The 57,671-nt window shown below is 70.7% G+C and carries 47 protein-coding genes (2 of these 47 cut by a window edge); 25 read left to right on the forward strand and 22 right to left on the reverse strand.

Going from position 1 to position 57,671, the window contains the following annotated elements; all coding sequences use genetic code 11:
- A protein-coding gene (locus tag ABD932_RS26210; RefSeq protein WP_345015958.1) for an MMPL family transporter crosses the window boundary here: on the forward strand, positions 1–1,113 show its 3' portion. It extends 1,023 nt beyond the left edge of the window; the window shows 1,113 of its 2,136 coding nt (coding positions 1,024–2,136); its start codon lies beyond the left edge, outside the window; it ends in the stop codon at positions 1,111–1,113.
- Positions 1,114–1,266: 153 nt separating this feature from the next.
- Positions 1,267–2,034: an AfsR/SARP family transcriptional regulator gene (locus ABD932_RS26215; RefSeq protein WP_345015959.1), complete on the forward strand. Its 768-nt coding sequence runs from the start codon at positions 1,267–1,269 to the stop codon at positions 2,032–2,034.
- 75 nt (positions 2,035–2,109) lie between these two features.
- Here the strand turns inward: ABD932_RS26215 and ABD932_RS26220 are convergent, their stop codons facing one another.
- Entirely contained in the window at positions 2,110–2,895 is a 786-nt protein-coding gene (locus ABD932_RS26220) for a 3-oxoacyl-ACP reductase (protein ID WP_345015960.1), read from the reverse strand.
- Between the two features lie 75 nt (positions 2,896–2,970).
- On the opposite strand from ABD932_RS26220, the gene ABD932_RS26225 reads away from it, so the two are divergent.
- From ABD932_RS26225 to ABD932_RS26260, 8 genes are read left to right on the forward strand one after another with little or no spacing between them, the layout of a single operon-like run.
- On the forward strand, positions 2,971–4,380 hold the full coding sequence (locus ABD932_RS26225) for a beta-ketoacyl-[acyl-carrier-protein] synthase family protein (protein WP_345015961.1): 1,410 nt from the start codon (positions 2,971–2,973) through the stop codon (positions 4,378–4,380).
- The gene (locus ABD932_RS26230) at positions 4,377–5,600 is read left to right on the forward strand and encodes a ketosynthase chain-length factor (RefSeq protein WP_345015962.1); all 1,224 of its coding nucleotides are present in this window, start codon (positions 4,377–4,379) and stop codon (positions 5,598–5,600) included. Before ABD932_RS26225 ends, ABD932_RS26230 begins: the two co-directional genes overlap by 4 nt.
- A 24-nt stretch (positions 5,601–5,624) precedes the next feature.
- Positions 5,625–5,885, forward strand: coding sequence for an acyl carrier protein (locus ABD932_RS26235; RefSeq protein WP_345015963.1), 261 nt, complete (start codon positions 5,625–5,627; stop codon positions 5,883–5,885).
- Complete coding sequence (locus ABD932_RS26240) at positions 5,882–6,871, forward strand: aromatase/cyclase (RefSeq protein ID WP_345015964.1); 990 nt, start codon at positions 5,882–5,884, stop codon at positions 6,869–6,871. Before ABD932_RS26235 ends, ABD932_RS26240 begins: the two co-directional genes overlap by 4 nt.
- Positions 6,868–7,761: an MBL fold metallo-hydrolase gene (locus tag ABD932_RS26245; protein WP_345015965.1), complete on the forward strand. Its 894-nt coding sequence runs from the start codon at positions 6,868–6,870 to the stop codon at positions 7,759–7,761. Before ABD932_RS26240 ends, ABD932_RS26245 begins: the two co-directional genes overlap by 4 nt.
- 10 nt (positions 7,762–7,771) lie before the next feature.
- The gene (locus ABD932_RS26250) at positions 7,772–8,305 is read left to right on the forward strand and encodes a flavin reductase family protein (RefSeq protein ID WP_345015966.1); all 534 of its coding nucleotides are present in this window, start codon (positions 7,772–7,774) and stop codon (positions 8,303–8,305) included.
- 19 nt (positions 8,306–8,324) lie between these two features.
- Positions 8,325–9,902, forward strand: coding sequence for an acyl-CoA carboxylase subunit beta (locus ABD932_RS26255; RefSeq protein WP_345015967.1), 1,578 nt, complete (start codon positions 8,325–8,327; stop codon positions 9,900–9,902).
- A complete protein-coding gene (locus tag ABD932_RS26260; RefSeq protein WP_345015968.1) occupies positions 9,899–10,117 on the forward strand; it encodes an acyl-CoA carboxylase epsilon subunit in 219 nt (72 codons plus the stop codon). Before ABD932_RS26255 ends, ABD932_RS26260 begins: the two co-directional genes overlap by 4 nt.
- Positions 10,118–10,141: 24 nt before the next feature.
- On the opposite strand, the gene ABD932_RS26265 is transcribed toward ABD932_RS26260, so the two are convergent.
- The 10 genes from ABD932_RS26265 to ABD932_RS26310 form a co-directional block, all read right to left on the reverse strand.
- Positions 10,142–11,440 (reverse strand): phosphatase PAP2 family protein, encoded by a 1,299-nt coding sequence (locus tag ABD932_RS26265; RefSeq protein ID WP_345015969.1) that lies wholly within the window; start codon positions 11,438–11,440, stop codon positions 10,142–10,144.
- Between the two features lie 53 nt (positions 11,441–11,493).
- The gene (locus ABD932_RS26270) at positions 11,494–11,883 is read right to left on the reverse strand and encodes a CU044_2847 family protein (protein ID WP_345015970.1); all 390 of its coding nucleotides are present in this window, start codon (positions 11,881–11,883) and stop codon (positions 11,494–11,496) included.
- A gap of 38 nt (positions 11,884–11,921) precedes the next feature.
- On the reverse strand, positions 11,922–13,142 hold the full coding sequence (locus ABD932_RS26275) for an ABC transporter substrate-binding protein (RefSeq protein ID WP_345015971.1): 1,221 nt from the start codon (positions 13,140–13,142) through the stop codon (positions 11,922–11,924).
- Complete coding sequence (locus ABD932_RS26280; RefSeq protein WP_345015972.1) at positions 13,139–13,990, reverse strand: hypothetical protein; 852 nt, start codon at positions 13,988–13,990, stop codon at positions 13,139–13,141. Before ABD932_RS26280 ends, ABD932_RS26275 begins: the two co-directional genes overlap by 4 nt.
- A gap of 50 nt (positions 13,991–14,040) precedes the next feature.
- A complete protein-coding gene (locus tag ABD932_RS26285; protein ID WP_345015973.1) occupies positions 14,041–15,495 on the reverse strand; it encodes a VWA domain-containing protein in 1,455 nt (484 codons plus the stop codon).
- 114 nt (positions 15,496–15,609) lie between these two features.
- Positions 15,610–17,727, reverse strand: a complete 2,118-nt coding sequence (locus ABD932_RS26290; RefSeq protein WP_345016422.1) for a serine/threonine-protein kinase — start codon at positions 17,725–17,727, stop codon at positions 15,610–15,612.
- Positions 17,728–17,737: 10 nt separating this feature from the next.
- Positions 17,738–19,444, reverse strand: a complete 1,707-nt coding sequence (locus tag ABD932_RS26295; RefSeq protein ID WP_345015974.1) for a S1 family peptidase — start codon at positions 19,442–19,444, stop codon at positions 17,738–17,740.
- A gap of 64 nt (positions 19,445–19,508) precedes the next feature.
- Positions 19,509–22,193 carry a glycosyl hydrolase family 65 domain-containing protein gene (locus ABD932_RS26300; RefSeq protein WP_345015975.1) on the reverse strand — a complete coding sequence of 895 codons (2,685 nt, stop codon included), beginning with the start codon at positions 22,191–22,193 and terminating at the stop codon, positions 19,509–19,511.
- 51 nt (positions 22,194–22,244) lie between these two features.
- Positions 22,245–22,559 carry a hypothetical protein gene (locus ABD932_RS26305; protein ID WP_345015976.1) on the reverse strand — a complete coding sequence of 105 codons (315 nt, stop codon included), beginning with the start codon at positions 22,557–22,559 and terminating at the stop codon, positions 22,245–22,247.
- Between the two features lie 162 nt (positions 22,560–22,721).
- Entirely contained in the window at positions 22,722–23,624 is a 903-nt protein-coding gene (locus ABD932_RS26310) for a LysR family transcriptional regulator (protein ID WP_345015977.1), read from the reverse strand.
- 97 nt (positions 23,625–23,721) lie between these two features.
- On the opposite strand from ABD932_RS26310, the gene ABD932_RS26315 reads away from it, so the two are divergent.
- The 8 genes from ABD932_RS26315 to ABD932_RS26350 all read left to right on the forward strand — a co-directional run bounded on the left by ABD932_RS26315 (position 23,722) and on the right by ABD932_RS26350 (position 33,667).
- Entirely contained in the window at positions 23,722–24,552 is an 831-nt protein-coding gene (locus ABD932_RS26315) for an oxidoreductase (protein ID WP_345015978.1), read from the forward strand.
- A gap of 204 nt (positions 24,553–24,756) precedes the next feature.
- Positions 24,757–26,334 carry a S8 family peptidase gene (locus ABD932_RS26320; protein WP_345015979.1) on the forward strand — a complete coding sequence of 526 codons (1,578 nt, stop codon included), beginning with the start codon at positions 24,757–24,759 and terminating at the stop codon, positions 26,332–26,334.
- Between the two features lie 536 nt (positions 26,335–26,870).
- The gene (locus tag ABD932_RS26325; RefSeq protein ID WP_345015980.1) at positions 26,871–28,103 is read left to right on the forward strand and encodes a DUF4190 domain-containing protein; all 1,233 of its coding nucleotides are present in this window, start codon (positions 26,871–26,873) and stop codon (positions 28,101–28,103) included.
- A gap of 159 nt (positions 28,104–28,262) precedes the next feature.
- Complete coding sequence (locus ABD932_RS26330) at positions 28,263–29,015, forward strand: GntR family transcriptional regulator (protein WP_126394788.1); 753 nt, start codon at positions 28,263–28,265, stop codon at positions 29,013–29,015.
- Between the two features lie 354 nt (positions 29,016–29,369).
- Complete coding sequence (locus ABD932_RS26335; RefSeq protein ID WP_250093367.1) at positions 29,370–29,570, forward strand: SPOR domain-containing protein; 201 nt, start codon at positions 29,370–29,372, stop codon at positions 29,568–29,570.
- Positions 29,571–29,635: 65 nt separating this feature from the next.
- Complete coding sequence (locus tag ABD932_RS26340) at positions 29,636–30,037, forward strand: (deoxy)nucleoside triphosphate pyrophosphohydrolase (RefSeq protein ID WP_345015981.1); 402 nt, start codon at positions 29,636–29,638, stop codon at positions 30,035–30,037.
- Positions 30,038–30,153: 116 nt separating this feature from the next.
- Positions 30,154–30,585, forward strand: coding sequence for an ATP-binding protein (locus ABD932_RS26345; RefSeq protein ID WP_345015982.1), 432 nt, complete (start codon positions 30,154–30,156; stop codon positions 30,583–30,585).
- A gap of 307 nt (positions 30,586–30,892) precedes the next feature.
- Positions 30,893–33,667, forward strand: a complete 2,775-nt coding sequence (locus tag ABD932_RS26350) for a SpoIIE family protein phosphatase (RefSeq protein WP_345015983.1) — start codon at positions 30,893–30,895, stop codon at positions 33,665–33,667.
- A gap of 506 nt (positions 33,668–34,173) precedes the next feature.
- Here ABD932_RS26350 and ABD932_RS26355 read toward each other — a convergent pair.
- From ABD932_RS26355 to ABD932_RS26380, 6 genes are all read right to left on the reverse strand, one after another.
- Entirely contained in the window at positions 34,174–34,308 is a 135-nt protein-coding gene (locus ABD932_RS26355; protein WP_345015984.1) for a hypothetical protein, read from the reverse strand.
- Positions 34,305–35,981, reverse strand: coding sequence for a hypothetical protein (locus tag ABD932_RS26360; RefSeq protein WP_345015985.1), 1,677 nt, complete (start codon positions 35,979–35,981; stop codon positions 34,305–34,307). The genes ABD932_RS26355 and ABD932_RS26360 overlap by 4 nt, the downstream gene beginning before the upstream one ends.
- Before the next feature lie 81 nt (positions 35,982–36,062).
- The gene (locus ABD932_RS26365; RefSeq protein WP_345015986.1) at positions 36,063–36,833 is read right to left on the reverse strand and encodes a succinate dehydrogenase/fumarate reductase iron-sulfur subunit; all 771 of its coding nucleotides are present in this window, start codon (positions 36,831–36,833) and stop codon (positions 36,063–36,065) included.
- Positions 36,830–38,773, reverse strand: a complete 1,944-nt coding sequence (locus ABD932_RS26370; RefSeq protein ID WP_345015988.1) for a fumarate reductase/succinate dehydrogenase flavoprotein subunit — start codon at positions 38,771–38,773, stop codon at positions 36,830–36,832. The genes ABD932_RS26365 and ABD932_RS26370 overlap by 4 nt, the downstream gene beginning before the upstream one ends.
- Before the next feature lie 17 nt (positions 38,774–38,790).
- On the reverse strand, positions 38,791–39,612 hold the full coding sequence (locus tag ABD932_RS26375; protein WP_345015989.1) for a hypothetical protein: 822 nt from the start codon (positions 39,610–39,612) through the stop codon (positions 38,791–38,793).
- 31 nt (positions 39,613–39,643) lie between these two features.
- Positions 39,644–39,934 carry a hypothetical protein gene (locus ABD932_RS26380; protein WP_126394804.1) on the reverse strand — a complete coding sequence of 97 codons (291 nt, stop codon included), beginning with the start codon at positions 39,932–39,934 and terminating at the stop codon, positions 39,644–39,646.
- 377 nt (positions 39,935–40,311) lie between these two features.
- Here ABD932_RS26380 and ABD932_RS26385 point away from each other — a divergent pair, with 377 nt between their 5' ends.
- The 7 genes from ABD932_RS26385 (at position 40,312) to ABD932_RS26415 (ending at position 51,934) form a co-directional block, all read left to right on the forward strand.
- Positions 40,312–42,576, forward strand: coding sequence for an ABC transporter family substrate-binding protein (locus ABD932_RS26385; RefSeq protein ID WP_345015990.1), 2,265 nt, complete (start codon positions 40,312–40,314; stop codon positions 42,574–42,576).
- Between the two features lie 305 nt (positions 42,577–42,881).
- Entirely contained in the window at positions 42,882–44,789 is a 1,908-nt protein-coding gene (gene typA / locus ABD932_RS26390; protein WP_345015991.1) for a translational GTPase TypA, read from the forward strand.
- An 865-nt stretch (positions 44,790–45,654) separates the two neighbouring features.
- Positions 45,655–46,686, forward strand: coding sequence for an ABC transporter permease (locus tag ABD932_RS26395; protein ID WP_345015992.1), 1,032 nt, complete (start codon positions 45,655–45,657; stop codon positions 46,684–46,686).
- 118 nt (positions 46,687–46,804) lie between these two features.
- Positions 46,805–48,601: an ABC transporter substrate-binding protein gene (locus ABD932_RS26400; RefSeq protein ID WP_345015993.1), complete on the forward strand. Its 1,797-nt coding sequence runs from the start codon at positions 46,805–46,807 to the stop codon at positions 48,599–48,601.
- A 112-nt stretch (positions 48,602–48,713) separates the two neighbouring features.
- Positions 48,714–49,691, forward strand: coding sequence for an ABC transporter permease (locus ABD932_RS26405; RefSeq protein ID WP_345015994.1), 978 nt, complete (start codon positions 48,714–48,716; stop codon positions 49,689–49,691).
- Positions 49,692–49,701: 10 nt separating this feature from the next.
- Positions 49,702–50,763: an ABC transporter ATP-binding protein gene (locus tag ABD932_RS26410; RefSeq protein ID WP_345015995.1), complete on the forward strand. Its 1,062-nt coding sequence runs from the start codon at positions 49,702–49,704 to the stop codon at positions 50,761–50,763.
- A gap of 25 nt (positions 50,764–50,788) precedes the next feature.
- Complete coding sequence (locus ABD932_RS26415) at positions 50,789–51,934, forward strand: ABC transporter ATP-binding protein (protein ID WP_345015996.1); 1,146 nt, start codon at positions 50,789–50,791, stop codon at positions 51,932–51,934.
- A gap of 102 nt (positions 51,935–52,036) precedes the next feature.
- On the opposite strand, the gene ABD932_RS26420 is transcribed toward ABD932_RS26415, so the two are convergent.
- The 5 genes in view from ABD932_RS26420 to ABD932_RS26440 are tightly spaced (at most 46 nt apart) and all read right to left on the reverse strand, a layout consistent with a single transcriptional unit that may run on beyond the window.
- Positions 52,037–53,014 (reverse strand): ABC transporter ATP-binding protein, encoded by a 978-nt coding sequence (locus ABD932_RS26420; RefSeq protein ID WP_345015997.1) that lies wholly within the window; start codon positions 53,012–53,014, stop codon positions 52,037–52,039.
- Positions 53,011–53,985 (reverse strand): ABC transporter ATP-binding protein, encoded by a 975-nt coding sequence (locus tag ABD932_RS26425; protein WP_345015998.1) that lies wholly within the window; start codon positions 53,983–53,985, stop codon positions 53,011–53,013. The genes ABD932_RS26420 and ABD932_RS26425 overlap by 4 nt, the downstream gene beginning before the upstream one ends.
- Before the next feature lie 46 nt (positions 53,986–54,031).
- A complete protein-coding gene (locus ABD932_RS26430; protein WP_345016000.1) occupies positions 54,032–54,964 on the reverse strand; it encodes an ABC transporter permease in 933 nt (310 codons plus the stop codon).
- Positions 54,961–56,013, reverse strand: coding sequence for an ABC transporter permease (locus ABD932_RS26435; RefSeq protein WP_345016001.1), 1,053 nt, complete (start codon positions 56,011–56,013; stop codon positions 54,961–54,963). Before ABD932_RS26435 ends, ABD932_RS26430 begins: the two co-directional genes overlap by 4 nt.
- 6 nt (positions 56,014–56,019) lie before the next feature.
- A protein-coding gene (locus ABD932_RS26440; protein WP_345016002.1) for an ABC transporter substrate-binding protein crosses the window boundary here: on the reverse strand, positions 56,020–57,671 show its 3' portion. 169 nt of this gene lie beyond the right edge of the window; 1,652 of the gene's 1,821 nt are visible here — the last part of the coding sequence; the start codon falls outside the window, past its right edge — the gene reads right to left on this strand; it ends in the stop codon at positions 56,020–56,022.

Raw genomic sequence — 57,671 nt, forward strand, 5'->3', positions numbered from 1 at the left:
CGGCCGAAGAACGGTACGGAGCCCGACGTCACCCGGGGCGTGTGGACCCGGGTCGCCCGGCTGGTCTCCGGCCGCCCGCGCGCGATCTGGATCACGACCAGCCTGGTGCTGGGGGCGGTGGCCGTGCTGGCCGTCACCCTGAACGCCGACGGGCTGCAGCAGAAGGACGGTTTCAAGACCAAGCCGGAGTCGGTGGTGGGCGAGGAGATCCTCGCCCGGCACTTCCCGGCCGGTTCCGGCGAGCCGATGGTCGTCATCGCCAAGGACTCCTCGGCCTCCGAGGTACGCGCCGCACTGGAGACGGTGCCCGGCGTCACCGAGGTCGCGAAGCCCGAGGTCAAGGACGGGCTGGCCTATGTCGAGGCGACGCTCAGCGCCGGAGCCGACAGTCCGGCGGCGATGGAGGCGGTCACCGCGGCCCGCGAGGCGCTCGGCAAGCTGGACGGGGCGGAGGCGATGGTGGGCGGCAGCAGCGCCGTCGTCCACGACATGCGCGAGGCGTCCAGCCGCGACCGCGGACTGATCATCCCGGTGATCCTCGCCGTGGTGTTCTGCATCCTCGCGCTGCTGCTGCGGGCACTCGTGGCCCCGCTGCTGCTGATCGCGAGCGTGGTGCTGTCCTTCTTCACCGCGCTCGGCCTCGCCGCTTTCTTCTTCAACCACGTCTTCGACTTCGCGGGGGCCGATTCCGCCTTCCCGCTCTGGGTGTTCGTCTTCCTGGTCGCCCTGGGCGTCGACTACAACATCTTCCTCGTCACCCGGATCAGGGAGGAGAGCAACCGGCTCGGTACCCGGCAGGGTGCGCTCAAGGGCCTCACCTCGACCGGTGGCGTGATCACCGCGGCCGGTCTGGTGCTGGCCGGCACCTTCGCCGCACTGGCGACGCTGCCGCTGGTCTTCATCGCCGAGCTCGGCTTCACGGTGGCGGTGGGCATCCTGCTCGACACCATGATCGTGCGCTCGGTCCTGGTCACCGCGCTCACCCTCGATGTCGGCCGGTGGATGTGGTGGCCGCACGCGCTCTTCCGGCGCGCGGACGCCCCCGAGGAATCAGCCGGAGGAGGAATTTCCGATTCCATGAATTCGGAGGCACCGGCTCCCGTTTCTCGGTAAAAGGACGGTAAATATAAATCAGCGCAGCTTGCTGCGCTGATTTATATTTGGACCAATTATTGATCTCTTGTGACAACAACCACGTTGAAGTGTGTCAAGTAGGCCTGTTATCGTCGCCCCTAAGAAAACGGAGAATCTCGACGGGGGCGCAGGATGAGATTCAATCTGTTGGGGCATGTTCATGTAATCAATGATACGGGGCGGTTAATTCCGCTTAAATCCTCGAAAGCGACCCAGCTCCTGGCGTTGCTGCTGCTCAGGCGGCATGAGGTGGTGGGCTCGGGGGTGCTCATCGAGGAGTTGTGGGGGGACGATCCGCCGCGCAGTGCCATGACCACCCTGCAGACCTACGTCTACCACACCCGCCGACTGCTGGCGGAGCACCAGGTGACAGGCGAGGGACGGGAGTTGCTCCTGACCCGGCCGCCCGGATACTTCGCTCTGATCGACGATGACGAGCTCGATGTCACGATCGTGGAGCGGCTGATCCGCGCGGGCAGCCGGCTGCTCGAGGAGAACCGGCCCGAGGAGGCGCTCGCCTCGCTGAACGCGGGACTGGATCTCTGGCGCGGACCGGCACTGTCCACCGTTCCGTGCGGCCGGGTGCTCGAAAGCCATATCGCTCATCTGGAAGAGCTCCGGCTCTTCGGAGTGCAGCTCCGCATAGATGCGAATTGGCGGCTGGGCAGGATAGGGCCCATGATTCCGGAGCTCCGGTCCCTGGTAATTTCACATCCGCTGAACGAGACCCTGCACGCCAAGCTGATGGGGGCGCTCTACACGGTGGGCCGGCGCGCGGAGGCGCTGGCGTCGTACCGAAATCTCAGGCAGATACTGTCCGACGAGTTGGGGGTGGACCCGACGCCGGAAATACAGCGCATGCATATGGAGATTCTCAACGGTGACCATGTGCTCGCGTAAACACCGGCCCGTGAATGCGGTGAGGCCCCTCGCAGTCCGCGAGGGGCCTCACCGCATTTCCCGGGCTGCCGGACGTCAGTAGTTCCCCAGGCCGCCGCAGACGTTCAGCGCCTGCGCGGTGACCGCGGCCGCCCCGTCCCCGATCAGATAGGCCACCATCTCCGCCACCTCGGAGGGCTGCACATACCGGCCGATCGGCACGCGCGCGGTGATGCGGTCGAAGGCCTCCTCGGTCGACACCTCCCAGATCTCCGAGTAGTGCTCGCGCACGTTCGCGGCCATCGGCGTCTCGACGAACCCGGGGCAGACGGCGTTCACCGTGATGCCGGTCCGGGCCAGTTCGAGGCCGAGCGCCTTGCTGAAGCCGACCACGCCGTGCTTCGACGCGGAGTACGGGGCGGCGTGCACCACGCCCTGCTTCCCGCCCGTCGAGGCGATGTTGACGATCCGGCCGGTTCCCCGCTCCAGCATGCCGCCGGCCTTCAGGACCTGCTTGGTCACCCGGAACACGCTGGTGAGATTGGTGTCGATCACATCCAGCCAGAGCTCGTCGGCGAGCTCGGCCGTGTCACCGCCGCCGGGCCGGCCCGCGTTGTTCACCAGGACGTCGACCGGACCATAGCGCTCCACGACCGCCGCCACGAGCTCCTCGATCTCGGCGACCGAGCGGACGTCGCAGGTCCGGCCGTCCGCCTCGACTCCCGCCTCCCGCAGCTCCTTGAGCGTGGTGCGCAGCGACTCCTCGCCGCGCGCGCAGATGAAGACCTGCAACCCCTCCTTACCGAGCCGTCGGGCGATCTCCAGCCCGATACCGCTGGTTGCACCCGTAACCAGTGCGACCTTCGAGACCTGCGTGGCCATGTGTCCCTCTCCCTGCTTAGTGGTCCCTCACCTGCCCAGCCTTGGGCGCCGGACTCGAGCGGCGGTCGAAGGGGAGTGGGGCGCGGCTGGGACGCCGCGGCGGTGGATCCGGCGTCGAGGGGCTCCGTATCGGCCTTCGAGCCGCTTTCGAGCCACGGGGCCCACGATGACGACGACCACCGGACGAACTCACCGAAGGAGCTGTTCGGATTGAAGCGCAGAGTCGTCATCACGGGCGTCGGCGTCCGCGCCCCGGGCGGGAACGGCACGCGGCAGTTCTGGGAACTGCTCACCTCGGGGCGGACGGCGACGCGCCGGATCTCGTTCTTCGACCCCTCGCCCTACCGTTCGCAGGTCGCCGCGGAAGCCGATTTCGACCCGGTCGCCGAGGGCTTCGGCCCGCGGGAGCTCGACCGGATGGACCGGGCCTCGCAGTTCGCCGTGGCCTGTGCCCGGGAGGCCGTCGCCGCGAGCGGGCTCGAGTTCGATCGCCTGGACCCCACCCGGGTCGGGGTCAGCCTCGGCAGCGCGGTGGCCGCCGCGACCAGCCTGGAACGCGAGTATCTGCTGCTGTCGGACTCCGGCCGTGAGTGGGAGGTCGACGCCGACTGGCTGTCCCGGCACATGTTCGACTACCTGGTGCCCAGCGTCATGCCGGCCGAAGTGGCCTGGGCGGTCGGCGCCGAGGGCCCGGTCGCGATGGTCTCCAACGGCTGCACCTCGGGCCTGGACTCCGTGGGACACGCGGTGCGGCTGATCGAGGAGGGCAGCGCCGACGTGATGCTCGCGGGGGCCGCCGACACCCCGATCACCCCGATCGTCGTCGCCTGCTTCGACGCGATCCGGGCCACCACGTCGCGCAACGACGACCCGGAGCACGCCTCGCGGCCGTTCGACGGCACGCGTGACGGCTTCGTACTGGCCGAGGGAGCCGCGATGTTCGTCCTGGAGGACTACGACAGCGCGCTGGCCCGCGGCGCCCGCATCCACGCCGAGATCCCGGGGTACGCGACGCGCTGCAACGCGTACCACATGACGGGGCTGAAGGCCGACGGCCGCGAGATGGCCGAGGCCATCCGGGTCGCCCTCGACGAGTCCCGCAGCAACGCCACGGACATCGACTACATCAACGCCCACGGCTCCGGCACCCGGCAGAACGACCGTCACGAGACCGCGGCGTACAAGCGCGCACTCGGCGATCACGCCCGGCGCACCCCGGTCAGCTCGATCAAGTCCATGGTCGGCCACTCGCTCGGCGCGATCGGCTCGCTGGAGATCGCGGCCAGCGTGCTCGCCCTGGAACACGGCGTGGTGCCACCGACCGCGAACCTGCACACCAGCGACCCCGAGTGCGATCTCGACTACGTCCCGCTCGAAGCGCGGGAGCGGAAGCTCGGAACCGTCCTCACCGTGGGCAGCGGCTTCGGCGGCTTCCAGAGCGCGATGGTCCTGCGCAGCGCCGAGGCGGCGGGGGCGATCGCATGAGCGTCCTCATCACCGGAGTCGGCGTCGCCGCACCCAACGGCCTCGGCCTGGAGCCGTACTGGGAGGCCGTGCTGGCCGGCCGTTTCGGCCTCGGCCCGGTCACCCGCTTCGACGTGAGCCGGTACCCGGCCACGCTCGCCGGCCAGATCGACGACTTCCACGCGCCGGACCACGTCCCGGGCCGCCTGCTGCCGCAGACGGACCCCTCCACACGGCTCGCGCTGACCGCCGCGGCCTGGGCACTTCAGGACGCGAAGGCCGACCCGGAGTCGCTGACCGACTACGACATGGGCGTGGTCACGGCCAACGCCTGCGGCGGATTCGACTTCACGCACCGCGAGTTCCGCAAACTGTGGACCGAGGGCCCCAAGTCGGTCAGCGTCTACGAGTCCTTCGCGTGGTTCTACGCGGTGAACACCGGCCAGATCTCCATCCGGCACGGCATGCGCGGCCCGAGCAGCGCCCTGGTCGCCGAGCAGGCCGGGGGCCTGGACGCCCTCGCCCACGCCCGCCGCACGATCCGCCGCGGCACGCCGCTCGTGGTCTCCGGCGGGGTCGACTCGGCACTCGACCCATGGGGCTGGGTCTCGCAGCTCGCCGGCGGGCGGGTCAGCACCGCCACCGACCCGGCGAGGGCCTATCTGCCCTTCGACGAGCAGGCGGCCGGCTACGTCCCGGGCGAGGGCGGCGCCATCCTCGTCCTGGAGGACAGCGCCGCGGCCGAGGCCCGGGGCCGGCACGACGCGTACGGCGAACTCGCGGGCTGTGCCTCGACCTTCGACCCCGCCCCCGGCTCCGGACGGCCCCCGGGCCTGGAGCGCGCGATCCGGCTCGCGCTGACCGACGCCGGGCTCGGCCCCGAGGACGTCGACGTCGTGTTCGCCGACGGCGCGGGCGTGCCCGAGCTGGACGCCGCCGAGGCCCGGGCCATCGGCCAGGTGTTCGGCAGCCACGGCGTGCCCGTCACCGTCCCGAAGACCACGACGGGCCGCCTCTACTCCGGCGGCGGCCCGCTCGACGTGGTCACAGCCCTGATGTCCCTCCGCGAAGGCGTGATCCCGCCGACCGCGGGAGTGCGCTCCGTACCGCAGGAGTACGGCATCGACCTGGTGCTCGGCGAACCGCGCACCGCGCCCCTGCGCACCGCCCTGGTTCTGGCCAGGGGCCGCTGGGGCTTCAACTCGGCGGTCGTCCTGCGCCGTCCCGTACCGACCCCTTGACGAAACTGAGAACTGGAGACAGCAATGGCAACTCTGCTGACCATCGACGACCTGCGCCGCATCCTCATCGAATGCGCCGGTGAGGCGGACGGAACGGACCTGTCCGGCGACATCCTCGACACCCGCTTCGAGACCATCGGCTACGACTCGCTCGCCCTGATGGAGACCGCCGCGCGGCTCGAGAGCAGCTACGACGTGGCCATCCCCGACGACATCGCGGCCCGCGTCGACACGCCTCGGGAACTGCTCGACCTGGTCAACGGCGCGCTGGCCGAGGCAGCATGAGCCGGCCGGGAGAACACCGGGTGGTCCACACCCTCAGGACCCCGGCCCCGGCGCGCCGGCTGTACGAGCTGGTCGCGCGGGCCGAGCTCTGGCCGGCCGTCTTCGAACCCGCGGTGCACGTGCGGATCCTGGAGCGCGGCCAGGGCACGGAACGCTTCCAGATCTGGGCGAGCGTGGCCGGACAGGTGAAGACCTGGACGTCCCGTCGGACGCTGGATCCCGATGCCCTGCGGGTCACCTTCCGCCAGGAGCGCACCCAGCCGCCCATCGCCTCGATGGGCGGGAGCTGGGAGTTCCGGCGGGACGGCGACGGCACCGAGGTCGTGCTGACCCACGACTTCGCCGCGGTCGACGAGGCCGCCCTGCCGGGGCTGCGCGCGGCGCTGGACGTGAACAGCGAGAAGGAGCTGGCCGCGCTGGCCCGGCTCGCGGAGCGGCAATTCCCGGTCGAGGAGCTCCTGTTCACGTTCGAGGACACGCTCCAGGTGCCGTCCGGGGACGACGTCTACGCCTTCATCGAGCGCAGCGACTTGTGGCCGGACCGGCTGCCGCACGTGGGGAAGGTGACGCTGACCGAGGAGGCGGCGGACACCGGATCCCCCGGCGTTCAGGACATGACCATGGAGACCGTCACCGCCGACGGCAGCACGCACACGACCCGTTCGATCCGGCTCTGCTTCCCGGGCGAGAGCATCGTGTACAAGCAACTCGTCCCGCCCGCCCTGCTCACCGGACACAGCGGCGCCTGGCTGTTCGACAAGAACGACAAGAACGACAAGAACGAGAAGGACACCGTCACCGCCCGCCACACCGTGGCGATCGACCCGACCCGGATCGAAGAGGTCCTGGGCGAGGGCACGACCGTCGCCGACGCCCGCGCCTATCTGCGTGAGGCGCTCGGCGCCAACAGCCGGGCCACGCTCAACCACGCGGCTGCAGCTGCAGCTGCAGCCTCGGCCGCCGCTGCCGCCAGGCCGGCGCCATGACGGCCGCCGTCCATGAGGTCGCCGAGGGGGTCTACGCCTACGAGCAGGCCCCCGGCGGTTGGTGTGTCAGCAACGCGGGCATCGTCGTGGGCGGCGACGGCGCGCTCGTCGTCGACACGCTGTCGACGATCCCGAGGGCGCGGCGGCTGGCCGAGACGGTCGACAAGCTCGCCGCGGGCCCCGGCCGCACCGTGGTCAACACCCACTTCCACGGCGACCACGCGTTCGGCAACCAGGTCTTCCCGCCGGGGACGCAGATCATCGCGCACGAGGACATGCGGACCGCCATGGTGACGACGGGCCTGGCCCTCACCGGGCTCTGGCCGCGCGTCGACTGGGGCGAGATCGAGGTGACGCCGCCGACGGTGACCTTCCGCGACCAGCTCACCGTGCACGTCGGCGAGCGACGGACCGAACTGCTCTGCGTCGGCCCCGCGCACACCGACCACGACGTGGTGGTCTGGCTGCCCGAGGAACGGGTGCTGTTCGCCGGGGACATCGTCATGTCGGGCGTCACCCCGTTCGTGCTCTTCGGTTCGGTGTCCGGCACGCTGGCCGCGCTCGACCGGCTGGCGGAGCTGGAGCCCGAGGTGGTCGTCGGCGGGCACGGCCCGGTGGCGGGACCCGAGGTGCTCGACGCCAACCGGGAGTACCTGCGCTGGGTCCAGCGGCTTGCCGCCTACGCGGCCGACAGCGGACTGACACCGCTCGAGGCCGCGCGCGAGGCGGACCTCGGCGCCTACGCCGACCTGCTGGACGCGGAGCGCCTCGTCGCGAACCTGCACCGGGCGCACGAGGAGCTGCTGGGCACACCGCCGCGGGACGCCATGGAGATCTTCTCGGAGCTGGTCGCCTACAACGGTGGGCGGCTGCCCACCTGCCTCGCTTAAGGAGTCGAAGATGGCCGCCGACCAGGGAATGCTCCGGGACGCCATGGCCCGGGTGCCGGCCGGGGTGGCGCTCGTGACCGCCCACGACCGCGGGGGAGTCCCGCACGGTTTCACCGCCAGCTCGTTCGTGTCCGTCTCGATGGAGCCACCGCTCGCGCTGGTCTGCCTGGCCCGTACGGCCAACTCCTTTCCCGTGTTCGACAGTTGCGGCGAGTTCGCGGTGAGCGTGCTGCGCGACGACCACACCGAGCTGGCGATGCGCTTCGCGCGCAAGTCCGCGGACAAGTTCGCGGGCGGGGAGTTCGTCCGCACCGCACGGGGCGCGACCGTGCTCGACGGAGCGCTCGCGGTCGTCGAGTGCACGGTCCACGAGCGCTACCCGGCGGGCGACCACATCATCCTGCTCGGCGAGGTCCAGTCCGTGCACGTCGAGGAGAAGGGGGCGCCCGCGGTCTACGTGGACCGCAGGTTCGCCGCCCTGTGCTCGGGGACGGGCGCCTGCCTGTCCGCCGCCGAGCGGGGCGCGCACGCGCACGCCGGCTGAGGAGAGTTGAGGAGGAACCATGTCCGTGACCGACGAGGTGACCGGCGAGCTGACCGGCGAGCACCTGGCCGGCCTTGCTCGGATCCGGGCGCAGGCCGAGGCCGGCCCGGGGGAGCAGGCGACCCGGGCGCAGCACGCCAGAGGGAAGCTGACGGCCCGGGAGCGGATCGCGCTCCTGCTGGACCCCGGCTCCTTCCAGGAGGTGGAACAGCTGCGCCGGCACCGGGCGAGCGGCTTCGGGCTGGAGCGCAAACGGCCGTACACCGACGGCGTGATCACCGGCTGGGGCACGGTCGACGGCCGGACGGTCTTCGTCTACGCGCACGACTTCAGGATCTTCGGCGGCTCGCTCGGCGAGGCACACGCCGCGAAGATCCACAAGATCATGGACATGGCGCTCTCGGCGGGCGCTCCGCTCGTGAGCCTCAACGACGGGGCCGGGGCACGGATCCAGGAGGGCGTGTCCGCGCTGGCCGGCTACGGCGGGATCTTCCGGCGCAACACCCGTGCCTCGGGGGTGATCCCGCAGATCTCGGTGATGCTCGGCCCGTGCGCGGGCGGCGCGGCGTACTCGCCGGCGCTGACGGACTTCGTGTTCATGGTGCGCGAGACCGCGCAGATGTTCATCACCGGCCCGGACGTGGTCAGCGCCGTCACCGGCGCTCAGCTCACCCAGAACGCGCTGGGCGGTGCGGATGTGCACGCCACGACGTCCGGGGTGGCGCACTTCGTGTACGAGGACGAGGAGACGTGCCTGGCGGAAGTGCGCTACCTGCTCTCCCTGCTGCCCTCCAACAACCGGCAGAACCCGCCCGTCCACCCCTCGGACGACCCGGCGAACCGACTCACCTCCACGCTCTACGACCTCGTGCCGCAGGACGGCAACCAGCCGTACGACATGCACAAGGTGATCGAGGAACTCGTCGACGACGGCGACTGGCTGGAGGTCCACGAGCGCTGGGCCCGGAACATCGTCTGCGGCCTCGCCCGGCTGGACGGCCAGGTGGTGGGCATCGTCGCCAACCAGCCGCAGACGCTGGCCGGGGTACTGGACATCTCGGCCTCGGAGAAGGCCGGCCGCTTCGTGACGATGTGCGACGCCTTCAACATCCCGATCGTCACCCTGCTCGACGTGCCGGGCTTCCTGCCCGGGGCGGACCAGGAGCACGGCGGCATCATCCGCCACGGTGCGAAACTCCTCTACGCCTACTGCAACGCCACCGTCCCCCGCGTCTCCATCGTGCTGCGCAAGGCCTACGGCGGCGCGTACATCGTGCTGGACTCCCAGTCCATCGGCGCCGATCTGACCTTCGCCTGGCCGACCAACGAGATCGCGGTGATGGGCGCGGAAGGCGCGGCCAACGTCATCTTCCGGCGCGAGATCGCCGCGGCCGACGACCCCGAGGCCAAGCGCGCCGAGATGGTCAAGGAGTACAAGTCCGAGCTGATGCACCCGTACTACGCGGCCGAGCGGGGCCTGGTCGACGATGTCATCGACCCGGCGGAAACCCGCGAGATCCTGATCCGCTCGCTCGCGATGCTGCGTACGAAGCACGCCGACCTGCCGTCGCGCAAGCACGGCAACCCGCCGCAGTGAGCGCGACGGTCGGCGCGGTCGCCGCCGAACTCCGCGTCGAGAAGGGCCGGGCGAGCGCCGAGGAGATCGCGGCACTCACCGCGGTCCTCCTGGCGCGGGCCGCCGCCCTGCCCGAGCCCGCCCCGGGGGACTGCGCCGCCGGCACGGCGGGCTGGCGCCGACTGGAACGCACGCCCGGGTTCCGCGCGCCGCACAGCTGGCAGGAGTCCGGCTGACGGCGCGGCGGCGGCCGACCGGCCTCAGACCAACTCGGGCTGCGGTGCCGCCTGCGGTGCCGGCACCGCCTTCGGCTCCCACAGTCTGGTGGTCCGTACATAGCCGTAGATCACGGAGATCATCGCCAGAATGAGAAGTGGTCCGTACACCCACGGAACTCGGGCCATCTCCATCGGCAGATAGCGATAGGAAAGCAAGAGCGCGACGAACACCGCCGCACCATAAGCGACCAGTTGGATTCCGGAACGGTCCCAGCCACGTGCCTGCGAGCGCAGAGCGGCCTCGATCGTAAGCGTGAACACCACGCCGGCGATGAGATCGACGCCGTAGTGATAGCCGAAGCCCAGCGTCGCGCCCAGTGTGGCAATCAACCAGAACGTTCCCGCAAAACGCAGAACGCGTGGGCCTTTTCGGGTGTGAATGAAGATCGCGGTGGCCCACGCCGTGTGCAGGCTGGGCATGCAGTTGCGGGGAGTGATCCCGTCGAACGGCATCGAGTACGGGGGAGTGATCGGCGGTGCCGTCTCCGGCCAGATGTTGGCCGTCGCCCAGTGCACGCCGCCGGTTCCGAAGGCGCCCGGGCCGTAGGCGAAGATCGGTCCGACCACCGGGAAGATCATGTAGATGCCCGGCCCGAGGAGGCCTATCACCAGGAAGGTGCGCACCAGATGGTGGCGCGGGAAGCGGCGCTCGGCCGCCACATGCCGCAGCTGGTACAGCGCGACGACGACCGCGGCCACCGCGAGCTGAACGTAGACGTAGTCGAGAACATGGGCGCCGACCGGGCCGGTTGCCCTGACGATCCGGCCCACCAGCCACGACGGGTTGCCCAGTGCGTGATCGGCGACGGCCAAATACGGGTCGAGCACCGTCGGGCGGGTCTTCGCCGTGATGAGCAGCCAGGTGTCACCGGTCTTGCGGCCGGCCACCAGCAGCAGGCCCAGCGCGACGCCCTTCAGCAGCAGGACGCGTTCGCGGCCCGTGCGGCGTGTGACCGCGATCACCGCCACGCCGAGGACCACCCACAACGCGCCGTTACCGAACGGGTGGCCTTCGGTCACCCTGGCGCCGATCGCCCACCGCACCACGAAGACGGTGGCGTCGATGCCGAGCGCGGTGCCGACCGCGATGAAGCGTTGCCGCCGGGTGAGCACCACCATCGTCAACGCCATACCGGCGTACAGCAGGAATCCCGATTTCGGGGCGAATATCGCCTCTCGCGCCTGAAGGGTGATCGGCCCCGGTATGCCCAGGCGACGCGCGGCGATCTCCAGCGCTATGAGGGATCCGAGGGTTGCCACACCCACCGTGGCCCAGAGCACCGCCCGTGGTTGACGCCATATAGATATCAAGTGATCGGCCGATTTGTTAGTGGTTAAGAGGGATCGTCAGTTAGGCCGATCATGTTATCGGAGCGATGTGTGTGGTTATCCCGGGACGTGTCCGGCGTCACGTCCGTGCCGTTCCAGCGGAGCGTGACGTCCAGGTGGGCGCCGGCACTGGCGCTCGACAGGACCGCGCCGAGCTTCGCGTCCAGGACGACGCCGAAGGCGACCTCCACCTCGTCGGGTCGCTGGGCGAGGGACCGGAACCCGCCGATCACATCGGACGCGGCCGCGGTGACCGGCGCGAGCGCCTCGCGCAGGGACTGTGCCGCGCTCTCCAGCCGTGTCCCGAGTCCCACCGCCCCGGTACCCGCGCGGGCGGGTGGGGCGACGAGGACGACGGTGCCGTCGGAGAGGGTGAACTGGACTGCGTCCGGCATGGCGCTCCTTGGGGCGGAGTGGGTGGTGGGGCGGCGGGTCAGGGTTGGTTCGGGGTGCCGCAGAGCGGGGTGGACGGAGGCGAGTCGTCCGTTCCCAACCTCTGCCGGACTCTGTCGAGTGCTCCCAGAAGACCCTTCAGGTCCGCGCCGTTCACGTATTCCAGGACGGCCCGGTAGAAGGCGGCGGAGACATCGGGGTCCATGGCGTCGGCGGCGCTGAAGCAGAGGGTGTGGCCGGAGCGGAGCATGGCGGCCACCTGGCCCTGCGTGCTGTTCCCGTAGCGCGTCACGTCCTTGTGGGCGGAGAGCGCGAATCCGGGCGCGTCCGCCCAGGCCTGCTGGGCCTTCGCCGTCGCCAGATAGCGAACGAACTCCTCGGCGCTGTCGTCGCCGGTGAACTTCACGACGAAGTCCGCCGACACCTCCAGCGGTTGACCCTTGGGCGGTTTCACGTAGGTGTACGTCCTCACCTGGTCCGCCTCGAAGTCCTGGGCGGACAGCGCGCCGTGGCTCAAGGAACAGGTGTCGTCCTTCATGTCCTCCGTGGCCTTGTCGAATGTGAGGACGGACGCCTCTGAGAGCTCCTTCTCGTTCTTGTCGATGAGGTCGCGCCAGGTGGACCACGCCTCCGCGACCGGCTGCGACTTCCACTCCCGAGTCCCCGACGCCCAGTCCTTGTAGACGTCGACGCCCTCCTCGGCGAGCAGGATGTCCGCGATCCAGTCCGCGCCGGGCCAGCCGGAGGTCGGACCGGACGCCAGGCCGAGACACCAGGACTCGGGCCGGGATGCCAGGGCGGCCCAGGTGTTGGGAGGCGGCGGGACGATCACCTCGGGGTCGTACCAGACGAGGCTCTTGACGTCGGCCTTGACGGGGACCGCGTAGACGACATCGCCGTGCATGGCCAGCTCGCGGAACGGCTGTACGAACGCTTTCGTGTCGATCTCGATCGGTTGAAGTCTTTTGTCGTTCCGGAACTTCGTGAGTGCTCCCACACTCGGCAGCACGGCCAGGTCGGGCGCCGCGCCCGCGGCGTCTAGCTGGGGCGTCAGGTCGCGGGTCACCTGCGGTTGGACGTCGATGCCGGGGTGGCTCTTCTCGAAGGCGTCGATGAGCGAGTGGAAAGCTTCGAACTCGGTCCCGGTCCAGGGAACCATGATGGTCACCCGGTCCTTTTCCTCATCGCCGCACCCGACCGCCGTCAGGAGCAGTCCGAGAACCAGGGCGCGGCGCACGAGTGGTGCCGTCAGCCTCCTCACGTCTGCCTTCTCATGAGTGGGGGGAACCTGTACTCGGCGAGACGGTGCTTGAAGCCCAGGTACGTGAGCGCACCGGCGGCGACCAGCAGCGGCAGCATGATCGCCATGACCCATTCGTCAGCCCCGCCGTCCCTGCACCGCAGGCATGTGGTGACGGCGACGGACGCGGTCAGCAGCAGTGCCAGGCCGAGCGCGGGGCTGGGGTACTGGCGGAAGTGGTGGGCGACGACGTAGCCGGTCCCACAGACCAGCAGGAGCATGACGGCCACCGGGACGGTGAGCAGGGGCCACAGAACGTGAGGGTTCAGCCAGTGTGTCCTGCCCTGCTGTTCCAGGGCCGTTCTTTCGTTCACCGCGAGGTCATTGAGTGATTGGATGAGCCCCCCTGTGAAATCGACCTTGTTCTTGTCCCTGGGGTCCTTCGTCTTCTTGTCGGGCACCAGCGCGTGCGGCGCCGACATGCACTTTTGACCTGCGCTCGCGACTCTGTTGGCCAACTGCACGCACGTGGTCAACTGGCCCTGGACGAACTGGAAGTCGCGCAGCCCCTCGTCTTTGTTCGCGTTACCTTCAGCCGCCGAGGTGAGGAGGGTGCTCACCTGGGTGGTGCGGTTCGTGAAGTCGGAGCCGGGACCGATCAGGGTTTCCGCGTCGGCGCGGATGGCGACGCCCAGCGCGTTCATCGCCTTGTCGGCGTGTTCCTGCGCGGCGACGATGTCCTCGATGGATTCGTGCGTGCGACGAACCGCCTCCGCCTGATCCCCCGCCCGATTGGCGACCACGACATACAGCAACGCGGTCAGGGCCACCATCCCCAGCATGCCCGCCCTCAGCCACCGCAGGACCACGATCGGATGGGATGCGCGCAGCCTCGTCCGGAACGCACGCCATCGCACCCTCACGACGCGTCCACCGGCCCACGGCCGAACGTCCCGTCCCCGAGCCGGAAGCCGCACTCCTCGCAGAACTTCGCCGACGCCGACGACGATGCCGTACCGCAGCGCGGGCACTCTCGCGGCCCCGACGAGGCGTCGCGCACCGGGAGTTCGACCGCGTCGGCCAAGTCCATCGGCGCCGCCGCCGTCTTCGTCGAGTCCACCCCGATCCGCTGGATCTCCGCCCGGGAGACGTCCGGCCGCACCCGCAGCCTGCCGTCGGGGCCGGTGGTGGCCAGGGCGCGCAGCAGGCGCAGGCGTGCGGTGTCGCGGAGGTCCTGTGCCAGACCGGTCGCGAGGCGCAGTTCGTGGTCGGCGCGGGGGAGGTCGCCGCGCAGATGGGCGTCGGCGCAGGCGCGCATGGCCATGCCGAGTTCGCGTTCGTTCTCGACCCGGGTGAGGTGGGGCGAGCGGGGGATGCCGAAGCCGGGTGTCGAGCGACGGCGTACGACCATGGCCGCCGTTTCGGAGCAGGGCCGGCGGGTGCCGTCGGGGCGCTCGGCGTGCAGGGTGATCCGGGCGGCACGCAGGGGCTCGTCGACGGTCAGGGTGTGCGGGTCGAAGCGGAGGGAGACCTGGTACTGGCGGGTCTCCGGGGACCAGGAGCCCAGGGGGACATGGGTCTCGCGGTCGTGTTGCCCACGTGCCGTCAGTTCCGCCTCCACGGGGCGGGTCTGGCGTACGAACGCGAGCTGGAAACGGTCGTTGAGGCGCAGGCCCAGATACACCCGGGGCACGACGATGCGCTGCGCCTGCCGCAGGAGCCGGGTGAAGTCCTCGGTGAGGTCGGAGACGGTGACAACGGCCTCGGCGGTGCCGTGCAGGGCCTCGGTGATGCGGAGCAGCTCGGCATAGTGCCAGTCGCTGCCCAGCCCTCGGGCGTCGCAGACGAACTGGTCGGTGCACGTGGTGAGTACGTCGCCGAGCTGCTCGGGCGTCTCGTGCTCGTCCTTGCCGTCCGTGTAGAGCACGGCGTGCCGCACGGTGTGCGTCGTCACCGAGGTGAACAGACGCTGCGCGCAGGCCAGCCAGGAGCCGATCGACGTACCGCCCTCGGCGAGTTGGCCGACGACGCGGAGCTTGGCGTCCTCCCGTGTCAGGGCGTCGACGCGGGCGAGACCCCCGGTGGCCGGGAAGATCACGTCGGCCCTGTGGTTGCCCGCGACGATGCCCAGGAGCGTGCCGTCCCGGAGGGTGTCGATGGCCGCGCACATCGCGCGTTTCGCCTCGTCCAGCTTGCGGCCGGACATGGACAACGACCGGTCCATGATGAGGATTTCGGCGCCCGGGGTGTCCGGCAAGGCGTCCGCCGCGTCCGTCGCGGAGCGTGCCGTGACGGTGATGAGGGCGTCCGCACGCTGCTCGTCGTAGGCCAGATCCGGGGGTGCGTCCACTTCCAGGGCAAAGCTGAGTCCCAAGGGCGAGCTGTCCCCCACCGGCACCACCCGATCGCGTCGCTGCGTGTCCCTGTGTGTCCCTCTGCGTGTCCCCGTGTCCCTTACGGAGCGTGGATGCGTCCGCTACTTGGCGTATCAGGAGCTTAGCGTTGTGGGTCTTCCTCCGAAACGGGAATGACCGGTTCTGGCACGTCGTCCGGCCCATCTCCACCGAAGTGGGGGACGCAGCCGGTTCGCGAGGTCCACCAGCGCGACGTACTCGCGCTCGGTGGGCGCGTGCCGCCCGAGTTCGCGGACCGCGTCGGACAGTTGCGCGCGGTCGCGGTGGTGCAGGAAGTGCGCGTACTGGATCTCGGCGCGCAGTCCGGCGCGCGCCGCCCTGTCCATGTCGAGGCCGGCCAGGCCCGCCGCGGCCCGCTCCAGGTCGTCCCGCGTGGGCGCCGGGTGGGCAGGCCCGTCGAGGAACATGACGCTCAGTCGTACGGCCGCCACGCGCGCCTGCCGTTCGTAGCGGAACTCCTGTGCCAGCCGTACGGCGGTGCCCACCGCCTGCGTCCGGTCGCCGGCCAGCAGATGGACACGGGCCAGGCCGAAGCCGGCCGCGCCGAGCGCCGGGGTCGTGTCGAAGACCGCGCCGTAGTGCGAGCCGGCGGCGTCCAGGTCGCCCCGCAGCTCGGCGCACAGGCCGAGGGCGAGTTGCGGTATCAGCTCGCCGGGAACGGCTCTGCGTACTGTGGTGAACGCCGTCGTGGCCGACCGGATGTCCTCACGGGCCAGCGCGATCAGGCCGGAGTACCAGGCGTGCAGCCAGTGCCAGTCGTCCAGGCCCGCCGCCGCCAGCGCCCGCTCGGCCAGCTCCGGGTCCCTTCGGCTCAGGGCGTGCCGGCTCTCGCCCAGGGCCCGCATGGTCGAGCCCGCCATGTCCGGGGCGTCGGGATCGGACAACGGGGTCGGCAGCGCGGTCGCGATGTCGCCGGGCTCGGGGGAGGAGAACGGCGCCCGCATCGCCAGAGCCGCGTCCTCGCCGGGCCGCGCCTCGACCCAGTGGGCGAGCGGCCGGGCCGCCCCGAGACCGCCGTGCAGGGAATGCGGCATCGAACCGAACAGGGCCGACGGGCGGGCCACCTGACGATGGGTCGGCGCGGCTGCCACGACCTGCCGGACGACACCGCTGAGCTGCTCCGCGAACTGCCGCGCCGACACGAACCGCCGCGCCGGCCGCTCGGTGTCCGTGGCCCGCTCCAGCAGCAGATGGAGCGAGTCGACGCCGGGCAACGAGCGGTCGGTCCAGCGGGCGCGGCACACCGAGCGCAGCGTCATGCCCAGGGAGTAGAGATCGAAGCCCGGGGTCGGGTGCCGATGCTCCGGGTCGCTCTCCGGGGGCGCGTACGCCGGGGTGTACGCCACGACCGGCCCCTCGTCGCGCTGGCGGCGCACCGCGCCGAAGTCGATCAGCCGCACCTGGTCCAGCGCGCCCGCCGGGCTCCGCTCCCGGAACCGCATGATGTTCAGGGGTTTGACGTCGCAGTGCAGCAGGCCCCGGGCGTGCAGGTAGTCGAGCGCCTGGAGGATGCGGATACCGTGCGCGAGGAGGGTCTCCAGCCGGTCGCCGTCGCGCGCCGAGAGCGCCACGCCGGGAACGTACTCCAGGACGAGGTGCGGCCCCTCGGGCTCGTAGCCCAGGATGCGCACGATGCTGTCGTGCCGGAGCCCGACCAGTACGTCCCGTTCGTGCAGGGCGGTCTCGGCGACCGACCTGTGCAGGGCCTTGAGGACGACGTGGGCGGCGAGGTTGCGGTCGTGGGCGAGGTAGGCCGCGCCGAACGCTCCCGCGCCGAGGACGCGTTCGAGGTCGTAGCGGCCGGCGACGGTACGGCCGTCGGGCTGGGTGAAGTCGAAGCCCGTGCCGCATTCCGGGCAGTAGCCCCTCGTACGGCCCGGCTCGCCGTCGCGCCCACGGCCGACCGGCAGCTCGCAGTCGGGGTTGGGGCAGAAGCGGTGCTCCTCGGCGATCGGCTCCGCCGAGCGGGGCGGCTCCTCCGGGGCGTCGGGACCCTGATCGGAATCGACCAGTCCGAGGCCGTACCAGGGGTCCGGCCGCACCTGTGCCACGCCCCCGCCCGTGCCCCGCACCGGTTCCGGGACGCGGACCGGCGCCGTGGCGCGGTCCTGCGGCAGTCGCTCGCGGTCGCACACCTCGCAGAAGCCCTGCTGGTCGATCTCGCCACGGCCGCAGTCGGGGCGATTGCACATCCGCACGGCGTCACCCTTCTTCGATACGGCGGTTGACCTCGTCGGTGTAACGGCGGACCGCCCGGCGGGCGTCCACCAGCCTGATCGGCACCGTCTGCAGTGCCCGGGCGGCGGGGGCGTGGAGTTCGGCGAGGCGGCGGTCCTCGTCGCCGAAGTACCGGGCGGCTCGTACGCGGTGCAGTTCCAGGGTCGAGGAGAGGTCCTGGTGGGTTTCGACCATCCGGCGCAGGGCGCGGTCGAAGTCGGCCACTGCGGCGCGGGCCGCGACGGCCCGGTCGTGCACCGCGGTGAGTTCGGGGCTGGGTTCCGTGGCGCGGGCGACGGCCAGCCGGACCCGCAGCCGGGGCGCGATGCGGGGCGGCAGCCGGGGCGGGTCGAAGAACCGTACGCCCCACTCCTGGTCCAGCGCGGCGGCGGCGTCCTCCTCGCCGGCGAGCCGGCCGACGACCCGCTGGGCCTGTGCGGTGCTCACGCTCCCGACGACGGATCCGCGGATCGGTTCCGGGTCGAGGGACACGTCGTGGGCGAGGCCCTGGGGCGGCGCTCCCTCGAAGCCGAGCACGAGACGCAGCCCCCGCGACCGGGCCCGCTCGGCCAACGTCCCCAGCAGCTCCCGGACGAGGGCCTCCGGGTCCTCGGCCCGGTCGACGCCGCCCACCACCAGACAGGCGGGCGGCCTGCGCCGCAGCAGTTGCCACGCCAGCGCGTCGGCGTCCCCGTTCGGGAGCCCGAACCGGCGCGCGAGGTAGCCGCACACGTCGGCGACCGACTTGCCGCGCGCGTCGTAGGCCGCGTCGATGGCGCCCAGGCCGAGCACCGTGTCGCCGGGCGCGCCGGTGAGTTCCGCGTCGGAGACGGTGGCCCGGGACGCCGGGTCGGCCGTGCGTACGAGGCGCACCAGCCAGGAGTCGCCGACCGCGGTCGTGCCGCCGGTGCCGACGACGACGGTGCCCGGCCGGCCGCTGTCGAGCTGCCGGGTGAGCTCCTGCGTCAGGGCGAGCCGCAGCGGGTCGTCCAGTACGTCCTCCGCCAACGCGCCCCGGGAGCGCCCCAGTTCGTCGGCGGGGTCTCCTTCGACGAACCCCAGCTCCCCGATCCGGGGCAGATACATCAGCACCGTCTCGGTCGGCAGCATCCAGGCCGCCTTCGCGTCGCCGTCGACGAAGTCGGCCACCACGATGCCGATGACCCGCCCGTCGAACTCGCCGCCCCGCGCCAGCACTCCGGCGCCCGAATACCCCCGCTCGATCCACGGGTCGCCCAGGCGCACCCGCTTCATCAGCCCCCACTCGCCCTCCCGCCCGCCGGACCCCGCGAGCTGCGCGTCGGCCCCCATGCCGAGCGGATCGGCATGGGGAAAGCCGTACACGCGCACCGTGCCGCCGGAGATGGGCGCCTTCCACAGCGTGGTCCGGGTGCCGCACCCGGCCGGCTCGTCGAGTTCGAGCAGCGCCACGTCGCCGCGCTGCGTGCCGTCCTCGTGCACCCATGTCCCGGGTGCCACATGCGCGGGGCGGGTCCACTCCGGCCGGCACGCCACACTGCTGATCCGCACGTGACGCGTGGTGCCCCCGGGCGCCGCTCCGGCGTACCGGACGACGTGTGCACAGGTGAGCACATGGCGGTCGTCGAGCAGCACCCCGGCGCCACAGGGCGTGCCGTCCTCGTCGTCCACCCTCACGCGCCACGGACGGTCCTTGTGGTGATGCAGGGCCATATGCCCACGGTATGGCAACAGCCGCCACATGCACCCGAGTTGTCAAGCCGCCATGGACCCGCACTCAGGTGCGAACGTCGAGTTCGGCCAGCCCGGCCTCCCCGCGCACACTCACCCGCACATACCGCACGGCCCTCCCGTCCACCGGGTGCCACGCCCGCCCGTCCGCCGAGACCTCGACGCCGTACGACTCCGGCCGCTGCCGCCAACTCGGCAGCACGGAGCGGACGTCGATCGCCCGCCCCAGGTCGACCGTGAGAGCGGCGCGCTCGGCAGCCGGCGACCAGACGGTGGCCGCGCTGCCGTCCACGGCCGCCTCCGCGTACAGCCCCGGCTCGGCCGAGGTCGCCGTCGCCGGGCGGCAGCGGGCCAGGTCGGGGGTGTGGGCGAGGTCGGGGCGGCGGGTCTTGAGGGTGACCGTGCCGGAGAGCGTGTAGCGGCCCTCGGGGGTGTCCAGCAGGACGGGTGCACCCGAGCGGAGCCGCACGGTGGTGATCTCCGGCCCGATCGAGACGTCGTACGTCCGGCCCCGCCACCGCAGCCCCGACAGCCGTACCCCGTCCGAGAGCTGGGGCGGCAGCGTCGGGTCGAGGTGCAGGGCGTCCGGGCGCGGCCGTAGGCCCGTCAGGCCGTGCGTGAAGACCTGCAGGAAGCCGCCCTTGCCGGTGAGGAAGTCCTGGGCCGGGGAGCCCGCGAGCGGGTCGGCGGCGCCCGCCTTCTCGCCGCGCGACTCCGAGAACAGCGCGAACGGGCCCCGCGCGAAGGGCTGGTAGGCGCGCCGCAGGAAGGTGTACGCGGCACAGCCCGGCTCGCCGGTCGCGGCCGCGGCGATCGCGTGCACCGAGTCGGTCATGGCCGGGCCGTCCGGATCGGTGCGGGCGGTGTAGTGGTCGAGGGTGGCAGCCGCGGCGCCGTGCGGCATCGGCCACTCCAGCGGATACACGAGCAGCACGGTGTCGGCCTGCTTGACGGTGGCCCCGTCGTAGCCGTCGTACTGGAGGAAGATCCGCCGCTTCGGGTCGTACGGGATGCGCAGCCGCCCGGCGATGCGCGCCCAGTCGGCCGGGGCCGGCGTGCCCAGGTCGCGGGCCGCGTCGGTCGCGGCGCGCAGGGCGGTCGCGGCGACGGCGTTGGTGTACGCGCCGTCGGTGACACCGTTGCTGTACTCGTCGGGACCGGCCACCTCCTTGACCGAGTACGAGCCGTCGGGGTTCTCGCTGACCCGCGAGGCCCAGTAACGCGCGATCCCGTCGAGCAGCGGCCAACCCCGGTCGCGCAGCCAGCCGAGGTCGCCGGTGGACAGGTAGTACTGCCAGGCGGCCAGCGCGATGTCGCCCTGGAGATGGTTCTGGGTCACGCAGTGCGGCGGCTGCCAGCTCTGGCACTCGCTCCACAGCCGCCCGCGGCTGCCGCTCGTCCACGGGTAGAACAGGCCCTTCACCGCCGTCCTCGCCGCGTTGTCGGCGGCGGCCGCGCGGGTGCGGTACCGGTACTCCAGGACCGGGCGGGCGAGTTCGGGGTGCATGGCGAGCAGCGCCGGGAACATCCAGGTCTCCGCGTCCCAGAACACCATGCCCGCGTAGTTGTCGCTGGTCAGCCCGGTCGGGCCGATGCTGTCGCGGGCACCCGCCCGCAGCGACGACAGCAGCCCGTACTGCGCCGAGCGCACCCAGAGCTGCAGGTCACGACGGCCCGGCACCTCGATGTCGGCCGTCCACAGGGCACGCCAGGCGACGCTGTGCGAGCCGAGCAGCGCCGTCCAGCCGCGCCCGGCGGCACGGTGCGCGGCCTCGCGGGCGGCGGAACGGGGGTCGCGGGAGGTGAGCGCGGTGTCGACGCCGACGAACTTGGTGGCGGTGTAGGTGCGTCCGGCGCGGACGGGCACATCCACGGCCTGACTGACACTCAGATCCTGTGCGCTACCGCGGAGTTGTCGCCGTCCGCCGGGCGGCGCGTGGAACGTGGAGGCGACCGCTCCGTCGATCCGGGTGGCCTGCGTCCGGAACGCCACGGCGATCGTGCGCCCGTCGACGCGGCCCGCCCCGGTCCCGGTGATCCGGCGGGCGCCGCGGCCGTCGATGCGGTCGGTGAGGGTGAGTTCGCCGTCCCAGTGCGGGGTGACGCGCAGCCGTACGGCGGCGGTGTGCGGGTCGTCGCGGGAGGTGAGGACGTCGTACGCGAGATCCGTGCGGCGGCCGTCGGGGGTGGTCCAGGTGAGAGTGGTGCGGAGGTAGCCGCAGCGCAGCGAGAGGGTCTGGCGGTAGCCGGTCACGCGGCTGCGGGCGCCGTAGGTCTCGCCACCGGCCCTGACGTCGAGGCCGGTCCAGTTCGGCAGCGCGGCGAGGGCCTCGCGGCCTGCCGTGTGCTCGGGGCCGCGGCCGTAGAGACCGGAGACGAACGTGCCGTCGTAGCGCGGGGTGTACAGGGGCCAGCCGGTCTTCTCACCGGAGGCGGCGTAGCCCGTGCCGGTGGGCGGGATGCGCGTGGCGAGGTAGCCGTTGCCGACGTAGGGGTGGTGGGCGTCCTTCGGGTCGATCCGGGTGGCGGCCGGTGCCCAGCCGGGGGCTTCGCAGGCGTTGGCGGGGGAGTGGAGGGCGGCGTGTGCCGGCGAGACGGAGTGGAGGGGAAGGACGGGACCGGCGGGACGGACGGGGTGGACGGGATGGAGAGGCTGTACGGGATGGAGTGGCTGGAGCGGGAGGAGGAGCGCGGCGGCCAGCAGGTGGGCGAGGAGGTGGGGCTTCGTCACGTCGTCGACGATGCGGGGTGGAAGGGGTAACGGGGGAAGATTCGCCGGGAATTACCACGTATGGGGTGAGGTGGGGCAGGGAGGGCGTGGGCCTGGATCACGGCCTAGCGGCAGGGTGCGGACGTCGGCGGCGTGGGGGCGCATTCCTCGATGCCGAGTTCGGAGAACCAGCCAGACCTGGGCGTATCCCTTGATCTCGACGCCCATGGCCTCCTGCCAGACGTCGGCGACGAAGACACCTAGTGCGTCGTGGGTCGCGCTGTAGGGGCGAAGGTCCTTGGGCGGGCCGATGAGCTGCTTCATCTCCTCGGCCGAGAACGGCTTGCCGAAGAGCGTCGCGTCGGGGTTCTCGGTGTCCGTCCGCACGCTCGCCGAGAACGCGGCCCCCTGCCGGTCGACCCGAGGGCCTGGGCGTGGGGGACGGCGAGGGAGAGGGCGCGGGAGAAGGCGGCGTCTCGCTGTCTGCCATGGCAGGGGTCTCGCTGGAGTAAGTGAAGTGAGGGCTGTGGAGGGAAAGTTGATGCTATGTCATGGGCCCGACACCCGTCGGCACGCTTCCGCGTACGCCCGCACCAGTGGCCGCCCCACGTCCTCGGCCCGCCACGCCAGTGCGTACCGGCTCGGCGAGATCCCCCGCACCGGACGCGTCACCACCCCGCCCAGGGTGATCAGCGGGGCGTTGCCCGTCGCGACCAGGCAGACACCGAGACCGGCGACGAGCGCCTCGTACGTCTCCTCCGTGCTCGCGATCTCCGCCCCGATGCGCGGCGGCCGGCCTCCCCGCTCCTCCAGCGCCAGCCAGTAGTCGCGCAACGGCCCGGCAGCCGCCGGCAGGGCGAGGAACGGCTCGTCGGCGAGGTCGGCGAAGTCGACCTCCGTACGGGCCGCGAGCGGATGGGATTCCGGGAGGGCGACCAGGCGGGGCTCCTGCGCGATCACCGTCCAGCCGTAGCGGTCGGCGTCCGGGAGGGGCAGCCAGACGAAGGCCACGTCCGCGTCGCCGTCCGCGAGGCCCGCCGTGGGGTCCTGCCAGCTCACCTGGCGCAGGCGCAGCACCGTGTCCGGGTGGTCGGCGGTGAAGCGGGAGCGGATCGCCGGGAGCAGGCCGCCGCGGCCAGGACTGGTGCTCATGCCGACCACCAGCGTGCCGCGCGCCGCGGCCCGGGCAGCCTCCATCGCCGCCGACCCCTCCGACCAGGCGTCCAGCACCCGCCGCGCGTGCGGCAGCAGTGCCGTACCGGCGTCGGTGAGCGTGACGCCCTGCGGATCCCGGCGGAACAGCTCCACGCCCAACTGCCGCTCCAGCGCCCGTACCTGCTTGCTGAGCGCGGGCTGGGAGACGTACAGCCGCTCGGCCGCGCGGGTGAAGTGCAGCTCCTCGGCCACCGTCACGAAGTAGCGCAGATCGCGCACATGAACGTCCATCGTCATAACCATCGGTTATCAGCGTGGGTCTTGGACGCGCAACCGGGCACGGCGGCAGGCTGGATCCACCCAAGCGGGCAAGCCGCGAAAACGAGGAGCTGTCATGAACAGGGTGTGGCTGATCACCGGCGCGAGCAGCGGTTTCGGGCGGGCCATCGCGGAGGCGGCGCTCGCCGAGGGCGACGTGGTCGTGGGTGCCGTACGGCGGCCCGAGGGGCTGGACGATCTCGTGGCCGCCCACCCCGACCAGGTCGAGGCGCTGCGGCTGGACGTCGGGGACACGGGGGCCGCCGAGGCCGCCGTACGGGATGTGATCGCCCGGCACGGACGGATCGACGTGCTGGTCAACAACGCGGGCCGTACCCATGTGGGCGCATTCGAGGAGACAACCGAGGACGAGTTGCGCAAGCTGTTCGATGTGCATGTCTTCGGGCCCGCCGCCCTCACACGCGCGGTGCTTCCGCACATGCGGGAGCGGCGGGCCGGAGCGATCGTGCAGATGAGCAGCATGGGCGGGCAGATGTCCTTCGCGGGCTTCTCGGCGTACAGCGCCACCAAGTTCGCGCTGGAGGGCATGTCCGAGGGGCTCGCGGACGAGGTCGCCGAGTTCGGCATCAAGGTGCTGATCGTGGAGCCGGGTTCGTTCCGGACCTCGCTGTTCGAGACGGGGCGGGCCGGGGCCAGCTCCGACAGCGGGCTGTACCCCAAGGTGAGCCAGACCCGCGACTTCGTCTCCGGCGGCGACGGCACCCAGCCCGGCGACCCGGCGAAGGCGGCGGCCCTCATCCTGGCCGCGCTGGAGGCCGACCGCACCCCGCTGCGCCTGCCCCTCGGCGACGACGGCGTCGACGCGGTCCTCGGCCACCTCGACCAGGTCCGCGAGAACGTCGCGGCGTGGGAGAAGAGCGCACGGGCGACGGCCTTCGACGACTGAGGTGAAGACGAGGTCGGGGGCGGCTCAGCCGCCCCCGACCCGTTTTCCTTGCAGGGCCCTTGTGCAATTCCTGTGGAGGCCTCAATCTTTCGGCTGGCGCACAGGTGCGACACAGGGAATTGACATGTCCCTGCCTTCTCCCTAGTTCACTCCGCTCCCGTGCACCCCCCACCAGCGCACCACCGATTGAGGAGGACCCCTCAGATGGCAGTGATGCGTAAGTCCCGAAGAGACTCCCGGCGAAGACTGGCCGCCCTCAGCGCGGCGGCCACCGCGGCCCTCGCCGCGAGCCTCGTCTCCGCTCTCCCCGCCGCGGCCGCTCCCGAGGGCCGTATCCAGTACGCGGGCGCGGCGAACGCCGTGGCCGACAGCTACATCGTGACCCTCAAGGCGGACCACGCCCGTTCGGGTTCCCAGGCGGGGCGCGCCCTCGTCGAGAAGTACGGCGCCGACGTCGAGCGCACCTACAAGAAGGCGCTGAACGGCTACGCGATCGACGCCTCCGAGGCGCAGGCCAAGGCGCTCGCCGCCGACCCGGCGGTCGCCTCCGTCGTCCAGAACCGCACGTTCGGCATCAACGCGACCCAGACCAACCCGCCTTCCTGGGGCCTGGACCGCATCGACCAGAAGAACCTGCCGCTGAACAGCTCGTACACCTACCCGGACTCGGCCGGACAGGGCGTGACGGCCTACGTCATCGACACCGGCGTACGCATCACCCACAGCGACTTCGGCGGCCGTGCCTCCTACGGCTACGACGCCATCGACAACGACAACACCGCCCAGGACGGCCACGGCCACGGCACGCACGTCGCGGGCACGGTCGCCGGCAGCGCGTACGGCGTCGCCAAGAAGGCCAAGGTCGTCGGCGTCCGCGTGCTGAACAACTCCGGCCAGGGCACCACCGCCCAGGTCGTCGCCGGCATCGACTGGGTCGCCCAGAACGCGGTCAAGCCGGCCGTCGCCAACATGTCCCTCGGCGGCGGCGCCGACACCGCCCTCGACACGGCCGTACGCAACGCCATAGCCTCCGGCGTCACCTTCGCCGTAGCGGCGGGCAACGAGTCGACGAACGCCTCCACCAGGTCACCCGCACGCGTCACCGAAGCCATCACGGTCGGCGCTACAACCTCGTCCGACGCCAAGGCGAGCTACTCCAACTACGGCTCGGTGCTCGACCTCTTCGCACCGGGCTCGTCCATCACCTCGGCCTGGAACTCCAGTGACTCGGCGACCAACACCATCTCCGGTACGTCGATGGCGACCCCGCACGTCGCGGGCGCGGCCGCGCTCCACCTCGCCGACAACCCCTCGGCCACCCCGTCCCAGGTCGCCTCGGCCCTGACGTCCGCCGCCACGACCGGCGTCGTCACCAGCCCCGGCACGGGCTCGCCCAACCGTCTCCTCTACGTCGGCGGCGGCACGACCACCCCGCCCGGCCCGCGCTTCGAGAACACCGGTGACTACGCGATCGCCGACAACTCCACGGTCGAGTCCCCGGTGACGGTCTCCGGCGTCTCCGGCAACGCGCCCTCGGCCCTCGCCGTCGAGGTCCACATCGTCCACACGTACATCGGCGACCTCCAGGTCCAGCTGATCGCCCCCGACGGCACGGCGTACACGCTGAAGTCGTACGGCACCGGCGGCAGTTCGGACAACATCAACACCACGTACTCGGTGAACGCCTCCTCCGAGGCCGCCAACGGCACGTGGAAGCTCCGCGTCAGCGACAACGCGAACCTGGACACGGGGCGTATAGACGCCTGGGCGTTGCAGTTCTAGCCCTCGTCGTGGCCCCGACTCAGTAATCCACCTCGTCCTCGCGGCACAGCTCGGGTCGGTGACCCAGCCCGCCGCGAGGACGAGGCGCGTGGCCCCCGTGGTGCTCCAGGCGTTGGCGCGAGCCCGCTGGGGACCTGCGGCCCCAGACCCCCGCTTCGGCCCTGAAGGGGCCTCGTCCTCAAACGCCGGACGGGCTGAGATTGCCTGGACCGGCGCCGAGAAGTCGATACGACGGGGATGGGCGTACCCCCACGAGCCTGCAGTCGCGTACGGCGGGAAGGGGACACCCCCCGGCACGGCCCCGACCCACAACCCACCCGCAGGCGCTACGCGCACCCCCACCCCACCCGCACAGGCGCCGCAGGCACAAACGCGCACCCCCACCGAACCCGCACCGGCCGCCGCAGGCATCCCCGGCCCCACCATCGGAGGCAAACCCGCATGACAACCCCCCTCGCCCCGCGCTTACGATTCGCCCAGCCGCACGCCAGTTCCCGCCACCCGGCACCCCCGCCCGACCCAGGAGCCCGGTACTCGTGTCCATACCCCCGCCCCCCGGACCCCAGCAGCCCCCAGGGTCCCCGGAGCAGCCCCAAGGGCCGTACGCACAGGGCCAGTACCCGCCGCCGTCGCCGTACGCCCAGGGCACGCCCGGTGCCCCGGGACCGTACGCGTACCAGCAGCCCTACGGCCCGTACAGCCCGTACGGCCCCTACGGCCGCCCCGCGCCCGTCAACGGCGTCGCCATCGGCGCCCTCGTCCTCGGCATCCTGTGCTTCGTCCCGGCCGTCGGCCTGGTGCTGGGGCTGATCGCGCTCGCGCAGATCAAGAAGAAGGGCGAGCGAGGCAAGGGCATGGCGGTCGCCGGTTCCATCCTGTCCTCCGTCGGGCTGGCGCTGTGGGTGCTGATGCTGTCCACGGGCTCCGCCTCCGACTTCTGGGAGGGCTTCAGGGACGCGGCGAGGGGCGACGGCACCGCCTACGCGCTCGCCAAGGGCGACTGCTTCGACTCGCCGACCGGCAACCTGGAGGGGGACGCGTACGACGTCGACGAGATGCCCTGCTCCCGCGCGCACGACGGCGAGGTCTTCGCGGTCGTCACGCTGCCGGACGGGGACTTCCCGGGCGACGACGAGGTCACCGGCATCGCCGACGAGAAGTGCTACGCACTCCAGGACGGCTACGCCATGGACACCTGGGCCGTCCCGGACGACGCGGACGTCTACTACTTCATCCCCTCCGAGCAGAGCTGGCGCTTCGGCGACCGTGAGATCACCTGCCTGTTCGGCAGCACGGAGGAGAACGGCAAGCTGACCGGCTCGCTGCGCAACGACGCGACGACACTCGACACCGACCAGACCACCTTCCTCTCCGCCACGAACGCCGTCGACGCGGTGCTGTACGAGGAGCCCGAGGAATACCCGGAGGAGGACCTGGCGGCGAACCAGGCCTGGGCCGAGGAGGTCCACACGGTCCTCGGCGAGCAGATCGGGGCTCTGCGCGGGCATGAGTGGCCGGCCGGGGCAGAGCAGTCGGTCGCCGATCTGGTCAAGGAGATGGAGGGCGCCCGGAGGGCCTGGGAGCGGGCGGCCGCGGCGAAGGACGCGGACACGTTCTACACGCACTACGACCGTGGGTACGAGTACGTGGACGGCCGTACGACGGTCACCGCGCGCAAGGCTCTGGGCCTGGACACCACCGTGCCGACGTACGAGGAGGACTCGGGCGGTGGCAGCGAGAGCGGGAGCGGCGGCGGCATCAATGTGTGAGCGGATGTGTGAGTGCGGCTATAGCGGGGAGAAAGTGCCTGCGTAAAGCCCTCCGCGGGCACAAGTCATCACATCGAGTGATTCTCTGGCCTTTGCTTGCATGGGACAACCCACGGTTGCCACGCTGTTGCTGTCTGTACAACCTGATGGGAGCGGCCAGTGACTTTCGGTGAGCAGCCGGCGTACCTGCGCGTCGCGGGTGATCTCCGCAAGAAGATCGTCGACGGTTCGCTGCCACCGCACACCCGCCTCCCCTCCCAGGCCAGGATCCGCGAGGAGTACGGCGTCTCGGACACCGTCGCCCTCGAGGCGCGCAAGGTCCTCATGGCCGAGGGTCTGGTCGAGGGCCGCTCCGGGTCCGGGACGTACGTCCGTGAGCGCCCCGTGCCCCGCCGGATCGCCCGCTCCGGCTTCCGCCCGCCGAGCGGTGCCACGCCCTTCCGTCAGGAGCAGGCCGACGGCGAGGCCCGCGGCACCTGGGAGTCCAACAGCGCGCAGGCAGAGGCGAGTGTCGCCGTCGCCGAGCGGCTCGACATCCGGCCCGGCGACCGCGTCATGTGCACGCGGTACGTCTTCCGGGACGCCGGCGAGACGATGATGCTCTCCACCTCCTGGGAGCCCCTCGCGGTCACCGGCCGCACCCCCGTGATGCTGCCCGAGGAGGGCCCGCTCGGCGGCATGGGAGTCGTCGAGCGCATGGCGGCCATCGACGTCGTCGTGGACAACGTGACGGAGGAGGTGGGTGCGCGCCCCGGTCTGGCGGAGGAACTGCTGGCGTTGGGCGGTGTGCCCGGCCATGTGGTCGTCGTCATCCAGCGCACCTACTACGCGTCGGGCCGTCCCGTGGAGACGGCGGACGTGGTGATCCCCGCGGACCGCTACCGGGTCGCGTACCACCTCCCAGTGAAGTAGCGCACACCTTCACCGCAGTTGCCGCGTCAGAGCCCCAACTCCCGCCCCGTCCACCGCCGTTGGAATCTGGCCGTTCTCCCAGGTCGTAGCAGGCGTGTCCGCCATGCCTGTGACCGGATGCATCGACGTCCCCGCACGGCGCATTCAATGCCGTGCGCCCCCTGCGACTTGGCTGGTTGCGTACCTCTTTGTGAAAAGGCGTATTCGCTGCGTAAAGGTTAGGCGTAGGCTCGGGCATATGCGGATTGCGGTTTCCTTAGCGGGCGGGGCACAGCACAGGCCGCGAGCGGGCCTTGGGCGGCTGCGGGCGGGAGCGAGCAGCCGGCTGTGGGCGGGAAGGAGCGGTGGGGCGCGATGAACGACAGCACGATCACTCTTCCTTGGCTCGTCGTCCGGCAGGACGACAACGGCAATCGGTACCGCGTGGGCCGGTACGCGACACGGGCGGAGGCCCAGAAGATCGCGGACAGCCTCGACGGCCGTGGACACAAGCAGCTGTACTGGGTCGAGCGGATCGCGCGGAACGGAGACGGCGCCGACAGCGCCGACGGCTGACGCACACCCGGCCCCCGCACGGGACGAATCCCCGCGCGGATTCCCGCTCCCGTAGGCTCCGGCGCATGACGGAACGGATCGTGGTCGGTGCCGCACTGCTGGACGGGGGTCGCCTGCTCGCGGCGCGCCGCAGCGCGCCCGAGGAACTGGCCGGGCGCTGGGAGTTGCCCGGCGGGAAGGTCGAGCCCGGAGAAGCGCCCGAGGCGGCGCTGGTGCGGGAACTTCGGGAGGAACTCGGCGTCGACGCCGAGGTGATCGAGCGGGTGCCGGGGCAGTGGCCCCTGAAACCTCCGTACGTCCTGCAGGTGTGGACCGTTCGTCTCCTGCCCGGCACCCCGGACCCCAAGCCCCTCCAGGACCACGACGCGCTGCGCTGGCTGGAGTCCGGGGAAGTCTGGGACGTGGACTGGCTGGACCAGGATGTGCCCGCGGTCCGCGAGGTGGCCGAGCGGCTTGGCGCGGGCTGAGCGACCCGGGGAGGTCGGGCGGCCGGCGTCGATGACCGCCCGCGGCCTGTCTGCCTGTGCGATATCGCCTCTCGATATCGGGTATGTGCCTATTAACCCCACGAAACCGGACATGGGTGGACCCGCTGGCCTGGGAAGTGATCGGCGTGATCGACACCGAAGGCGACGGCGCCGACTGGAGCTTTCCCGCAGAACCCGGCGCGGTCCCCGCCGCACGCGCGGCCGTCCGCGGCCGCCTGCGCGAGTGGGGCCTGGACAGCCTCGCCGACATCACGGCGCTCCTGGTCAGCGAGCTGGTGACCAACTCCCTCCGGCACGCCACGGGCCCCATCGGCGTACGTCTGGTTCGCCCCGCCGCCCTCGGTGACGTCCTTCTGGTCGAGGTCTCCGACCCCCTCCCCGACCCACCCCGCGAGCGCATCGCCCATCCCGAGGACGAGAGCGGCCGTGGACTCCAGCTCGTGGCGCACTCCTCACGCCGATGGGGAACCCGGCCGGGCCGCAACACCGGCAAGACGGTGTGGTTCGAGCTCGCGGTGCCGGACTGACCGCCGGTCGCGTCCGCACCTCGCCCGCCGGCCCTACAGCCCGTCAGCAGGCGTCCACTTCGCTGTACGTCCGCCCTCACCCTGTCGAGCATCTGGTTCAGGCCAGTGGCAGTTGGCCCGGGGCGTGATTCGACTGCGTGTCCGCTGGTTAGAAGACTGGAAGTGTTTCTGCGGCCGGGACCGAAAACCATCGGGAACGTGCTGTGATCGTGAACACCGTGTTGTGCGGGGCCGTAGTGCTGGATACTGCGGGCAGCCGCCGCCGGTGACCGGTGCCGGACGCGGTGAGCTGGAGGGGACGGTTCGCGTGAGCGAGATACCAGCGAAGGCCACGGAGTCCGAGGACCCGTCGGACGGCGCGAGGACGAAGGCCGCGGGAGAGCGGGCGGCCTACGACACCCAGGACTCCCGAGCCACACGGGCCTCCCGACACACACAGGACTCCGGACACACACAGGACTCCGGACACACACAGACCTCCGGACACACGCAGGCCTCGCGGACCCCACGGGACGCACATGCCGACGCCGCCACCGCCTCCGGCTTCCTCGCCGACGAGGTCCGCCCGGGTGACCCCGTCTGGCAGAGCAGCCCGCCCGGCTCGATCTACGACTACATCAAGGTCGCGTCCTTCTCCATCGGCCCCGACGGCCTGGTCGACCAGTGGAGCCTGCGCGCCGAGCAGGTCTTCGGCATCCCGGCCGAGCGTGCCGTCGGGATGGACCCCATAGAGGCGTTCATCGACCCCGACCTGCGCGAGCAGGGGCAGCGCAAGATGGCCGAGATCCTGGACGGGCGGGAGTGGACCGGCGTGGTCCCCTTCCGGATGCCGGACGGCGCCGACGGAGGGCGCGGCAAGGACGGTCTCGCCGAGGTGTACGTCATGCCGACGCGCACCGAGGGCGGCGAGAAGGCCGCCGTGTGCATCGTGGTCGACGTCCGCACCCTGCGCCGGATGGAGACCGACCTCGCGGCCTCGCAGGCGATTTTCGGTCAATCTCCGTTCGGATTCGTGCTGATCGACCCCGAGTTGAAGGTCCGCCGCGCCAACCAGCGGTTCGCCTCCCTCTTCGGAGGCACACCGGACGACCACCGTGGCCGCGACGTCCACAACTATCTGCCCCGCGCCGAGGCCGACCGGGTCGCGGCCACCCTGCGCCGGGTGCTGGAGAGCGGCGACTCCATCACGGACATGCACGTCACGGGCTTCCTGCCCGGCTCCGACGAGCGTCGTCACTGGTCCGTCTTCCTCTACCGGGTGCACAGCGGCAGCGGCCGCCCCATCGGCATCGCCTGGCTCGGAACCGACATCACCGCCCGGCGCGCCGCGGCCCGCGAGGCCGCCGCCGCCCGGCGCAATCTCGCCCTCCTGAACGAGGCCGGTGCCCGCATAGGCAACTCCCTGGACCTGGAGACCACGGCCCGCGAACTCCTCGACGTCGTGGTCCCCGGCTTCTGCGATCTGGCCACGGTCGACCTCTACCAGGGCCTGCTGGCCGGCGACGAGACCCCGCCCGGCCTGGCCGACGGCAGCGCGGAGCTGCGCCGTGTCGCCTTCGCCAGCGCTGTCTCGGACGCGCCCTTCGTCGGCGGCGGCGCCCCCGTGGCGGTCGGCGCCGTCCACCACTACCCCTTCAACTCGCCCTGCGCGGACGCCCTGCGCACCGCCCGGCCGCGGCACGTGCCCGGCGAGGAGGGCGGCCTCGTGCAGTCCACGCTCGCCGTGCCGATGGTCGCCCACGACACGGTCGTAGGACTGGCGCAGTTCGCCCGCACGAAGGGCAGCGAGCCGTTCGGGGAGCGGGACCGCGACCTCGCGGTGGAGCTGGCGGCGCGGGCGGCGGTGTGCATCGACAACGCCCGCCTGTACCGCCGCGAGCACGAGCGCGCGCTGATACTGCAACGGTCCCTGCTCCCGCCGGGGGACCCGGTCGCGTCCGGCCTGGACATCGCGTGCCGCTACCTTCCCGGCAACGCCTCCTCCGACCGCCCGAGCGAGGTGGGCGGCGACTGGTTCGACGTCATCGAACTCCCCGGCCACCGCACGGCGTTGGTCGTCGGGGACGTCATGGGACGGGGACTGCGCGCTGCCGTGGCGATGGGCGAACTCCGTTCGGCCGTACGAACGCTGGCGTTGCTGGACCTCGAACCGGCCGAGGTCCTCTCGGCGCTGGACGAGATCGCGCGCGGCCTGGGCGCCCCCGGCGGCGTCCAGCAGGCCACGCGAGCGGCGCGCCGGCCCCGGGAGGCGGACCTGTCCGAGGTGTACCTGGCGACGTGTGTGTACGCGGTCTACGACTCGGTGACACGCCGCTGCACCTTCGCCAACGCGGGCCACCTCCCACCGGTCCTGGTCGAACCCGGCGAGGCGGCGCTGATGCTGGACGTGCCGCCCGGGATGCCGTTGGGCGTGGGCGGCGAGCCCTTCGAGGAGGTGGAGGTCGAGCTGCCGGAGGGCGCGCTGCTGGCGCTCTACACGGATGGACTGGTCGAGTCCCGTGACCACCCCTTGGACGAGGGCCTGCAAGCCTTCGTGGGCGCGCTCACGGATCCGACCCGCCCCCTGGAGGACGTCTGCGACCACGTCCTCAACACGCTCGACTCCCACCACGGCGAGGACGACATCGCCCTGCTGATGGCCCGCGTCCAGGGCCTGCCCGCCGAGTCGGTCGGCGACTGGACCCTGCCGCGCGAGCCGCGCAGCGTGGGCCGAGCCCGCGAGTACGCCCGCGGCCAGCTGCTGTCCTGGGACCTGGAGCCCCTGGTGGACACGACAGAACTCCTGGTCAGCGAACTGGTCACCAACGCCCTGCGCTACGGAGAGGGCGACATCAGGCTGAGACTGCTGTTGGACCGCACCCTGGTCTGCGAGGTCTGGGACTCCGGCCTGGTCCAGCCACGCCGCCGCCGCGCCCGCGACACGGACGAGGGCGGCCGCGGCCTCCAACTCGTCGGCCTCCTCAGCGCGGCCTGGGGCTCCCGCCGCACCCCCCGCGGCAAGACGGTCTGGTTCGAACTCCCGCTGCCGGACGGGGAGAACGGGCTGACGGACCCGGCGGAGGCGTTGCTGAGCCTGTTCTGAGCGGGCTGGGGGGGAGCCAGAGTTGTGGGCCCGCTCCCGCGGAGGGGCTGTTGCCGCGGTCACGTCGCGCCTGTGTGGGCGGCTTGGCGGGGCCGCGGGCGGCCGCCGTCGTCCGGCTTCCTGCCCGGCGGGGTGCCGTCGAGGGTCGTGGGTCCGCTTACGCGGGGGTGTGTTGCCGTGGTCGCGCCCGTGCGCTTGGGGCTCGTCGGGGGCGGCGGGTGGGTTGCCGTGGGCTCCTTGTTCGGTGGGGTGCCGCCCTGGGGGCGGATTCGCTTGGGCGGGGGCGTGTTGTCGCGTTGCGCTCGGAGTGAGTGGCGTGCTTCGCGCACGGGCGGCGGCCGACGTCTGGCTTTCTGCCCGGCGGGGTGCTGTCGAGGGTCGTGGGGCAGCTGTTGCAGGGGTGTGTTGCCGCGGTCGTGCCCGTGCGCGTGGGGCTTGGTGGGGGCGGCGGGTGGGCTGCCGGGGCTCCCCGTTCGGTAGGACGCCACCGAGGGCGGCGGATTCGCTTACGCGGGGGCGCGCTGCTGGGCGCGTGATGGCGCGTTGCCCTCGGGGTGGGCGGCCCGGCGGGCGGATGGGTGGCCGTCGTCTTCTGGCTTTCTGCCCGGCGGGGTGCTGCCGACGGCTGTGGGTTCGTTCATGCGGTGGGTGTGCCGCCGCGCCGCCCCCGTGTGCGTGGTCCGCCGAAGCCGGCGGGCGGGCCGCCGTCCCGGTCCCCGCCCAGCAGGACCCCGCCCAGCACCGCCCCGGCCAGTCCGATGGCGTCCGTGCCGGGGCCGTCGATGGGGTGGCCGTGGGTGCGGATGTCCTGTTCGGCGAGGTCGTGGGCCTGCTGGGCCAGGGTGTCGGCCGTGACGAGGTCGGTGAGCTCCTGACGCGGGCTGCGCCCGGCCGGTGCGGACGCCGGGGGAGTGAGCAGTCGACGGGCCTCCGCCAGCCGGGTGCGTGTCTCGGCGCCCACCGCGGCGCGATGCGTCGCGACGACGTCGTCCGCACCGGCGACGGCACTGCGCGCGCACACCAGCGCGGCGGCCGCGATCACCCCGGCCCGCCCCGCGACGGCGGGCTGAACGCCGTGAACGATCCGCCGCAGCAGGTCGAGGGGGTCGTACGGCCCGGAGGTCAGTTCCTCGCGTACGACGGCCAGGACGAGGTCGGCATGGCCGACACGGGCGCGTAGCTCGCCGGGAGGGACGTCCATGTACGCCTCTCCCCCCGGCGCCGACCCGCGCGCCCCGGCCAGCTCCGCCTCCGCGCCCGTCAGCGCGGCCGGAACCATCGCCGCGGCCGTCGCGAGCTCTCCGGCGAGCCGGTCGATGCCGTCGATGAAGACGGCGGCCTGGGCGATGGCGCCCTCGGCGGCCCGCAACAGACCCGCGGCCCGCTCGTTCTCGCCCAAGTCGGCGCTCTGGCGGGCGTGGTTGAGGCGGGCCGTGGCGAACACCAGCCGGTCCTTGGCCTGCTCGACGTGGCCCGCCACGGCGGCGGTGGCCGACGGGGCGTACCGCTCACCGAGGGCGCGGAGAGCCGCGTCAGCGCCCCCGGTACGCGCCGCCAGCTCCCGAAACCGCCCCTCCGCGACGGCCAACGCCTCGCCGAGGCCCCCGCCCAGTCCCTCCTCCAGCCCCCGTACCTGATCGAACGCGGCGGCCTGCCCGTCCAGCAGCCGCCCCGCCTCCTCGCTCCGCCCGACGATCCCCGCCAGCACATGCCGCCGAGCCGCCGCCTCTCCCGGAACCCCACCCTCGTACTGCCACCGCATCCGGAACGCGACCGCCAGCTCGGCCTCGGCGTCCCGCAGAACCCCCGCGAACGGCTCGACGTCCTCCGCCCCGAGCGCGGCCTCCGGACGGCCGCCGCCGACGCCCCCGACCCGCCCCTGGACGAACCCGAGCTCCTCCCGGCCGGCCCGCACCCAGTCATCGGCCTCGACCAGCAATGCCCGAGCCCGCTCGTCGAGTTCCCCGGCCTCCGGTTCGCCGCCCCGCACCGGCGCCCCACCCGGTGTCGTACGCCCCCGCGCCCGCCGCCTGCGCCGCAGGAACCCGTACCCCGCGAGCACCACCACCGCGACGACGGCCAGCATCGGCATCACCAGATCCGCGGCGGACGTCTCCTCGACCTCCCCCTGCGCCACCCCACCGGCAACGGGCCGCGCCGCCCCGCCGGCCACCCGCCCCTCACCCCCGATGTCCACCCCGGGCAACACCAGCCACACCACCCCGACCACCCCGCCCACCAGCGCGTGCACCACCCGCACGGATATGTGCGAGGCAGCACGCCGCGGCCGGCCCCGGATCAAGGATGACGTCACATTTCGGAGCGTATGAGCACGAATGCGCCCGCGCGACCGGGGTGCGCCCGGGCCGGGGTGGGGGAGGGAGGGCGGACCGCCCTACGTCGACCGCCTCATGATCTTCGAGCCCAGCCACACCAACGGGTCGTACTTGCGGTCGACCGCCCGTTCCTTCAAGGGGATCAGCGCGTTGTCCGTGATCTTGATGCCCTCGGGGCAGACCTCCGTGCAGCACTTGGTGATGTTGCAGTAGCCGAGACCGTGCTCGTCCTGGGCGGCCTTCTTGCGGTCCAGGCCGGTCTCGCTCGCCGCGTCCAGCGGGTGCATGTCGAGCTCCGCGACCCGCATGAGGAAGCGCGGGCCCGCGAACGCCGGCTTGTTCTCCTCATGGTCGCGGACCACATGGCAGGTGTCCTGGCACAGGAAGCACTCGATGCACTTGCGGAACTCCTGCGAGCGGTCCACGTCCTCCTGCATCATCCGGTACTCGCCGGGGCCCAGGTCCTCCGGCGGCACGAAGGCCGGGACCTCGCGCGCCTTGTCGTAGTTGAAGCCGACGTTCGTGACCAGGTCGCGTACGACGGGGAACGCCCGCAGCGGAGTGACGGTGATCGTCTCCTCGCGGGTGAACACCGACATCCGCGTCATGCACAGCAGCCGCGGCCGCCCGTTGATCTCCGCCGAACACGAACCGCACTTGCCCGCCTTGCAGTTCCAGCGGACCGCCAGGTCGGGCGCCTGGGTGGCCTGGAGGCGGTGGATGATGTCCAGGACCACCTCGCCGTCGTTCACCTCGACCTCGAAGTCCTCCAGGCCGCCGCCCTGCACATCGCCCCGCCACACCTTGAAGCGGGCCTCGTAGCTGCTCACTGGTAGAGCTCCTCTTCGGCGAGGTACTTGACCAGCTCCTCCTTGTCGAAGAGAGCGAGCAGGTCCGGGCGGACGGGGTCGGTGGTCTCCCGTACGAGGTCGATCTGGCCGTGTTCCGGGTCGGTGGCCGCCAGGCCGCCCGTCGGGTCGGCCAGTTGGCACAGCAGGTTGATGTTGCGCCACTTGCGGTCCATCGTCGGATGGTCCTCGCGGGTGTGGCCGCCCCGCGACTCGGTGCGCTCCAGCGCCGCCCGGGCCACGCACTCGCTGACCAGCAGCATGTTGCGCAGGTCGAGTGCGAGGTGCCAGCCGGGGTTGAACTGGCGGTGGCCCTCGACGCCGGCCCTTCGGGCCCGTACCCGCAGCTCGCCGAGCTTCTCCAGGGCCTGCTCCATCTCGCCCTCGCGGCGGATGATGCCGACGAGGTCGTTCATCGTCTGCTGGAGTTCCTGGTGGAGGGTGTACGGGTTCTCCGGCGGGCGTCCGTCCTCCTCGCCGCCGACCGGGCCCTCCGCCGAGAAGGGCCGCAGCGCCTCCGCGGCCGCCGTGTCGACCTCCAGGTCGCTGACCTCGGGGCGTTCGAAGGCCCGCGCTGCCGCGTACTCGGCGGCGTGCCAGCCCGCCCGGCGCCCGAACACCAGCAGGTCGGACAGGGAGTTCCCGCCGAGCCGGTTAGAGCCGTGCATGCCGCCGGCCACCTCGCCGGCCGCGTACAGGCCGGGCACGCCACGCGCCGCCGCGGTGTCGGACTCGACCGCGATGCCGCCCATGACGTAGTGGCAGGTCGGCCCGACCTCCATCGCCTCCGCCGTGATGTCGACGTCCGCCAGCTCCTTGAACTGGTGGTACATGGAGGGCAGGCGACGGCGGATGACCTCCGCCGGCATACGGGTGGAGACGTCCAGGAACACACCGCCGTGCGGGGAGCCGCGGCCCGCCTTCACCTCGGAGTTGATCGCCCGGGCGACCTCGTCACGCGGCAAGAGCTCGGGAGGACGCCGGTTGTTGTCCGGGTCCTCGTACCAGCGGTCGCCCTCCTCCTCCGACTCGGCGTACTTCTCCTTGAAGACGTCGGGGATGTAGTCGAACATGAACCGCTTGCCCTCGGAGTTGCGCAGCACCCCGCCGTCGCCCCGCACCGACTCCGTGACCAGGATCCCCTTCACCGACGGCGGCCAGACCATGCCCGTCGGGTGGAACTGCACGAACTCCATGTTGAGCAGGGGAGCCCCGGCGAGCAGGGCCAGCGCGTGGCCGTCGCCCGTGTACTCCCACGAGTTCGACGTCACCTTGAAGGACTTGCCGATGCCGCCCGTCGCGATGACGACGGAAGGGGCTTCCAGGACGAAGAAGCGGCCCGTCTCGCGGTCGTACGCGAAGACCCCGGAGACCCGGCTGCCGTCCTTGAGGATCCTCGTGACCGTGCACTCCTGGTAGACCTTCAGCCGGGACTCGTAGTCCCCGGTCTCCTTCTTGTCCTCCTGCTGGAGTGCGACGATCTTCTGCTGGAGCGTGCGGATCAGCTCCAGGCCGGTGCGGTCACCGACGTGTGCGAGGCGCGGGTACTCGTGGCCGCCGAAGTTGCGCTGCGAGATACGGCCGTCCTTCGTACGGTCGAACAGCGCGCCCCAGGTCTCCAGCTCCCACACCCGGTCCGGCGCCTCCCGCGCGTGCAGCTCGGCCATCCGCCACTGGTTGAGGAACTTGCCGCCGCGCATGGTGTCGCGGAAGTGGACCTGCCAGTTGTCGTGCTCGTTGGCGTTGGCCATGGCCGCCGCGATGCCGCCCTCGGCCATCACGGTGTGCGCCTTGCCGAACAACGACTTGCAGATCACGGCCGTACGGGCGCCTCGCTCGCGTGCCTCGATCGCCGCACGGAGGCCCGCGCCTCCGGCGCCGACCACGACGACGTCCCACTCCTGTCGGTCGACCACGGACATCAGTCAGCCCCACCCATTCAGAAGAAGCGCGGATCGTCGAAGACCCCGGACGCGACGAGATAGACGTAGAAGTCGGCGAGCGCCACGCTCACCAGCGACGTCCACGCGAGCAGCATGTGGCGGGCGTTGAGCTTCCCGATCCACTGCCACATCCGGTAGCGCACCGGGTGTTTGGAGAAGTGCTTGAGCTTGCCGCCGACGATGTGCCGGCAGGAGTGACAGGAGAGGGTGTACGCCCAGATCAGCACGATGTTGACGAGGAAGACGAGGGTGCCGAGGCCCATGTGGCCCCACTCGTAGTTCTCGTCGCGGAAGGCGAGCACCGTGTCGTACGTCAGGATTCCGGCGACCAGGAGCGCGGCGTAGAAGAAGTACCGGTGGATGTTCTGCAGGATCAGCGGGAAGCGGGTCTCGCCGGAGTACTTCTTGTGCGGCTCCGCCACCGCGCAGGCCGGGGGCGACATCCAGAAGCCGCGGTAGTAGGCCTTGCGGTAGTAGTAGCAGGTCAGGCGGAAGCCGAGCGGGAAGATCAGGATGATGATCGCGGGGGAGATGCCCCACCAGCTCCCGAAGAGGTCCCAGTTCGGCCCGGCGCGCATGGGCTCGCAGTTCTCCGCCAGGCAGGGCGAGTAGAACGGGGAGACGTACGGCGCCGCGTAGTAGTCCGCGTTGGCGAAGGCCCGCCACGTCGAGTACACGATGAACGCCAGCAGACCGGCCGCGGTGGCGGCGGGGGCCAGCCACCAGCGGTCGGTCCGCAGGTGCGGGGCGGAGATCGCGGCGCGCGTACCGGTTCGTACGCCGCCGCTGTTCAGATGGGGTTCCGTACCAGTGGCCAATGGATGACTCCGGTCGGGTCAGGGGGTGGGATCAGGGGGCGCGGCGGTCCCGGGCGCCGAGACCCTCGTCATCCGTGTCGATCCACAGAGAGTCGTCGTACGGCGTGTCGGGGATGGTGACGAGCTCCGGCCTGCGCTGCGCGCCGGGAGCCGATGCGGACTCCCGCAGCAGCGCCACGCTCTCGCGCAGATGGTCGGCGTCGGTGCGCACACGGCGCATCTCCAGCCCGCCGGTGCCCAGGTGCTGCTCGAGGCGGCCCACGGACCGGGCCAGGTCGTCGAGGCAGCGCTGGACAGCTGTCAGGTCGTCTTGCACGGACATGACGTGACCTCACTTCCGTGGGCCCTTCGGCCCTGGGTGGCAACGTTCATGCGCCTGCGAGTGTTGCGCGTCACACCTACCGCTGTGAAGGCATGTGCAGCGATTGGCGGATTGCACGCCTCCGACGCGCGCCCGCATGCGCTCTGTGTACGCCGGGGGGGGCCGCAGGGAGTGCGGGGGCGCGTTGCTCCGTCCGTGCGGGAGCGCGTTGCTCCACACGGGTGGCCTTCCGCGTCCCCGCCGCCGTGTCGACGCCGCCTGGCGAACCCTTTCCTCTTCAGTGGGGGCCCGTAGATCTGATCAACTCCAAAATACCGCCAAACGTGATCAAAACGCACTTATTGTCACCGGCGGGCCGCTCCCCGGAGGTACCTGAGATGTCCTACGACGGCGTCGGACCCAGGCCTGGCCGCACCGCGGTCATGCGCGCGGTCGCTTTCCTTGCCGCGGGCGTGCTCGCGGTGCCCGCGCTCGCCGGTTGCAGCGACCCCGACCCGGCCGGGAAGCCGCTGGCCGGACAGGACATCGGAGCGGCCGCCCGGGACCGGGTCGCCGACGGCGGCACGCTGCGGTGGGCCGTGGACGCCGTGCCGGAGACGCTGAACACCTTCCAGTCGGACGCCGACGCGACCACGACCCGGATCGCGCAGGCCACCCTGCCGTCGATGTACCGGCTCGACCAGAACGGGCGGCCGGAGCGCAACCCGGACTACCTGGAGTCCGCCAAGATCGTCGAGACCGAGCCCAAGCAGGTCGTCCTGTACAAGCTCAACCAGCAGGCCGTCTGGAGCGACGGCCGGGAGATCGGCGCCGCCGACTTCGCCGCCCAGTGGCGGGCCCTGTCCGGCAAGGACAGCGCCTACTGGACCGCCCGCAACGCCGGCTACGACCGGATCGAGAGGATCGAGCGCGGCAAGGGCGACCTGGAGGTCAGGGTCACCTTCGCGCGGCCGTACGCCGACTGGCGCTCGCTGTTCTCGCCGCTGTATCCGAAGGAGGTCATGGGCACGCCGGACTCCTTCAACGACGGCGCGCGGCGCAAGCTCAAGGTCAGCGCCGGGCCGTTCGCCCTGCAGAAGATCGACCGCAGGAACGACGAGGTCCGGCTCACCCGCAACCCCCGCTGGTGGGGACAGCGCGCCAAACTGAACGAGATCGTGCTGCGGGCCGTACCGCGCGACGAGCGCGCCGCCGAGCTGGCCGCCGGACGGCTCGACCTGGCCGAGATCGACCCCGCCGCGGCCCGGCGCATCGCGCTCGCCGCGCCGCCGCGGGCCGCGACCGCCAGTGCCGCCGGTTCCGCGGCCGGTTCCGCTTCGCCGCTGATGGGCCCCGACCGGCGCAGGATGACCCCCGAGCAGCGCCGGGAGGCGGCGGCGTTCCGGGGCTTCGAGGTGCGCAAGTCCCTGGAACCGACGTACACCCAGCTCGCCCTCAACGGTGCCGAGGGCGCGCTCGCCGACGAACGGGTGCGCCGGGCCGTGGCTCGCGCGATCGACCGCAAGGAACTGGCGAAGCTGGTCCTCACCCCGCTGGGCCTGCCCGCCGAGCCGGTCGGCAGCCACCTCGCGCTGTCCGGCCAGGCCGCGTACGCCGACAACAGCGGGGCGATCGGCGGCCAGGACACCAAGGAGGCACAGGCGCTGCTCGCGGACGCGGGGTGGGTGCGGGGCGGGCCGATCAAGGAGGAGAAGAAGGGGGAGGAGGCGGCGGGACCGGAGGGGAAGAAGGCCGGAAAGGGCGAGAAGCCAGAGAAGAAGGGCGAGAAGGCGGACAAGGACGCCAAGAAGGCGGACAAGGACGCGGAGAAGGCCGGCAAGGGCGCTGAGAAGGACTCCGAGAAGAAGGAGCCCGAGAAGAAGGACGCCGCGAAGGACTCGGAGTCGTCGGACGGGGACGACGGGACGTACATCGTCGGGGAGGACAACAAGGCGGACGGCGGCGAGGGCCGCGAGGGGAAGCACCTCGCCCAGGACGGCAAGCAGTACGGCAACAAGCAGCTGCAGCCCGGCGGGGCGCCCGGTGCGTACGCGCCCCAGGGCACCCCCGCACCGGCGGGCGCGGCGGCGCGGCCGGTGGCGAAGGACGGCAAGGCGCTGATGCTGCGGTTCGTGGTGCCGGCGGGGGAGGGCTCGCAGACGCTGCGCACGGTGGCGGACCGGATCGGTCTGATGCTGGAGCGGGTCGGCATTCGCACCGCGATCACCAAGGTCTCGGACGAGAGCTACTTCAAGGACCACATCGCGTCCGGCCAGTACGACCTGGCCCTCTACTCCTGGCCCACCTCCGCCTACCCCGCCACCGATGCCCGCCCCATCTACGCCAAGCCGGTCCCGGCCGCCGACGGCTCCTTGAACGTCGAGCAGAACTACACCCGTGTCGGCACCGACCAGGTCGACCAGCTCTTCGACCAGGCGGTCGGCACGCTCGACGAGTCCGAGTCCCGCTCGCTGATCCGCAAGGCCGACTCCCGTATCTGGGCGGCGGCCGGGTCGATCCCCCTCTTCCAGCGGCCCCAGCTCACGGCAGCGAAGACGAACGTCGCCAACGCGGGTGCCTTCGGCTTCGGGACGCCGGTGTATCAGGACATGGGCTTCCTGAAGAAGGGGACGGGGCCGTCGGCGACGGCCTCGGCGGACTAGAGGGGCTTCGTCTCACGGCGCGGACGGCCACTTCTCGGCGCCGGCCCAGGCATGTCAGCCCGTCCGGCGTTTGAGGACGAGGCCCGTTCAGGGCCGAAGCGGGGGTCTGGGGGCCGCAGGCCCCCAGGCACGGGACCGCAGGGGCGGCAATCCCTACGCTGACCTGCACCGAAATATCCCGCCAAGCCCCAGCGGCAGCGGCCCCGTACCATGGGGTAAGGCCGTGGCACGTTCAGCCCGGCAGGGCCCGCGTAACACAGACGTACGCGAGAGCCGTCCTCACCACTCCGGGAGTACGCCGCAATATGGCCACGCGCCACGACATCCGCAACGTCGCCATCGTCGCCCACGTCGACCACGGCAAGACCACCATCGTCGACGGCATGCTGAAGCAGGCCGGCGCCTTCGCCGCGCACCAGCTCGACTCCGTCGACGACCGCATGATGGACTCGAACGACCTGGAGCGTGAGAAGGGCATCACGATCCTGGCCAAGAACACGGCGGTGAAGTACCACCCGAAGGACGGGGGGGACGTCATCACCATCAACATCATCGACACCCCCGGCCACGCCGACTTCGGTGGCGAGGTCGAGCGCGGTCTGTCGATGGTCGACGGTGTCGTCCTGCTCGTCGACGCCTCCGAGGGCCCGCTCCCGCAGACCCGCTTCGTGCTGCGCAAGGCCCTCCAGGCCCGGCTGCCGATCATCCTCTGTATCAACAAGACGGACCGGCCCGACGCCCGTATCGACGAGGTCGTCAACGAGACCTACGACCTCTTCCTCGACCTGGACGCCGACGAGGAGCAGATCGAGTTCCCGATCGTCTACGCCTGCGGCCGTGACGGCATCGCGTCCCTCACCAAGCCGGACGACGGGACCGTGCCCGCCGACTCCACCAGCCTGGAGCCGTTCTTCTCCACCATCCTGGAGCACATCCCGGCCCCCACCTTCGACGAGGACGCCCCGCTCCAGGCCCACGTCACCAACCTCGACGCCGACAACTTCCTCGGCCGTATCGCGCTGCTGCGCGTGCACCAGGGCGAGCTGAAGAAGGGTCAGACCGTCGCGTGGATGAAGCGCGACGGCTCCGTCACCAACGTCCGCATCAGCGAGCTGATGATGACCGAGGCGCTGACCCGCAAGCCGGCGGAGGTGGCCGGTCCCGGTGACATCTGTGCCGTCGCCGGTATCCCCGACATCATGATCGGCGAGACCCTCGCCGACACCGAGAACCCCGTCCCGCTGCCCCTGATCACGGTCGACGAGCCCGCGATCTCCATGGTCATCGGCACCAACACCTCCCCGCTGGTCGGCCGCGGCGGCACCGGCAAGGGTGCCGACGCGAAGGCGGCCGTCAAGGACCGCAAGGTCACGGCCCGTCAGGTCAAGGACCGCCTCGACCGCGAGCTGATCGGTAACGTCAGCCTCCGCGTCCTGGACACCGAGCGCCCCGACGCCTGGGAGGTGCAGGGCCGTGGTGAGCTGGCGCTGGCCATCCTGGTCGAGCAGATGCGCCGCGAGGGCTTCGAGCTGACCATCGGCAAGCCGCAGGTCGTCACGAAGGACGTCGAGGGCAAGGTCTACGAGCCCGTCGAGCGCATGACCATCGACGTGCCCGAGGAGCACATGGGTGCCGTCACGCAGCTGATGGGCGTCCGCAAGGGCCGTATGGACAACATGTCCAACCACGGCTCCGGGTGGGTGCGCATGGAGTTCGTCGTTCCGTCGCGTGGTCTGATCGGTTTCCGGACCGAGTTCCTGACCCAGACCCGCGGTACCGGCATCGGCCACTCCATCCACGAGGGCCACGAGCCCTGGTTCGGCACCCTGCAGACCCGTAACAACGGCTCGCTGGTCGCCGACCGCTCCGGTGCCGTCACCGCGTTCGCGATGACCAACCTCCAGGAGCGCGGCGTGCTGTTCGTCGAGCCCGGCACCGAGGTGTACGAGGGCATGATCGTCGGCGAGAACTCGCGCGCCGACGACATGGACGTCAACATCACCAAGGAGAAGAAGCTCACCAACATGCGGTCGTCCACGGCCGATGTGGCTGAGTCGATCGTCCCGCCGCGCAAGCTCTCCCTGGAGCAGTCCCTGGAGTTCTGCCGCGACGACGAGTGCGTCGAGGTGACCCCGGAGGCGGTCCGCATCCGCAAGGTGAACCTGGACGCCCGCGAGCGCGCCCGCGCCGCGAGCCGCGCCAAGCACGGCTGACCCCCGCCGCAGACGGCACCGGGCGTCCCGCCAAGGGGCGCCCGGTGCCGTTTTGCACAAGATGGGGCGACTGGCGCGAAGGGGTCCAAAGGGAACGTAGGGAAAACCCTTGAATTGGTTGTGAGGCCCCGTTCGGCGGGTCGGATCCCATTAACCTGCCCGGAAGCAACGTGCCGACCTGCTCGGGAGCAGCGCGCCGAACGGTCGGGGCACCCAAGCACCGACGGTGTGCGCTCGGCAACTGTTTTTCCGGCGCAGGACGTCCGGTATTCGGACGCTACCCCCCGATAGATGTGTAACAAGTCCGTTTCGCAGCGATCTCTCCTCAAACCCTTTGTCCGGATTTTGGAAGACCTGGCCCCTATCTGTGATCGAACCGAGACCTCGAGAGTGTGGTTCGTCCCCTGGCCGATAGCAGATAGTTAGGCGCGTAGAGCTCGGATGAACGGGTTACGCGCTGACGGGGCGCGGACTCGCGAGCGTGGGGGCACGTGACGAACTCCGGCACCGACGACGGGGCCTGGAGGTGTCGTCTGCTCCCCTTTGCGGTGAACCAGCGGATTCATGAGGAGGAACCCATGCGAGGTGCCACAAGCGCCATATGGGTCGCGTCGTCCCGGATGGCAGATGTAGGCCCCGCAGGTGCGAGTCCCGATTCGGCGGTTGCGACGGTGACCAGGCGTCGCGAACTCCCCTGACGGTCCGATCCGTCGGCCGGTAAGTGCCGATCGCGAGCCAGGGTTCCCCGGGGGCTCGCCCCCCAGCCGTTGTTCTCCTCGCGCGCTGCGAAAGACGTACGCCGTGCGACGGTCGTCGAACACTGTGTGGTCCCGACGACCTCCAACATCTGTGAAATGGACGAATCATGACGAGTCCAATCGAGCTCGAGGGTGCCGAAACCCCTTCTCTCGTGGACAAGGAGAGCGCCCCGCAGGAAGGCGCCAAGGAGTCGAAGAAGCTTGCGGGACGCAGCCCCGGGCAGTTGATGTGGGGTCGCTTCAAGCGCGACCGCACCGGTGTGATCTCCGCCGTCGTCGTCCTGTTCTTCTTCGCCATCGCCACGGCGGCGCCGCTGATCTCGATGGTGTACGGCAAGGACCCGTACACGCTCTACGGGCAGGAGCGGCCGGAACTCCTGGACATGTTCACCATGCCGGCGGGGCCCGCCGGCGGCATGACCGGGGAGTTCTGGTTCGGCATCGAGCCGGGCCTGGGCCGGGACGTCTTCACCCAGCTGCTGTACGGCATGCGGACCTCGATGTTCACGGCGCTGGCCGCGACGGTGCTGATGACCGTGGTGGGTGTGCTGATCGGCCTCGCGGGCGGCTACTTCGGCGGCAAGTCCGACTACTGGCTCGGCCGGGTCACCGACTTCTTCATGGCTCTGCCCAACCAGCTCTTCTTCGTGGCCGCGATGCCCGTCATCACCACGGTGTTCGTCGCTCCGGACGAGGAGACGCCCACCTATGTGCGCACCTGCGCGATCATCATTGTCCTGTCCTTCCTGGGCTGGATGAGTATGGCGCGCCTGATCCGGGCCGCCACCCTGTCCCTGCGGGACCGGGAGTTCATCGAGGCGGCGCGGATCTCCGGGGCCTCGCCCTGGCGGATCATCCGCAAGGAACTGCTGCCCAACATCGTCACTCCGGTGCTGGTGCAGTTCACGCTCACGCTGCCGAGCACCATCCTCAGCATCGCCTTCCTCTCCTTCGTGGGTGTGGGATACGTCGAACCCACCCCGGACTGGGGGCGGATGTTCGCCATCGGCGCGGGCGTCATCGAGCAGGACCCGTACTACATGCTCTTCCCCGGCGTGGCCATGGTGGTCTTCGTCGTGGCCTTCAACCTTCTCGGTGACTCGGTGCGGGATGCCTTCGATCCCAAGACGGGTCGCTGAGGGTCCCCCCACTCACGGGCAGGCCACGCACTTGCCCACGTCGGCTTCGGTCCCCACGGCCCGGCTCCGGCCAGCTACCAGCAATGCTCACTACTCACAGGCAGGTGGATTCCACTCCATGAGCATCTTCCGTAACCGCACCACAACGGCCGCGCTTGTCGCGGTTGCCGCCGGAGCCCTGACCCTCACCGCCTGCGGTGGCGGCGGCAGCTCGGCGGAGGACAACAGCAAGAGCAAGGAGGACGCCAAGTCGCAGTCCAAGCCGGTGCAGATCGGCGATGCGAAGGCGTCCACCGGCCCCGCTGCCGAGGTCCCCGGTGCCAAGGCGGGCGGCACCGCGATCGTCTACCAGGAGGCGGACTTCTCCCACCTGGACCCGGGCCAGATCTACGTCTCGGACGGAAAGCTGCTCAGCCGCCTCATCTACCGCGGTCTGACCCAGTACTCCGAGGACGACAAGGGCAACCTGACCGTCGTGGGCGACCTCGCCACCGACGCGGGCAAGGTCTCCGACGGCGGCAAGACCTGGACCTACACCCTGAAGCCCGGTCTGAAGGACGAGAACGGCAAGCCGATCAACTCGGCGGACATCCGCCACTCGGTCGAGCGCCTGTACGCGTCCTACATCACCGACGGTCCGACGTACCTGCAGCAGTGGCTGTCCGGTGCCGGCACCACCTACCGTGACGCCTACGCGGGCCCGGACAAGGGCAAGCACCTGCCGGACAGCGTTCTGGAGACGCCGGACGACAAGACGGTCGTCTTCCACTTCAAGGACGCGCAGCCCGACCTCCCGCAGATGCTGACCATGCCCGGTTACAGCGTCGTCCCGGAGGAGTCGGACACCAAGGAGAAGTACGACACCGACCCGGTGGCGACCGGCCCGTACAAGATCGCCGACTTCAAGCCGGGCAAGTCGATGAAGCTCGTCAAGAACACCCAGTGGGACCCGAAGTCCGACTCGGTGCGTCACCAGTACGTCGACGGCTTCGACATCGAGATGAACCACGACGACGAGGACCAGACCAAGACCCTCCTCGCCGACCAGGGCGACGCCAAGAACGCGATGATGTTCACGGGTCAGGTCGCCACCACGCAGCTGCAGGCCGTCGTGGGCGACAAGAACGTCCTGGGCAAGCGCACCATCGAGGGCTACGCGCCCTACGTGTGGCAGCTCAACTTCAACCTGGACCGCGTCAAGGACAAGAAGCTCCGTGACGCGATCACCCTGGCTCTGCCGGCCGCCTCGGTCTTCAAGGCCGACGGTGGTGCCTACGGCGGTGAGACCGCCAACTCGCTGATGTCGCCCACCACTCCGGGCTACGACGAGAAGTACGACCCGTTCAACCGGGCCAAGAAGCCCAATGGTGACATCGAGGCCGCCAAGAAGCTGATCGAGGAGGGCGGCTTCAAGGGCAAGAAGCTCGTCTACGCCTACGGCAACACGCCGGTCCGTCAGCAGCAGGCCGTCCTGATCGCCGACGCGCTGGAGAAGATCGGCCTCGACATCCAGAAGAAGGAGATCGACTCCGCCACCTGGTACGAGCAGGTCGGTAAGGTCAAGAACGGCTACGACCTGTACATGACCGGCTGGGGCCAGGACTGGCCGTCCGCGTCCACGGTCTTCCCGCCCCTGTACGACGGCACCACCATCCAGGACGGTGCGTCGAACTACTCGCACATCAACGACGAGCACGTCAACTCCGAGATCGCCCGCATCGTGAAGATCACGGACACCGCCCAGGCCACCAAGGCGTGGGACGCGCTCAACAAGTACATCACCGAGAAGGTCAACCCGGCCGCCCCGATCTACTACACCAAGGTCTTCCAGATCTTCGGTTCGAACATCGGCGGCATCCGCTACAGCTCCGACTCGAGCTACGTGGACGTCACCCGGGTCTTCCTGAAGAAGTAACCCGCTTCGTCGGCAAACCGGTGGTGGGCGCGTGGCGGAGCGCCCACCACCGGGGCCCGGATTCCCCAGACCTTCCCATCGACTGCCGCCGTCCTGAGAGCAGCTGCCTGCCATGCTTCAATTCCTCATTCGCCGGACGTTCGGCGCGGCGCTGATTTTGCTGTTGATCAGCGCGTTCACGTTCTTCATGTTCTTCGCCATCCCGCAGGACCCGGCCCTGCTGGCCTGTGGCAAGAACTGCACTCCGGACGCGCTGGCGATCATCCACAAGAACCTCGGCCTCGACTCGCCCGTCCCCGTTCAGTACTGGAACTTCCTCGTCGGCATCTTCGCCGGCCGGGACTTCGCCGTCGGCCACTGCGACGCCCCCTGCTTCGGTGTCTCCTTCGCCAACAACCAGAACGTCTGGGACACGATCCTCGACCGCTTCCCGCTGACCATCTCGCTGACCGCCGGCAGTCTGCTCGTCTTCCTCACGCTCGGCCTCGGCGCCGGTCTGCTGGCCGCCAAGTACCGCGGCACGTGGGTGGACAAGGTGTTCAGCTCGGGTTCGCTGGTCATCAGCTCCATGCAGATCTACTTCCTCGGCCCGCTCGTGCTGCTCGCCCTGGTCTACAGCACCGGCTGGCTCGAGAAGCCGAAGTACGTGCCGATCTCCGAGGACGTCGGCGGCTGGTTCATGGGCCTGTTGATCCCCTGGGTCGTCATGGCGACCATCTTCACCGCCAACTACACGCGTATGGCCCGCTCCTCGATGATCGAGCAGCTGCAGGAAGAGCATGTGAAGGCGGCCCGCGCCAAGGGCATGTCGGGCAACTTCGTGTTCTTCCGCTACGCCTGGCGAGGCTCCCTCATCCCCATCGTCACCATCCTCGGCATCGACCTTTCCTCGCTCTTGGCAGGCGGCATGGTGACGGAGCTGACGTTCGGTCTGGCCGGTCTCGGCCGGCTCGCGCTGAAGTCCGTCACCGACAAGGACCTGCCGATGCTGATGGGCGTCATGCTGATCAGCGCCGCGCTCATCATCGTCTTCAACCTGATCGTGGACGCCCTGTACGCCGTCATCGACCCGCGCGTGCGGCTGTCCTAGGAGAACCACCGTGACCACTCAGACCAAGCCCGAAAAGGCCGCGGCCACCGCCGCGGAGCGGGCCTTTCTCTCGGTACGTGACCTCAAGGTCCACTTCTCCACCGAGGACGGCGTCGTCAAGGCGGTGGACGGGCTCTCCTTCGACCTGGAGCGTGGCAAGACCCTCGGCATCGTCGGTGAGTCCGGCTCCGGCAAGTCGGTGACCAACCTCGCCGTACTCGGCCTGCACAACCGCAAGAACACCGCCATCGACGGGTCGATCACGCTGGACGGTCAGGAGCTGACCGACGCCGGCGAGAAGCAGCTGGAGACGCTGCGCGGCAAGAAGATGGCGATGATCTTCCAGGACGCGCTGACCGCGCTGTCGCCGTACTACACGGTCGGCCGCCAGATCGGCGAGCCGTTCATGAAGCACACCGGAGCCTCCAAGCGGGACGCCCGCGTGCGCGCCATCGACCTGCTCGAGAAGGTCGGCATCCCGCACCCGCAGCAGCGGGTCGACGACTATCCGCACCAGTTCTCCGGCGGTATGCGGCAGCGCGCCATGATCGCGATGGCGCTCGCATGCGACCCGGACCTGCTCATCGCCGACGAGCCCACCACGGCGCTCGACGTGACGGTGCAGGCGCAGATCCTCGACCTGCTCAAGGACCTGCAGCAGGAGTTCGGCTCCGCCATCATCATGATCACCCACGACCTCGGCGTGGTCGCCAACATGGCCGACGACATCCTCGTGATGTACGCGGGCCGCGCGGTCGAGCGGGGCACGGTGCGCGAGGTGCTCAAGTCGCCTCAGCACCCGTACACCTGGGGCCTGCTGGGGTCGATGCCGAGGCTCACGTCCGATGTCGACGAGCCGCTGGTGCCGATCCCCGGATCGCCCCCCTCGCTGCTCAACCCGCCCTCGGGTTGTGCGTTCCACCCGCGGTGCGGCTTCGCCGAAGAGGTTCCTGGAGGCCGTTGCTCCAGTGAGCGGCCGCTGCTCGCCCAAGGGCGGGCCGCCGCGTGTCACCTGACGGGGGACCAGCGGCAGCAGCTGTTCATCGAGACGATTCAGCCCCGGCTGGGCTGAGCCAAACCGGGACTGGGGCATCACCATGAGCGACAACAGCAACACCACCACGGCGGTCGCCGACGCGATCCCGCAGCAGCGGGACGAGGACAGCGCACCGCTCCTTCGGGTCAGCGGCCTGAAGAAACACTTCCCGATCAAAGGCGGCTTCCCGATCCGGCGGACCGTCGGCCATGTCAAGGCCGTCGACGGCGTCGACCTGGAGGTCTTCCCGGGCGAGAGCCTCGGCCTGGTCGGCGAGTCCGGCTGCGGCAAGTCGACGACCGGGCGACTGCTGACCCGGCTGTACGAGCCGACCGAGGGCACCATCGAGTACAAGGGGCGGGACATCAGTCACGCCAGCCGGTCGAAGCTGGCGCCGATCAGGTCCGAGATCCAGATGATCTTCCAGGACCCGTACGCGTCGCTGAACCCGCGGCAGACGGTCGGCAAGATCATCTCGGGCCCGATGGAGATCAACGGGATCAACCCGCCCGGCGGCCGTGAGAAGCGGGTCCGGGAGCTCCTGGAGATCGTCGGTCTCAACCCGGAGCACTACAACCGCTTCCCGCACGAGTTCTCGGGCGGCCAGCGCCAGCGCATCGGTGTCGCGCGCGCCGTCGCGCTGGAGCCGAAGCTGATCATCGCGGACGAGCCGGTCTCGGCCCTCGACGTGTCGATCCAGGCCCAGGTGGTGAACCTGCTGCAGGAGGTGCAGCGGGAGATGGGCATCGCCTTCGTCTTCATCGCCCACGACCTGGCGATCGTGCGCCACTTCTCGCAGCGCGTCGCGGTGATGTACCTCGGCAAGGTCGTGGAGATCGCGGACCGCGACTCGCTCTACAACCGGCCCCGTCACCCCTACACGCACGCGCTGCTGTCGGCGGTGCCGGACGCGGACATCGACGCGGCCAAGCGGGAGCGGATCCGCCTCGCGGGTGACGTGCCCTCCCCGATCAGCCCGCCGTCCGGCTGCCGGTTCCGTACGCGCTGCTGGAAGGCGCAGGACAAGTGCGCGACGCAGGAGCCGCCGCTGCTCCGCATCGAGGGCAGCAAGCCGGGGCACCTGACGGCGTGCCACTTCCCGGAGGAGCCCACCACCGCGGACCGGGGCGAGGACGTCGTACTGGACCAGGGTCTGAAGGCCCTGGAGGACAACGCCGACGGCGACACGGCGGTCTCGAAGAGCTGACCGACGGGGCAATCGCCGGCCGTCATGGGACCGGGGGCGGGAGAAGTCTCTCCCGCCCCCGGTCTTCGTATGTGCCAGCGGACGGTACCCGTACGTGGGGCGTCACGCGGTGATCCGCGTCCGGGCCCAGTGACACGCCACCTGCGCCCGCGCACCCCCGCCGAGCACCTGAGGATCCTCGTTCCGGCAGGCGTCGGCCACGCCCGCCCGGTCCGCCTCCCCGCCCGCCAGCACCTGGCAGCGGGCGTGGAAACGGCATCCGGAGGGGATGCGGGTCGGGTCCGGAGGTTCGCCGGTCAGGACCACCGGATCGCCCGGCGCCTCCGGCAGGACCGACAACAGGGCCTGGGTGTACGGATGCCGGGGCGCCGTGAGCACCTGCTCCACGTCCCCCGTCTCCACGATCCGGCCCAGGTACATCACCGCCACCCGGTCCGCGATGTTCCACGCCAGCCCCAGGTCGTGCGTGACCACCAGCGCCGACAGGCCGAGGTCGGTGCGCAGCCGCAGCAGCAGGGCGAGGATCTCGCCGCGTACGGAGGCGTCCAGGGAGGCCACCGGCTCGTCGGCGACGAGGAGTTCGGGTTGGAGGACCAACGCGCCCGCGATGACCACGCGTTGGCGCTGACCGCCGGAGAGTTCGTGCGGGTAGCGCAGGAAGAAGCGCTCCGGGGGCCGCAGGCCGGCCCGGGACAGTGCCTCGGCCACCGCCGTGCGCTCGTCGCCGCCGTGGCCGTGGATCCGCAGACCCTCAGCCACCGCGTCGTACACCGTGTGCCGTGGGTTCAGCGATCCCGTCGGGTCCTGCAGGACCAGCTGGACGCGCCGCCGGTACGCCTTCAGGGCCCGCGAGGAGTACCGCAGTGGCTCGCCGTCGAAGACGACCCGCCCCTGTGTCGGCGGCTCCAGGCCGAGCAGGGCGCGGGCCAGCGTCGTCTTGCCGCAGCCGGACTCGCCGACCAGCGCCACGATCTCCCCGGCGCCGATGTCGAGTTCGACGCCGTCCACCGCGCGGGCGGGTGGGGCGCCGTGCCGGCCGGGGTAGGTGACGTGCAGGCCCTGTGCGCTCAAGAGGGTCATGATCCGCTCCTCGCGTCCCGCGTCGCCGGCACGTGCACACAGGCCGCCCGCCGGTCCTCGTCGGCCGCACGCAGCTCCTGGTCGTCCACCGCGCAGGACTCCAGCGCGACCGGGCAGCGCGGATGGAAGGCGCACCCGCAGGGCACGGCGGACGGGTCCGGCGGATCGCCCGGCAGGCCGCGCGGCGCGAACCGCGACGCCGGGTCGCCGATCCTCGGGAACGCCTCCGACAGCGCCTTGCCGTAGGGGTGCCGGGCGTCCTCGTAGACCTTGCGCGCCGGGCCCTCCTCGACCACTCGGCCCGCGTACATCACCGCCAGCCGGTCACAGGTGTCGGCGAGGACCGCCAGGTCGTGGCTGATCGCGATCAGTCCCAACTCCTGCTCCGCGACGAGCTGTTCGATGAGGCGGAGGATCTGCGCCTGGATCATCACGTCCAGGGCGGTGGTCGGCTCGTCGGCGACGATCAGACGGGGGTCGCAGGCGAGTGCCATGGCGATCATGACGCGCTGACGCTGGCCGCCGGAGAGTTCGTGCGGATACGCCGACGCCCGTGCCACGGGGAGCCCCACATGCTCCAGGAGCTCGCCGGCCCGCTTCCTGGCGCCCGCCGGGGTCGCCTTGCCATGCAGCAGGATCGGCTCGGCGATCTGGTCTCCGACGCGGTGCACGGCGTTGAGCGAGTGCATCGCGCCCTGGAAGACGATGGAGGCCCCGGCCCAGCGCACCGCCCGCACCCGGCCCCACTTCATGGTGAGGACGTCCTCGCCGTCCAGCAGGACCTCCCCGCCGATCCGAGCCCCGGCCGGCAGCAGCCGCAGCAGGGCGAGGGCGAGCGTGGACTTGCCGCAGCCCGACTCACCCGCGATGCCGAGCTTCTGCCCGGCCCCCACCGTCAGGTCGACGCCCCGCACGGCGGCCGCACCGCCGGCGTAGGTCACCGTGAGGTTTCTGACGTCGAGCAGGCTCAAGGTGTCACCCCCGGTGTGGGGTTGAGGGCGGTATTCGTCAGCAGGCTCAACGCCCCACCCCCAGCCTGGGGTTCAGCACGGACTCCACCGCACGCCCGCACAGCGTGAACGCCAGCGCCACCACCGCGATCGCGATGCCCGGCGGCACCAGGTACCACCAGTTCCCGGAGCTGACCGCCCCCGCCTCCCGCGCGTCCTGGAGCAGCCCGCCCCACGACACGACGGTCGGATCGCCGAGTCCCAGGAAGGCGAGCGTCGCCTCGGCGAGGATGGAGGAGGAGATCATCAGCGTCGTCTGGGCGAGCACCAACGGCATCACATTGGGCAGCACATGCCGGGACATGATGTGCCAGTGCCCGCCGCCCAGCGCCTTCGCGCGTTCGATGTACGGCCGTGACTCCACCGCCAGCGTCTGCGCCCGCACCAGCCGGGCCGTGGTCGGCCAGGAGGTCACGCCGATCGCCAGGACGACCGTGCCCAGCGAGCGGGACATCACGGTGGCCAGCGCGATGGCGAGGACCAGGGTCGGCATCACCAGGAACCAGTCGGTGATCCGCATCAGCACGGTGGCGTACGCCCCCTTGAAGTGCCCCGCGGTGATTCCGACCAGCGTGCCGATCGCCACCGACAGCGCGGCCGCGAGCAGCCCGACCAGCAGCGACACCCGCGAGCCCCACACCAGCAGGCCCAGCAGATCCCGCCCGAACCGGTCGGTCCCCAGCGGGAACTCGGCGCTCGGGCTCTCCATCGGCTGCCCCGGCGCCCCGGTCACGCCGGCCACGTCGGAGCCGAACGTGAGCGGGGCGGTCAGCGCGAGCAGCGCGAACAGGGCGAGCGCGATCAGCCCCACCAGGCCCGCGCGATGGGTGCGGTACTGCTTCCAGAAACGTACGACGGACTGGCGCCGCCGCTGCCGGGCGAGCGCGCGCGGACCGGCCGTACGCGCCCCGGCATCGTCCTTCCCGGTCTCGGTTGTCATCGGCCCACCCGGGGGTCGAGCAGCGGATAGACCAGGTCGGCCAGGGTGTTCATGACGATCACCGCCGCTGCGAAGAAGAGGAACAGGCCCTGCACCAGCGGCAGATCGGGCACGCTCAGCGCCTGGTAGAACAGCCCGCCGAGCCCCGGCCAGGAGAACACCGTCTCGACCAGGATCACGCCGGCGACCGTCCGGCCCAGATTGACGAAGACCAGCGTCACCGTCGGCAGCAGCGCGTTCGGCACGGCATGCCGGCGCCGGACCAGGTCGTCCCGGAGGCCCTTGGCGCGGGCCGTCGTCAGATAGTCGCTGCCCATCTCGTCCAGCAGCGCGGAGCGGGCCACCAGCAGGGTCTGGCCGTACTCGACCGCGACCAGGGTGACGACGGGCAGGATCAGATGGTGGGCGACGTCGAGGGCGTACGCGAAGCCCTCCTCACCGCCCGACTCCATGCCGCCGGTCGGGAACAGCCCGGGAATCGGGCCGATGCCCACCGAGAACACGATGATCAGCAGCAGGCCCAGCCAGAACGACGGGATCGAGTAAAGGGTGAGGGCCAGACCTGTGTTCAGGCGGTCGCCGAGCCCCCCGTGGCGCCAGGCCGAGCGGGTGCCCAGCACGATGCCGAGCAGGGTGTACAGGACGAACGCGGTGCCGGTGAGCAGCAGGGTGTTGGGCAGCGCCTCGGAGATCTTGTCGATGACGGGCGCCCGGAACTGGTACGACGTCCCGAGATCCCCGGTGAGCGCCTTGCCGCAGTAGTCGGTGAACTGCTCCCACAGCGGCAGGTCGAGTCCGAACTCCCTGCGGTAGGCGGCGAGTTGTTCCTCGGAGATGGGGCGGCCGCCCGTCATGGTCTTGACGGGGTCGCCGGGAATCAGCCGGAACAGGAAGAACCCGGTGACGAGGACGGCGAGCAGGGAGACGGCGGCGCCGCCCACCTTGCCGGCGCCGTACCGCAGATAGCGCGTGCCGGTGCGCGCCCGCGGTCCCCGGACCGCGGGCGCGGCGGCCTTGACGGCCGCGGCGGAGGGTGCGTCGGCGGTCATGCGCGGCTACTCGCGGTCCTCGGCGGTCGCCCGGCGGCGCAGAGCGAAGAACACACCCGCGCCGACGAGGACGGCGGCACCGGCGACGACCCCGATGACCACGCCCGTCGAGCCGGAGCCGTCGGAGGAGGCGTCCGAGTCCGCCGGGGTCGCCGACCACCAACTCCAGTAGCCGTCCTGCCCGTAGATGTTGCCCGCCTTCTCGGGCATCGTCGTGATCGACTTGATCTGGTCCGTGCGGTAGGCCTCGACCGCGTTCGGGTACGCCATGACGTTCATGTACCCGAGGTCGTACAGCCGCGACTCCATCTGCTTGACGATGTCCGCCCGTTTGGCCGGGTCGTACTCGGCGAGCTGCCTGGCGTACAGGTCGTCGTACCGCTTGTCGCAGATGAAGTTGTCGGTCGCGCCCGTGTCCTTCGGGGTCGCGGGCAGCGCGCCGCAGGTGTGGATCGACAGCACGAAGTCCGGGTCGGGGTTGACGGACCAGCCGTCGAAGGCGAGGTCGTAGGTTCCCGCGAGCCAGGGGTCGCTGACGTTGTCCAGGCAGTTGAGGGTCACGCCGATGCCGAGCTCGCCCCACCACTCCTGGAGGTACTGCCCTATGGCCTTGTCGTTGGAGTCGGTGGCGTGGCACAGGATGCGGTAGTTGATCGGCTTGCCGTCCTTGCCGACCCGCTTGCCGTCGCCGTTCTTCTTGTAACCCGCCTGGTCGAGGAGTTGGCCGGCCTTTGCGGGGTCGTAGGCGAGTTCCTGCTGGTCCGCCGGCTTCCAGAAGTACGAGGAGAACCGCGGCGGGATGTACCCCTCGCCCTGCACCGCGTACCCCTGGAACACCTTGTCGATGATGGTCTTGCGGTCGACCGCCGTGAACAGGGCGTGCCGCACCCGCTGGTCCAGCAGGGAGGGGTGGCCGTCACCGATCTTCTGCCCGTTCCTGGCCTTCGCCCCCGGGTTGACGGCGAGGGCGTAGAAGCGGCGGCCGGGGGCGTCGTTGACGTGGATGTTCTTCTCGCCCTTGAGGGAGGCCGCCTGAGCGGGCGTCAGCGCGGGGGCGCCGGCGACGAAGGAGACCTCGCCCTTGCGCAGGGCGGCGACCGCGGCGTCCTGGTCCTTGTAGTAGCGGAAGACCAGCTCGTCGAACTTCGGCGCGCCGCGCCAGAAGTCCTTGTTGGCCTTCAGCCGCACATAGCTGTCGGGCTTGTAGTCGGTGAGGACGAACGGCCCGTTCCCGACTACGGGGAAGTCCTTGTCGTTGTTGAACTTCGAGAAGTCGCCGACCTTCTCCCAGATGTGCTTCGGCACGATCGGCACGTCCAGTGCCGTCATCGTGGCCTGCGGCTTCTTCAGCTCGATGACCAGCTCGGTGGGGCTCGGTGCCGTCACCTTCCGGAAGTTGCCGACGAAGCTGCCGTTGGCGGTGGCCGCGCCCTCGTCGGTCATCATCTTGTTGAACGTCCACGCCGCGTCTTCGGCGGTGGCCTGCTGTCCGTCCGACCACTTGGAGTCGGAGCGGATCGTGTACGTCCAGGTCAGCTTGTCCGACGACGACTTCCACTCGGTCGCCAGGGCTGGGACGGCATGGGCGTCCTTGGGGTCGTAGTTCGTGAGGTACTCGTACATCAGCCGGTGGATGCTCGTGCTGAGGAGCCGCGACG

Origin of the sequence: Streptomyces shaanxiensis, from assembly GCF_039537145.1 — a bacterium.
Lineage (GTDB): Bacteria > Actinomycetota > Actinomycetes > Streptomycetales > Streptomycetaceae > Streptomyces > Streptomyces shaanxiensis.

Excerpts from the sequence above, each read along its gene's own strand:
- ABD932_RS26235 (WP_345015963.1), top strand. The coding sequence starts at position 5,625 with ATGGCAACTCTGCTGACCATCGACGACCTGCGCCGCATCCTCATCGAA.
- ABD932_RS26315 (WP_345015978.1), top strand. The coding sequence starts at position 23,722 with ATGAACAGGGTGTGGCTGATCACCGGCGCGAGCAGCGGTTTCGGGCGG.
- ABD932_RS26245 (WP_345015965.1), top strand. The coding sequence starts at position 6,868 with ATGACGGCCGCCGTCCATGAGGTCGCCGAGGGGGTCTACGCCTACGAG.
- ABD932_RS26415 (WP_345015996.1), top strand. The coding sequence starts at position 50,789 with ATGAGCGACAACAGCAACACCACCACGGCGGTCGCCGACGCGATCCCG.
- ABD932_RS26270 (WP_345015970.1), bottom strand. The coding sequence starts at position 11,883 with ATGCCGGACGCAGTCCAGTTCACCCTCTCCGACGGCACCGTCGTCCTC.
- ABD932_RS26310 (WP_345015977.1), bottom strand. The coding sequence starts at position 23,624 with ATGACGATGGACGTTCATGTGCGCGATCTGCGCTACTTCGTGACGGTG.
- ABD932_RS26430 (WP_345016000.1), bottom strand. The coding sequence starts at position 54,964 with ATGACAACCGAGACCGGGAAGGACGATGCCGGGGCGCGTACGGCCGGT.
- ABD932_RS26255 (WP_345015967.1), top strand. The coding sequence starts at position 8,325 with ATGTCCGTGACCGACGAGGTGACCGGCGAGCTGACCGGCGAGCACCTG.
- ABD932_RS26355 (WP_345015984.1), bottom strand. The coding sequence starts at position 34,308 with ATGAACGAACCCACAGCCGTCGGCAGCACCCCGCCGGGCAGAAAGCCA.
- ABD932_RS26370 (WP_345015988.1), bottom strand. The coding sequence starts at position 38,773 with ATGTCCGTGGTCGACCGACAGGAGTGGGACGTCGTCGTGGTCGGCGCC.
- typA (WP_345015991.1), top strand. The coding sequence starts at position 42,882 with ATGGCCACGCGCCACGACATCCGCAACGTCGCCATCGTCGCCCACGTC.
- ABD932_RS26420 (WP_345015997.1), bottom strand. The coding sequence starts at position 53,014 with ATGACCCTCTTGAGCGCACAGGGCCTGCACGTCACCTACCCCGGCCGG.
- ABD932_RS26220 (WP_345015960.1), bottom strand. The coding sequence starts at position 2,895 with ATGGCCACGCAGGTCTCGAAGGTCGCACTGGTTACGGGTGCAACCAGC.
- ABD932_RS26385 (WP_345015990.1), top strand. The coding sequence starts at position 40,312 with ATGTCCTACGACGGCGTCGGACCCAGGCCTGGCCGCACCGCGGTCATG.
- ABD932_RS26400 (WP_345015993.1), top strand. The coding sequence starts at position 46,805 with ATGAGCATCTTCCGTAACCGCACCACAACGGCCGCGCTTGTCGCGGTT.
- ABD932_RS26435 (WP_345016001.1), bottom strand. The coding sequence starts at position 56,013 with ATGACCGCCGACGCACCCTCCGCCGCGGCCGTCAAGGCCGCCGCGCCC.
- ABD932_RS26320 (WP_345015979.1), top strand. The coding sequence starts at position 24,757 with ATGGCAGTGATGCGTAAGTCCCGAAGAGACTCCCGGCGAAGACTGGCC.
- ABD932_RS26340 (WP_345015981.1), top strand. The coding sequence starts at position 29,636 with ATGACGGAACGGATCGTGGTCGGTGCCGCACTGCTGGACGGGGGTCGC.
- ABD932_RS26395 (WP_345015992.1), top strand. The coding sequence starts at position 45,655 with ATGACGAGTCCAATCGAGCTCGAGGGTGCCGAAACCCCTTCTCTCGTG.
- ABD932_RS26240 (WP_345015964.1), top strand. The coding sequence starts at position 5,882 with ATGAGCCGGCCGGGAGAACACCGGGTGGTCCACACCCTCAGGACCCCG.
- ABD932_RS26250 (WP_345015966.1), top strand. The coding sequence starts at position 7,772 with ATGGCCGCCGACCAGGGAATGCTCCGGGACGCCATGGCCCGGGTGCCG.
- ABD932_RS26335 (WP_250093367.1), top strand. The coding sequence starts at position 29,370 with ATGAACGACAGCACGATCACTCTTCCTTGGCTCGTCGTCCGGCAGGAC.
- ABD932_RS26295 (WP_345015974.1), bottom strand. The coding sequence starts at position 19,444 with ATGGCCCTGCATCACCACAAGGACCGTCCGTGGCGCGTGAGGGTGGAC.
- ABD932_RS26290 (WP_345016422.1), bottom strand. The coding sequence starts at position 17,727 with ATGTGCAATCGCCCCGACTGCGGCCGTGGCGAGATCGACCAGCAGGGC.
- ABD932_RS26215 (WP_345015959.1), top strand. The coding sequence starts at position 1,267 with ATGAGATTCAATCTGTTGGGGCATGTTCATGTAATCAATGATACGGGG.
- ABD932_RS26405 (WP_345015994.1), top strand. The coding sequence starts at position 48,714 with ATGCTTCAATTCCTCATTCGCCGGACGTTCGGCGCGGCGCTGATTTTG.
- ABD932_RS26380 (WP_126394804.1), bottom strand. The coding sequence starts at position 39,934 with ATGTCCGTGCAAGACGACCTGACAGCTGTCCAGCGCTGCCTCGACGAC.
- ABD932_RS26230 (WP_345015962.1), top strand. The coding sequence starts at position 4,377 with ATGAGCGTCCTCATCACCGGAGTCGGCGTCGCCGCACCCAACGGCCTC.